Source organism: Phycicoccus sonneratiae (assembly GCF_016887965.1).
Classification (GTDB): Bacteria; Actinomycetota; Actinomycetes; order Actinomycetales; family Dermatophilaceae; genus Phycicoccus; species Phycicoccus sonneratiae.
Genome location: NZ_JAFDVD010000012.1, coordinates 115,344 through 172,691, shown reverse-complemented (window position 1 = coordinate 172,691; position 57,348 = coordinate 115,344). Strand labels below are relative to the sequence as shown.

Genomic DNA, 57,348 nt, shown 5'->3' with positions numbered 1-57,348 from the left:
GCTTTCCCACCGGCCCCCGCCTCGAGGGCCTGCGCGACGGCGGGTGGGTGCAGCGCTTCCAGAACGGCGCCATCGTCGACAGCACGGTCACGGCCACCCAGTGCGTCTGGGGCTGGCGCTGGACGATGTGGAACCAGAGCGGACGCGAGAACGGGCCGCTGCGCTGGCCGGTGGCGCTCGTCGAGAACTTCCCGGCCGGCGGCTGGATCCAGCGCTTCCAGAAGGGCGCGATCGTCAGCGGCATCACGACGCCGCGCGCCCTCGTGCACAACTGGGCGTGGACGGCGTGGCTCGAGCTCGGCCGCGAGGGCGGGGTCCTCGGCTTCCCGACGGGGGACCGGCAGGACATCGCCCGCGGCACCACCCAGGGCTTCGAGCACGGTGGTCTCTGGAGCCTCGCCGGTGCCCCCTGCTACGGGGTGTGGGGCCCGGTGCTCGAGCAGTGGCAGGCGGCCGGTGGGCCGGCGGGCCGGTACGGCTTCCCGCTGGCCCACGTCGCCGACAACGGCGACGGCACCTCCACCGGGCGCTTCGAGGGCGGGAACATCACCGCCTGAGCGCCCGTCGGTACCGGCGAGTAACATGCCCGGCATGAGCGGCAACCCGGACTTCGACATCTACCGGCTCCCCGAGGACCACGAGGCGATCCGCGAGGCGGTCCGCGCGGTGGCCGAGGACAAGATCGCGCCCTACGCGGCCGCGGTCGACGAGGAGTCGCGCTACCCCCAGGAGGCCCACGACGCGCTCGTGGCCTCCGACTTCTTCGCGCCGCACGTGCCGGAGGAGTACGGCGGGGTCGGGGCCGACGCCCTCGCGACGTGCATCGTCATCGAGGAGGTCGCCCGGGTGTGTGCGTCCTCCTCGCTCATCCCCGCCGTCAACAAGCTCGGGTCGATGCCGCTGCTGCTCGCCGCGTCCGACGACGTCAAGAAGCGCTACCTCACGCCGCTCGCGGCGGGGGAGTCGACCTTCTCCTACGGGCTCTCCGAGCGCGAGGCCGGCTCGGACACCGCGGCAATGAAGTGCAAGGCCGTGCGTGACGGCGACGACTGGGTGCTCACCGGGCAGAAGTCGTGGATCACCAACGCCGGTGTCTCCGAGTACTACACCGTGCTCGCGGTCACCGACCCCGACGGCCCGCGCGGCAACAACATCACGGCGTTCGTCGTCGAGAAGTCGGACGAGGGGTTCTCGTTCGGCGAGAAGGAGCGCAAGCTCGGCATCAAGGGCTCCCCGACGCGTGAGCTCCACTTCGACCGCTGCCGCATCCCCGGCGACCGCGTCGTCGGCGAGGTCGGCGCGGGCCTGAAGATCGCGCTGGCCACCCTCGACCACACCCGCGTGACGATCGGCGCGCAGGCCGTCGGCATCGCCCAGGGCGCCCTCGACCAGGCCGTCGCCTACGTCAAGGAGCGCCGGCAGTTCGGCAGGAGCGTGGCCGAGTTCCAGGGCGTGCAGTTCATGCTCGCCGACATGGCGATGCAGCTCGAGGCCGCCCGCCAGCTCGTCTACGTCGCGGCGGCCAAGTCCGAGCGCGGCGACGCCGACCTGCCGTTCTTCGGCGCCGCGGCCAAGGCCTACGCCTCCGACGTCGCGATGCAGGTGACCACCGACGCCGTCCAGCTCCTCGGGGGCGCCGGGTACACCCGCGACTTCCCGCTCGAGCGGATGATGCGCGACGCGAAGATCACCCAGATCTACGAGGGCACCAACCAGGTGCAGCGCATCGTCATGGCCCGCCAGCTGCTCAAGGGCTGACCCCGCGGACGGTCCGCTCCCCGCGGCCGGGGCACCACCCCGGCCCTGCTAGCGTGCTCGGCGGCCCCGTCGGCCACCGTCCCCCGCACCCTGCACGAAGTCCGAGGCATGTCCTTCGCCACCCCCATGTTCCTGTGGGTCTTCCTCCCGGTCGTCCTCGTCCTCGTCTGGACGCTGCCGGCCCGGTGGCGCAACGGGGTCGTCGCGCTCGCCAGCCTCGTCTTCTACACCTGGGGCGGCGGACCCTTCGTCCTCGGCCTGCTGGCCTGCATCGTCGCCAACTTCGTCGGGGGCCTGCTCGTCGACACCGAGCGCGGGCTCGGACCGCGGGCCCGCCGGGTGGCGCTCGTCACGGTCGTCGCCCTCGACCTCGGCCTCCTCGGGGTCTGGAAGTACGCCGGCTTCGCCTCCCGGCAGGTCGACGCGCTCGCCGAGCTGTTCGGCGGGAGCAGCCCGGTCATCACCCTCGGGCTGCCGATCGGCATCTCGTTCTTCACCTTCCACCACATCTCGTACGTCGTCGACGTCTACCGCGGCAGCAAGCGCGCGCAGCGCAACCTGCTGACCTTCGTCACGTACATCGCGATGTTCCCCCAGCTCATCGCCGGCCCGATCGTCCGCTACCACGAGATCGCCGACCAGCTCCACGAGGTGCGCAAGGACCGGTTCGCCGACTTCGCGGCCGGCTTCCCTCGCTTCGGCATGGGGCTGGCGAAGAAGGTCGTCGTCGCCGACACGGTGGCACCGGTCGCCGACGCCGCCTTCTCGGGGCAGCCGCTGACGACGACGGCGGCGTGGGTCGGCGTCCTCGCGTACACGATCCAGATCTACTTCGACTTCTCCGGGTACTCCGACATGGCGATCGGGCTGGCCCGGATGCTCGGCTTCCGGTTCCCCGAGAACTTCGCCCGCCCGTACTCCGCGGTGTCCGTGACCGACTTCTGGCGCCGGTGGCACATGTCGCTGTCCCGGTGGTTCCGTGACTACGTCTACATCCCGCTCGGCGGCAACCGGTCCGGGACCGGGCGCACGTACCTCAACCTGCTGACCGTCTTCGTGCTCACCGGGTTCTGGCACGGGGCCGCGTGGACCTTCCTCGTCTGGGGCCTCTTCCACGGGATGCTCCTCGTCGTCGAGCGGCTCACCGGGCTCGGGCGCCGGGAGTGGAGCGGGCTCGCGACGGTCCTGCCGCGCGCGGTCACCTTCCTCCTCGTCATGGTCGGCTGGGTGTTCTTCCGGTCCGGGTCGATGGAGCAGGCGCTCGAGGTGCTGCGCGTCATGGTCGTACCGACCGGTGAGGGCCTCTCCGACGTCGTCGCGGTGTCGCTGACCAACCAGCGCGTCGTCGTCCTCGCCCTCGCGGCCCTCGTCGTGCTCATGCCGCGCGACCTCGTCCTCGGCCGGGTCCTCGACACCGGTCGCGGCGTCGGGGCCGCCGCCGCCCGCGCCATCGCCAGCTGGGTCGCCGCTCCCGCCGCCGGGGTGCTCGTCGCCGTCGGCACCCTCAGCCCCTTCCTCTACTTCCAGTTCTAGGAGCGTGACCGTGACCCGCCCCGGCCAGCACCGCCGCCTCCTGCCCGTCGTCGTCGCGGGAGGGGTCTTCGTGTTCGGGCCGCTCGTCGCCGGGCTGGCCGGCGCGCGCGCCACGGCCCTGGAGAACCGCCCGCTCGCCGACCGGCCGTCGCTCTCGGCCGGCTGGAAGGTCTTCGACGAGGCGTCGTTGTGGGTCAGCGACCACCTGCCCGTCCGGACCGCGGCCGTGCAGGCCCGCAGCGAGGTCGTGCGCGGGGTCTTCGGCGACCACGCGGTCGAGCCGACGCGGGTCGTCGACGGCGTCGCGTGGCCCTCGGTCGTCGAGGGGCGGGACCGGTGGCTCTACGCGGGCGGCGACTTCGTCAACGCCTGCCACCCGCAGCTCGGGGTCGAGGAGACGGTCGAGCGGCTGGAGCGGATGACGACGCTGCTGCGCGAGCACGGCCGGACGGTCGCGGTCGTCGTCGTCCCGGACAAGTCGACCGTCGTCGACGACGGTCTCCCGGCGCGGTACCTGGGGCGGGCCTGTGCCGCGGAGCGCAAGGACGCCTTCTGGTCCGCGTACACCGGTCGGGACCCCGACTTCCTCGACCTGCGCCCCGCCCTCGAGGAGGCCGACGCCGGCCCCGGGCGCGCCTACCTGCGCTCGGACTCGCACTGGACCCCGGCGGGAGCACTCGTCTACGCCCGCGCGGTCGTCGACCACGTCGCCCCCGGCACGTGGGAGCAGTCGGAGGTGCGCGCCGGGGCGCCGTTCCGCAAGCAGGGCGACCTCGCGAGCGTCCTCCTGGAGGACCGGGTCGACGAGGTGCCCGGGTGGGACGTCGTGCGCCCCGAGGTGCGGCTGGACTCCGAGTCGCGCAGCGGCGACTTCACCTTCCGCACCCAGCAGTCCTCCGACGACCCCGGCGCGTTGGTCCGCGGGCGCACGGCGATCATCGGCGACTCGTTCACCTTCAACTCGCGGGCGGCGTGGACGCCGTGGTTCGAGCGCTCGACGACCCGGCACTGGGTCAAGACCGAGCCCGACCTCGTGCTCCACGAGATGGTCGAGTCGGACACCGTCGTCCTCGAGCTCGTCGAGCGGGACATCGCGACCGGTGACCTCGGGGTCTTCGACGAGGCGTTCGTCGACCGCCTCGAGGCGGGTTTGCGCGCGGCGGACTGACCCTCCGGCGCTGCCGGGGTCAGGAGGAGGCCGAGCAGATGTCGGCGTCGGCCGCGCGCGCCTCGATGGTCGGCGTCGGGGTGGGGGCGGGCGTCGGGGCCTTGACCGGCTGCTTCGGCAGCGCCTGGGTGCCGGTGCGGTTCTCGACCTCGACGACGTTCTTCGAGCCGGCGCCGAGGGTGACCCGGACGGTCTTCCCGAGCCCGGTGGCCTCCTCGAGCGTCGCGCCGGGGAAGGCCGCGGCGACGGTGCGGGCGGCCTCCTCCTGACCGGCGGAGTACTCGACGAGCGTGCCGGTGCGCGACTCGCCGTTGCCCGTGCCCGCGACCGTGAAGCCCTGCACCTCGAGCGCGGCCCCCGCCTGGCTGGCCAGCCCCGAGACCCCCGCGCCGTTGCGGACGTCGACGGAGACGTCGGCGGGGGAGACGGTGAGCGGGCTCGCGGTGGGGGAGGGCGACGCCGACGCGGACGGCTTCTCGCCGAGCCGGTGGTCCTCGCGGAAGGCCTCCCAGATGACGTCGGCCGAGGGCTGCCACTGCACCCGGTTGGGGTCGGGGGCGTAGGACTCGTTAGGGACGGTGACGAACTCGATCTTGTCGAGCCCGATGCCCCGGACGCTCTCGGCGAGGTCCTTCATCGTGCCGAGCCCGAAGTCGGGGTCGGTGGTCAGCGACTTCGTCGCCGCGTCGAGGAAGCCGAAGAGGGCCGTCGGCTGGAAGAGCAGCTTGCTCGAGGTGGCCTTCTGGGCGATCGAGGAGAGGAAGGCCTGCTGGCGCTGGATGCGGCCGAGGTCGGAGCCGTCACCGACCGACTTGCGGGTGCGCACGTACGCGAGCGCCTGCTTGCCCTTGAGGGTGTGCGTCCCGGCGGAGAGGCGCAGGCCCGACTCGCGGTCGTCGATGGGCTCGCTCGTGCAGACCTTGACGCCGTCGAGCGCGTCGACCATCGACTGGAAGCCGCGGAAGTCGACGACGGCGTAGTGGTCGACACGCACGCCGGTGTTGCCCTCGAGGGTGCGGATGAGGCAGCCGATGCCACCGATCTTGTAGTTGTGGTTCCACTGCCGCGTGACCCACTGGTCCTTCGGGGCCTTCGGCGAGCACTCCGGGGGCGCCTTGGTCATCGAGTCGCGGGGGATCGAGACGACCGTCGCCCAGGTGCGGTCCTTGGAGAGGTGGACGAGGAGGTTGGTGTCGGAGTGCTGCCCCGGGTCCTCGACGACCTTGCCGATGGCGTCGTTCCCGTCACCCTCGCGGGTGTCGGAGCCGACGAGCAGGATGTTCACGGCGCCGCGGGCCTGCGGGGCCTGCGTCGGGCGGTCGGTGCCCACGGCCTGCGAGACGTCGACCTTCGTGATGTTCGCGTTGAGGTGCCACGTGGCCCACGCCGCGCCGGCGCCGCCGAGGGCGAGCACGAGCACGAGCGCGACGACGAGCCGGCGGCGCCACGGCCGGCGCTCCTTGCCGTGCACCTCGCGGCGGCTGGGAAAGGCGTCGTCGGGGCCGAGGTCGTGCTCGTCCCCGCGGGGTGCGGCGCCGTCCACCGGCCCTCCCTGTCAACGTGCTCGTCGAGGCCCCGCGGGCGCGGGACCGGGCGAGTCTAACGGCCCGGTCTGGGTGCTCCCTGAGAGTGCAGGTGGGGGGCCTCAGCCCCCGGTGGGCTTGCCGTCGGTGCCCTCGGGCGGGGCCTCGAGCGGGGTGCCGTCGCGCAGCATCCCGAAGAGGTCCTTCGCCCGCTGGTCGTCCCAGAGGACCGAGGAGCCGGCCGAGGTCGTCGCGTTGAGGTCCGAGACGGGCACGACGAGGCTCAGGGCCTCGTCGGAGGACACCTTCCGCATCGTCGACAGGATCCGGTACGCGTCGAGGAGCGAGGTGTCCTCGCCGACGAAGACGCTCGAGGCGGCCGCGTGGGTGAAGGACCACCAGCGCCAGGGGACGAGGACCGTGCCGGGGGTCGCCGCCTTCTTCATCACCGCGCCGAGGAACTGGCGCTGGCGCTCGGCGCGGCCGAGGTCGCCCTTGGGGTCGGAGTAGCGGGCGCGGACGTACCCGAGCGCGGTCGGGCCGTCGAGGGTCTGGCACCCCTTCGTGACCTTGAGGTGCGCCTTCTTGTCCGTGATGTTCCGCGGGACGCAGATGTCGACGCCGCCGAGGCTGTCGACGACGGTGGCGAAGCCCCCGAAGCCGATCTCGACGTACCCGTCGATGCGTAGCCCGGTGGCCTGCTCGAGGGTCTGGACGAGCAGCTTCGGGCCGCCGAACGCGAACGAGGCGTTGACCTTGTTCTTGCCCTTGCCGGGGATCGGGAGGTAGCTGTCGCGGGGGATGGAGATGAGGGCCGGCTTGCCCGAGCCCGACGGCACGTGGACGAGGATGATCGAGTCGGTGCGCCGGCCCTCGGCGCTGCCGGTGCCGAGGGCCTTCTTCTGGGCCGCCGTCAGGCCCTCGCGGCTGTCCGAGCCGACGAGCAGGTAGGTGTGGCCGTCGCCGGCGGCCGGGCGCTCGCCGGAGGGCTCGGTGTCCTCGCGGCTGACGGTGGACCACGCGTGCCACGGTGCGACGGCCGTGAACGCCACCCACCCGACGAGGAGCAGGACGAGCAGGCTCGCGACGCGTCGGCCCCGGCGGCGCGGGCGGCCGGTGGGCTCGCGCGGCCCGCGGGGCTCCCGGGCGGGGCGTCCGCCGCGTGGCGGACGGGCGCCGGTGCCGCCACCGGCCGGCAACGGGCGGCCGTACTCGTCGTAGCCCCCGGCCGGCGCGGGCGGGGGAGCCGTGACGGGCTGCGGGGCGCGCCCGGCGGCGGACGGGCGGACGCGCCGGCGGGTGTCGACGACGTAGACGTCGTCGTCCCGCCCGGACCCCTGGGGGATCGGGCGGGCTCGTTCGTCGTCGCTCATGGACGCTCCACCTCCGGCTCGGTGCGGCCACCCAGTATGACGGCCCGGGGTGGGGACCGGCGGCGAGCCGGCCCCGGCGGCCCCGGCGCGCCTCGACGACGACCGGGACACCCGTGTCGATACTGGCTGACCATGGGAGAGCCACGTGGGACCGGCGTGCTCGAGCGCGACGTCGCCGAGGACACCGTGCGCGTCGACACGCGCCAGCGCCGCGGCGGCGGCCGTGACCGCCGGCGCGCCGTCACCCTCCTGCTCCTCACCCTCGTCCTGCCCGGCAGCGCCCAGGTGGCCGCCGGCAACCGGGCCCTCGGCCGCGTCGCGCTGCGCGCCTTCGGCGGGGCCGTCGCGCTGGCCCTCGTGCTCGGTCTCGTCGGCCTCGCGAGCCGGACCGCGCTGCTCACCCTGCTCACCCACCGCGTCAGCCTCGTCCTCCTCCAGGTCCTCCTCGTCGGGCTCGCCGTCCTCTGGGTCGTCCTCCTCGTCGACGCCTGGCGGCTCGGCCGTCCCGACCGGCTGCCCTCGCGCGACCGGCGGCGGCTGCTCGTCCTCCTGCTCGTCCTGCTCCTCGTCCCGGGGCTGGTCGGCTGGCTCGGCTCGACCGTCGGCACCGCCCGGGCCGCGATGACCTCGGTCTTCGGCACCGGCGAGGCCGCGGGCGCCGTCGACGGGCGCTACAACGTCCTCCTCCTCGGCGGCGACAGCGGGGCGGGCCGCATCGGGATGCGTCCGGACTCCATCCAGCTCGCGAGCGTCGATGCCGACACCGGCCGCGCCGTCCTCTTCGGCTTCTCCCGCGAGACCGAGAACATCCACTTCCGCCCCGGCTCGGTGATGGCCGGCCTCATGCCCGAGGGCTGGACCTGCGGCGACGAGTGCCTGCTCAACGCGCTCTACACCTGGGGCCACGACCACGCCGACCGGTTCCCGGCGGGTACGAAGGACCCCGGCCTGCTCGCGACCCGCGAGGCGGTCGAGAGCCTCACCGGCCTCGACATCCAGTACTACGTCATGGTCGACCTCAAGGGCTTCAGCAGCGTCGTCGACGCCGTCGGCGGCCTCGACATCACCGTCCAGCGCCGGACCCCGATGGGCGGGGGGTCGCGCGAGATCTTCGACTGGATCGAGCCCGGCGCCCAGCACCTCGACGGCTACCACGCGCTCTGGTACGCCCGGAGCCGGACCAAGTCGACGAACTACGAGCGGATGGCCCGCCAGCGCTGCGTCGTCACCGCGCTCGTCAAGCAGCTCGACCCGCAGACCGTCCTCCTGCACTTCGGCGACCTCGCGGCGGCCACCAAGGGCGTGTTCCGCACCGACATCCCGCAGGACGCGCTCGCGGGCCTCGCCGACGTCGCGGTGAAGACCAAGCAGGAGAAGATCACCTCGGTGAACTTCGTCCCGCCGCTCATCAAGCCGTGGGACTACGACCCGGCGGTCGTGCGCTCGACGGTCAGCGCGGCCATCGCGGCGTCCGAGAAAGGCCCGGCCGCACCGAAGCCCACCGCCGCCTCCACCGCGAAGGCCGCGCCGACGGCCAAGAGCACGCCGAAGCCCGAGGCCTCGACGCCGGCGGTCATGGAGCGACCCGGCACCGACCCGGACGCCAACACCGGCGACCTCGCGAGCGTCTGCTCGGCCGGCTGACGTCGGTCCCCCGCTCCGGGTCGAGGTGAAAGAGGACCCTCTGGCGGTCGGGTTTCACCTCAACGGGAGGAGGATGCCGGGGGTCGAGGTGAAAGGGGACCTTCTCGCGGTCGGGTTTCACCTCGACCGGTGGGTGGCGCGGCCGGCCGGCGGGCCCGGTGCGCGATACTGACGCCCGTGCCCGACACCGCCTTCGCCCGACGCAACGTCGAGAAGGTCCTCTGGCTCCCGCGCTACGCCCTCGGCGACCTCGTGACGCGCCTCGTGCCGCGCCGGCGGGACACCTGGGTCGTCGGCAGCGCGTACGGCGTGCACGACGGGGCGCGGGCCCTCGTCGAGGAGCTCGTCGCCCGCGGCCGGGCCGACCGCGTCACGTGGCTGGCCCGCAGCCCCCGGGAGGCGGCCGACGCGCGGGCCCTCGGCGTCCGCGTCCTCGAGCACGGCTCGTGGGCAGCGTTCCGCGCGGCGACCCGGGCGGCGGTCGTCGTCCTCACCCACGGGTACGGCGACGCGAGCCGGTTCGGCACCGGTGGAGCGCTCGTCGTCCAGCTCTGGCACGGCAGTCCGCTCAAGCGGATGCACCTCGACAGCCCGGCGGCGATGCGCCTGCCGGTCGTCGGCGACCGCGGCCCGGTGCCCCGGCTGCTCGCCTCGATGTACCGGCGCGGGGGGCAGCGCATCGGGCTGCTGCCGGTGTCGTCGACGACGGTCGCCCCGCTGATGGCGAGCGCGCTCGGGGCCGACCCGCAGCGGGTCGAGGTGCTCGGCGAGCCCCGTGCCGACGTCCTCTTCCGCGGCACCGAGGAGGACCGGCGGAGAACCGCCCGCGCCCGTGTCGAGGCGGCCGTGGGCGACCTCGGCGGGCGGCGCGTCGTCCTGCTCGCCCCGACCTGGCGCGACGGCGCGGCCGACCCCGTGGTCCCGACGCCCGCCGAGTGGGCGGAGATCGAGCAGTGGCTGGCCGACCACGACGCCGTGCTCCTCGTGCGCCCCCACCCCCTGGCCGTCGGGGACTGGTCGTACCGCTCGGACGCCGTCCGGCTGCTCGACGCAGCCGGTGAGCCGGAGGTGATGCGCGTCCTCTGGGCCACCGACGCCGTCGTCAGCGACTACAGCTCGGTCGTCCTCGACGCCGCGGTCACCGGGGTCCCGCTCGTCTTCCTCGCCCCCGACCTCGAGCAGTACACCCGCCGGCACGGGCTCTACGCGCCGTACGAGGAGACGACGGGCGGGCACGTCGAACGCTCGTGGGCACAGGCGCTCGAGCGGCTGTCCGCCACGTGGCCCGGGGGGCCGGCACGGGAGGCGGCCCTCGCCCACACGCGGGCCCTCGCCGACCGGTACCACGAGCGCCGCGACGGGCGGGCCGCCGCGCGCGTCGTCGAGCGGGTCGACGCGCTGCTCGGCGCCGCCCCGGCCACCGCGGCGCAGGGGTCCGTCGGCGGCACCGCGTTCTTCGAGTCCTTCCACGGCCGCAACGTCTCGTGCAACCCCGCGGCCATCGACCGCGAGCTGGCCCGGGTGGCGCCCCACGTCGAGCGGGTGTGGTCGGTCTCGCGCGACGGCGTCGAGGTGCCGGCCGGCGCCACCGCGGTCCGGGTCGGCACCCCGGAGTGGCGGGCCGCGCGCGACCGCGCCGACCTCCTCGTCCTCAACGACTGGATCGAGGACTCGTGGCGCCCGCGCCGCGACCAGTTCGTCCTCCAGACGTGGCACGGCACGCCCCTCAAGCGCATCGCCCTCGGCCGGCGCGACCGCACGCCGCGCCTGTTCGCGGCGGTCGTCAAGCAGTCGAGCCGGTGGTCGGCGATGTTGGCGCAGAACGACTTCGGCGCCCGCGCCCTGCGCCGCAGCTACGCCGTCGTGCGCCCGATGTGGACCCTCGGCTACCCGCGCAACGACGTCGTCGTCACCTCGTCGGGCGAGCAGACCCGTCGCGAGCTCGGCGTCGCCACCTCCCGGGTCGTCCTCTACGCCCCGACCTGGCGCGACGACGCCCTCGAGGCGCCCGACCCCCTCGACCCGACGGCCCTCGCCGAGCGGCTCGGCCCGGACTGGACCGTCCTCGTCCGCGGCCACGCCCGCACCCTCGGGCTGCGGGCCGAGGTGGCCGCCGACCGCGTCCTCGACGTCACCGCCCACCCGGACGTCAGTGACCTGCTGGCCCTGGCCGACGTGCTCGTCACGGACTACTCGTCGGTGATGTTCGACTTCAGCGCCACCGGCCGGCCGATGGTCTTCCACGTCGCCGACGCCGAGCGCTACGAGCAGGAGGTCCGCGGGTTCGCGTGGGACCTCGCGGAGCGGGCCCCCGGTCCGCTCGTGCGGACCACCGAGGAGGTGGCCGACGCCGTGGCCCGGGCCGACGACCCCGACGAGCGCGAGCGCTGGGCGACGCGGTACGCGCAGTGGCGCGCCGACTTCAACCCGTTCGACGACGGCCGCGCCTCGGAGCGGGTCGTCGCCCGGCTGCTGGCGCTCGGCGCCCTGCCGCGCCGCTGACGACGACCTCCGGGGGAGGCGTCAGCGGCGACGGACCCGGCTGCGGTCGACCGTGGTCCCCGCCCCGCGGGTGACGCCCTTGAGGAACCCCGCGCCCCAGCTGGCCTGGATGGTGGCGACGACGGCGGCGTCCCGGGCCCGGTCGCGGGGGGCGGTGGCCCCGGCGGTGGCGGCGACCCAGCCGAGGAAGCCGGCGTAGGCGACCGGCGCGAGGTGGGCCAGCGCGAAGGGCAGGGGGTGGCGCCGGTCGAGCCCGGAGAGGGCGACCGCGGCGCTCGTCCCGAGCCCGGCGACGACGGCCGGCGCGGCGAGGTAGCGCAGCCGGGTGCGGCCGTTGCGGCGGACCATCTCGCCGCGCCACACGCCGGTGGCCCACATCTGCCGCACGAGCGGCCGCCAGTCCTCGCGCGGCCAGTACGTGACCTCGACGTCGGGGACGAACCACACCTCGTACCCGGCCGAGCGCAGGCGCTCGTTGAGGTCGTAGTCCTCGCCGCGGCGCAGCGTCTCGTCGTAGCCGCCGACGGCGAGCAGCGCCGAGCGCCGGAAGACCCCGAGGTAGGCGGTCTCGGCCGGCCCGGCGGCGGACCCGGCGTGGTGCACGCCGCCGCCCAGGCCCAGCCCGCTGTTGTACGCGCGGGCGATGGACTCCTGGAGCGGCGTGCGACCCTCGGCCCGCATGATGCCCCCGGCGTTGGCCGCCCCCGTCTCGACGAGCACCTCGACCATCCGCCGCGTGTAGCCCTCGGGCAGCGCCGAGTGCGCGTCGACGCGGACGACGACCTCGCCGGTCGAGGCCGCGAGCGCGCGGTTGAGGCCGGCCGGGATGTCGGTGGCCGGGTTGTCGACGACCCTCACCCGGGGGTCGGCGGCGGCGAGCGCGGCGGCGACCTCCTCGGTGCCGTCGCTCGAGGGGGCGACCGCCACGACGACCTCCTGCTCCCCGGCGTACTCCTGGCCCAGAGCGGCCTGAACGGCCTCGGCCAGCCGGGAGGCCTCGTTGAGCACGGGGACGAGGTAGGAGACGGACGGGCTGGACACCGGGCACCTGTCGACGGGAGCGGGGGAGCGGGCAGGTCACGCTACCGGACCCGTATGCTCCCCCTCGATGAGCACGATCGGCCACGTCATCCGCCAGCTGCGGGTCCAGGCGAGCAACTGGTGGCGCGCCGACTCCACGGCCCGGGCGGCCACCGCCGCCACGCCGCTGCCCGACGCCCCCGTCGCCGTGTTCTTCGCCGGGGGCCCGGTCGAGCTCTACCAGCTCGCCGACTGGCTGCCCGTGCTCGAGGACCTCGACGAGGTCGTGCCGCTCGTCGTCGTCTGCACCCGCCCCGACGGCGCCCGCGCGGCGATGGCGGCCACCCGCCTCCCGGTGCGCCTCGCCAAGGGTGCCCCGGACCTCGAGCGGCTCGTCCGCTCCGACGGGGTCCGCGGTGTGCTCTACGTCAACCACCTCGAGCGCAACTTCCGGATGCTCCGCTTCGCCGAGCCGGTCCACGTCTACCTCGGCCACGGCGAGAGCGACAAGGACTCGAGCATCTCGAACCAGAACAAGGCCTACGACTACTCGTTCGTCGCCGGGCCCGCCGGCCGCGACCGGCTGCAGCGGGTCCTGCGCGGCTACGACGCCGCCGTCCGGGCGCCGATGGTCGGGCGCCCCCAGCTGGACCACGACTCGCCGGGCGCACCCTCCTGGGAGCGCGACGGCCGCACCCGCGTCCTCTACGCCCCGACGTGGGAGGGGGACCGGCCGGCGATGTCCTACGGCTCGGTCGCGACCCACGGCGTGGCGCTGGTCCGGGCGCTCGTCGAGGACGGCGGCTTCCGGGTGGTGTACCGCCCGCACCCGCGGTCCGGGACGACCTCCGACGCCTACCGGCGCGCCGACCACGAGGTGCGCGCGCTGCTCGAGTCGCCGGACCACCTCGTCGACACCGGTCCGTACGGGTGGCAGCGGGCCTTCGCCGACGTCTGCGTCACCGACGTCTCCTCGGTCGCCTACGACTGGGCGGCCACCGGCAAGCCGCTCGTCGTCACCCTCCCCGGCGCCGCGGCCACCCCCACCGACGGCTCACGCCTGCTCGACGCGGTGCCACGGCTCGCCGCCTCCGAGGCGTCGAGGGCCCCCGCCCTGCTGCGCTCGCTCGGCGAGGAGATGCCCGCCGGGTGGTCCGAGGTCGTCGAGCACTACGTCGGGGACACGACGCCCGGCGCCGCGACGGCCCGCTTCCGGGCGGCGGTGCTCGAGGCCCTGCGGTCCTGACCCGCGGGCACGGGGCGGCCGGTCGGAGGCCGCCGGTCAGCCGTCGGCGCAGCCGGCGAACCGGTACAGGGTGTACGGCCCCGCGGTGCGCACCCGCTCCCAGCCCTGGGCGCCGTCGACGCCGTCGACCCCCTCGTAGGGCCGGGTGGCCCCCCGCGAGCTGCTCGCCGGCTCGCCGCCGGTGATCGCCCAGCCGACGTCGAGCCGGGTGGCCGCGGCGCAGACCTCCGGGTCGGAGGCCGCCTCGTCGAGCCGCCGCCCGAGGAGCTGCTGCACCGGGTCGGTCGGCAGCGTCTTCTCGTTGGGGAAGAGCATCCGGACGTCGTGCAGGAGCCCGAGGTAGGAGCCGCCGCGCCAGGGGTTGGCGGCGACGACCGCGCCCGCCGGCAGGTCGGCGCCGAGGTCGTCGAGGGCGCGCAGCTCGGCCCGGCTGACCCACGTCGCGCGGTCGTCGGCCGGGAAGTAGGGCCGCAGGACCTCGGCGCGTGCGGAGGCGTTGGCCCCGAGCGTCACGAGGAGGAAGGCGGCGCCGACGGCGGCGGCCCGGACGAGGCCTCGGCGGCCGTCCTCGCGCGCGACGCGGCGTCCCGCCCCGGCGAGCGCGACGAGGGCCGCCGTGACGAGCAGGGCCATCGGCACGACGAGGAGGACGGCCAGCCGCGGGGAGTTGTTGAACCACGGCCAGGTGAGCAGCCGGGTCCGCGGGGAGTCGACGACGGCGACCGCGAGGTAGAGCGCGCCGACGACCAGCCAGGCGAGCGGCACCCAGGCGGTGCGGGCCCGGCGCAGGGCGAGCACCAGCCCGAGGAGGACGAGCGCGCCGGTGACCCACAGGGCGGGGGAGGAGCGCGGGGCCGAGAAGAGGACGTCGACGAGTCCGCTGCGCCACGACATCTCCGGGCCGGGCGGGTTGGACTCGCGCATCGACGGGGCGAGCCGTCCCCCGAGGTACCACGCCGCGCCGCCCCCGGCGACGAGGACGACGGCCGCCGCGGCCGCGAGCAGCCGGTGTCCCGGCCGCGGGGCGCGCACGGCGAGGACGACGAGCGTCCAGCCGAGCGCCGCCCCGCCGAGCACGGCGAGCCCGGCGACGGCGTTGGGGTGCGCCGCGCCCAGGCCCCCGACGAGGAGGACGAGCAGGACCCACCCGGCCGGCGAGCGGGGCGAGCGCAGCAGCCCGAGACCGACGGCGAGCGCGGCGGGCAGCAGGGCCTGGCCGAGGAGGTTGGGCCAGAGCACCCCGTACCCGGCCAGCCAGGTCGGGAAGGCGGTGAAGGCCACGGAGACGACCGGGGCGAGGAGGGCCACGGCGTCGCGGCGGCCGAGCACCGTCGTCGCGAGGTGCGTCATGGCCGCCGGCCAGAGCAGGGCCGCCGACACGACGGCGAGCGAGCCCGCGGCGACCGCGACGTCGCACCCGGTCAGCTGGACGACGGTGGCCGCGACCGCGTGGAAGGCCGCCGGGTAGAAGCCGGTCTGGTCCGGTCGGACGAAGGACTGCGCGTGCAGGGTCGAGACGTCGTGCTGCTCGACCATGGCCCGGATCGTCTCGAGGTGGAAGATCGTGTCGGGCTGCTGGGGCAGCGCGTCGGCGGCCCCCGTGACGGTGAGCAGCGGCCACGCCGCGAGGACGGCGGCGACGCCGCTGCCCGCCACGAGGGCCCACGGGGTGGGGGCGGTGGCCGGCGGCGGCACGGACCGGCGGGCCCGGCCGACCGCGGCGCCCGCACCCCACGCGAGGAGGGTGACGACGACGAGGACGAGCGGTGACCACGCGAGGCCGGCCACCGAGGAGAGGACCCCCGCGAGGGTGAGGACCCCGACGGTCAGCGGCCCCGCGGCGCCGAGCACGACCACCCGGTCGGCCCGGGCCAGCCGCAGCGCCACCCCTCCCGGGAGGAGGAGCAGCGCGAGCGTCGCGAGCAGCACGGGGGCGGCGCCGGACCACGACTGGACGTCGGGTGAGATCACGGGACCGGCCCCGTGGAGCGCCGCGGGGTCACCTGGTCTCGCATGGCAGGGATTCTAGGGTGGGCCGCTCGGCCGCCCGAGGGCGTGGGTGCTGGCCGCGACGGGCCCCGGTAGGGTCGGCCGGGTGAGCGAACTGCGGACCGTGGCCGTCGTCCTGGCCGGTGGAGTGGGCAGCCGCGTGGGCCTGAGCATCCCCAAGCAGCTGATCAAGATCGCCGGCCGCCCGATCATCGAGCACACGATCGAGACCCTCGACGCGAGCCCGCTCGTCGACGAGATCATCGTCATGATGACGCCGGGCCACCTCGACCCGGTCCAGGAGCTCGTCGACCGCGGCGGGTACGCCAAGGTCACGAAGGTCCTGCCCGGCGCCGACACCCGCAACGGCACCACCGTGCGGGCCCTCGAGGCGATCGGCGACGAGGAGTGCAACGTCCTCTTCCACGACGCCGTCCGCCCGCTGCTCAGCCAGCGGATCATCGAGGAGTGCGTCGCGGCCCTGGCCACCTACGAGGCCGTCGACACCGCCATCCCCTCGGCCGACACGATCATCGAGGTCGACGAGCGCGAGGTGATCCGCGACGTCCCACCGCGCGCGATGCTGCGCCGCGGCCAGACGCCGCAGGGCTTCCGGCGCTCGGTCATCTCCCGGGCCTACGAGATCGCCGCGCAGGACCCCGACTTCACCGCCACCGACGACTGCACGGTCGTCCTGCGCTACCAGCCGGACGTGCCGATCTACGTCGTCGCCGGCGACGAGCGGAACATGAAGGTCACCGAGCCGATCGACGTCTACCTCGCCGACAAGCTCTTCCAGCTGACGAGCCACGACCTGCCCCAGGACCGCACCGACGACGAGCTGCGGGCCGCGCTCGAGGGGCGCACGGTCGTCGTCTTCGGCGGCAGCTACGGCATCGGCGCCGACATCGTCGAGCTGGCCACCGAGCTCGGGGCCACGGTCCGCTCGTTCAGCCGCTCCTCGACGCGCACGCACGTCGAGCGCCGCTCCGACATCCGGCGGGCGCGCGAGGAGGTCCTCGAGGAGACCGGGCGCGTCGACTTCGTCGTCAACACCGCGGGCGTCCTCCCGCGCGGCACGCTCGAGGAGACGAGCGAGGACACGATCTACGCCGCCACCGAGATCAACTACATCGCGCCGATCCTCATCGCCCAGGAGTTCTACCCCTGGCTGCGCGAGACCTCCGGGTCGCTGCTGCTCTTCACGTCCAGCTCGTACACCCGCGGTCGCTCCGGCTACAGCCTCTACTCCTCGGCGAAGGCGGCGACGGTCAACCTCACCCAGGCGCTCGCCGACGAGTGGGCCAAGGAGGGCGTCCGCGTCAACTGCGTCAACCCGGAGCGCACGGGGACTCCCATGCGCACCAAGGCCTTCGGCGCGGAGTCGCCCGACACCCTCCTCGACTCGCGGACGGTCGCGCGGGCGGCCCTGCGGGTCATGCTCTCCCCGCAGACCGGCTACGTCATCGACGTCCGGCGCGCCGACCCGTTCGCGAGCCACGAGCTCTCCGCGCAGGTCGCCGACGACATGCACCAGACCGAGCCGCACGACGAGATGCCCGAGGGCGCCGACGCGGCGGCCGACCGATGAGCACGACCACGCCCGGCACCGCCGGCCCGCGGCCCAGGGTCACCGTCGTCGTCCCCCTCTACAACCCGGGCGAGTACCTCGACCCGTGCCTCGAGTCGCTCGCGGCCCAGACGATGGCGCCGGAGGACCTCGAGATCCTCCTCGTCGACGACGGCTCCACCGACGACACGCTCGAGCGGGCCCGGGCCTTCGAGGCCGCGCACGCCAACGTCCGGGTCATCCCGATCCCCAACTCGGGCTGGCCGGGCAAGCCGCGCAACATCGGTACCGACGAGGCGCGCGGCGAGTACGTCATGTACGTCGACCAGGACGACCGGGTCGAGCCCGACGCCCTCGAGCGGATGACCTCGGTCGGCGCCGCCCACGGCAGCGACGTCGTCATCGGCAAGGTCATCAGCGACTTCCGCGGCGTCAACCACGAGGTCTACCGCGAGGACCGGCCCTCGTGCACCGTGCACGACGCGCCGCTCATGGAGAGCCTGACGCCGCACAAGGCCTTCCGCCGCGACTTCCTGCGCGAGCACGGCATCCGCTACCCCGAGGGCCCGCGCCGGCTCGAGGACCAGCTGTTCATGGCCCAGGCCTACTTCGCGGCCGGTGCGGCGACCATCGTCTCGGACCGGGTCTGCTACCGGTACCTGCGCCGGCCCGACGGCGGCAACGCCGGCTCCAAGCGGTTCGACCCGGCCGTCTACTACGCCAACCTCGCCGAGGTCCTCGACGTCGTCGACGCCCACGTGCCGCCGGGCCGCGAGCGCGACGACTTCTACCGGCGCTTCCTGCGGGTCGAGCTGCTCGGCCGGCTCGGGGGCAAGAAGGCGCTCAGGCACGACGACGAGTACCTCGACGCGCTGCTGCGCGAGGTCCGGGGCCTCCTCGACGGCCGGTTCGCCGACTCGGTCGCCGCCGGGATGGGGGCGGCGATGCGCTCGCGCACCGGTGTCGTCCGGCGCGGCACGCGCGACGACGTCCGCGACCTCGCCCGCCGCTACAACGCCGTCAAGGCCGTCGCCATGCTCGTCGACCAGCGGGTCGAGGGCAGCGCGCAGCGCATCGACGTCGAGGTCCGCTGGACCTTCCGCGGCGACCCGCTCGTCCTCGACCGCGTCGGCGACCGGCTGGCCCTGCCGCGCTCGGTCGTCGGGTCGCTCCCCACCGACGACGAGCGCCGGGTCGACGACCAGCTCGACACCATCGCGGGCGACGTCGTCGTCAAGCACCGGTCCTCCCTCGACGAGTGGTTCGTCGGGCCCCGGCTCACCGGCGGCATCGAGGACGGCCCGTCCGGCCCCGAGGTCGTGCTGCGCGGCAGCGTCCTCCTCGACGCCGCGACGGCCGCGCTCGGGCACCCGCTGCGCGACGGGGTCCAGGACCTCTACGTCCGGGTCGGGGCCTTCGCCTGGGCGCGCAGCCAGCGGCTCGGCGCCGACCGCGCCGGCGGGCTCGTCGCGGCCGGTCCGTCCACCGACTCCTCGGGCCGGGTCGTGCTCGCGTACGACACCGACCCGCACGGCAACCTCAGCCTCGACGTCGCGCCCGGCGAGGGCGGCCTGCGCGAGCGGGTCCGCCTGCTGCGGGTCGCGTCCGCGACGCCCACGGAGGTCGTCCTGGCCGCCGCGTCGGGCCCCGGGCCGACCCTGCGACCCCGCGGGTCCGCGGGGGAGGGCTGGACCAGCGCCGCGGGCGCCGACGGACGGCTGCGGGCCACCGGTCCGGCGCTGCCGACCGGGACGCACCGTCTCGTCGTCGGGTTCGGCGGTGCCGAGGTCGTCCTCGAGACGACCCTCGCCGTCGACGGTCGCGGACGGGTCACCGTCCAGGCCCCCGCCGCCGCGACGCCGGCCGCCCGGCCGACCGGGCGGCCGGCGTGGCGCCGGGCGCTCTCGCGGCTCAAGCGCGCCCTCGGGCGCTGACGCTCAGGGGCGTCCGGCCGCCGAGGCCTCCTCGGAGGTGAGTCGCTGTCGCTCGGCGACGGCGACGACGGCCTCGTCGATGGCGGCGTCGAACCGGGCCACCGGGTCGGCCGTGCTCTCGCCGAGCAGGTGCACGGCCGTGCGGGCGCGCTCGCTCGCGTGGCGGTCGGGGCCGCGCGCGTCCTCGACGGCCTCGACGACACCCGACCCGTCGCCGGCCAGCACCCACGCGCCCGCGGCCGACGGGAACGCGGCGCGGAACTCGTCGACGTCGCCGTCGCTCGGGTCGGTGACGACGTACGGCTTGCCGGAGGCGAGGAAGTCGGTGATGACGCTCGAGATGTCGCTGACGAGCACGTCGGCCCGGTTGAACGCGGTGTAGAGCCCCTCGGTGGACTCGACGACCTCGTGCGGCTCGCCAGCCGCCCGCACGAGCGCGAGCAGGCGCTCGACCTCGGCGCCGAACGCCGGGTCGTCGGTGCCGGTGCCCGGGTGGGGCTTGAAGAGCACGCGCACCCGCGGCATCGCGAGCAGGCTCTCGAGGATCGTGGCGCCCTGGGCGAGGATCGACGAGTACTGCCAGGTGGCGAAGAAGCCCTCACGGGTCGGGGCGTAGAGCACGGTCGTCACGTCGTCGGGCACGTCCTCGAGGACGGGTTCGTCGGCGACGGCCTCGCGGGCCACGACCCGCTCGATCTCGGCGAGCTGCGGACGCCCGATCTCGCGGATCTGGTCGTCGCGGACCCCGACCTGCTCGACGTGGTACCGCTCGCGGGCCGCCGGTCCGCTGACCCAGGCCTCGTCGAAGATGCGGGTGAGGGTCGTCGCGCTCCCGCCCTTGTCGCTGTCGCCGTGCCCGATGAAGACGTCGACGATGCCGGGCATCCGGATGAGGTGGTTGTTCTTCGCGACGTTCGAGGGGTACATCGCGAGGCGCACCGACGGCGGGACGACGCGCTCGATGTCGGTGGCGTTCGTGACGCAGACGACGGGGATCGTCGAGGTCTCGACGAGGTCGGCGTTGTACTGCTCGCGGGCGATGACGACGACCGAGCGGTCGAGCTGCTCGAGCACCGGCATCCAGACGTTGGCGATGTAGCCGATCGCCTCGGGGCGGCTGTAGTAGAGGACGACCTCGGCCTCGAGGGCGGCGAGGCGCTCGCCGACGAGGGAGGCCAGCCGCTCGGGGCCGGGCTCGCGGCGCACGCGGAGGGCGTCGAGGGCGGCCAGGGCGGCGAGCCCGGCGGCGACGGCGACGGCCACCGCGGCACCGGTCCACAGCACCGCGTCCGGGGCGCCGAGCTCGCGGGCCGCCGCGATGACCGAGAGCACGAGGAGGACGACGGAGAGGGCGACGTCGCGCCGGGCGAGCAGGCGCGGGGCGAGCGGGCGGGACACCCCGGCCGCCGGCACGTCGAGGTTGCGCCACGACACGCGCACCTCGCGCCGCAGGACGGTGTCGTGCCGGAGCACCTCGGTGCCGCCACGCAGCAGCCAGACGAGGCCGACCGCGCCGGCGACGACGAGGAAGGCGGAGCGGTCGTCGCGCAGCCACGAGGCGGCGAAGCCGACGAGCAGCGCGTCACGCGCCCCGGCCCGCACGGTGGCGCCGACCTGAGCGGACTCCAGCGACCGGGCGACGCGGGGGCTGCGCTCGAGGAGGACCTCGGCGAGCACCGCGATGAGCGCGGCCAGCGCGAGCAGCGGCCCGGCGACCGAGGTGGTGCCGGAGAGGAGCACCGCGAGCAGGCCGAGGGCCAGGCCGACGCCGGTGACCCCGAGGACGGGCAGGACGTCGCGCCTCACCGGGGGGCCTCCCGGTTCGTCTCGAGGACGTGGTCGTGGCGCTCGGCGGCCCGCAGGCACGCGGCCTCGACCTCGTCGGCGAAGCGGCCGATCGGGTCCGGGGACGGTTCCCCGAGGAAGTACTCCGCGAGCCGTTCGCGGCGCTCGCGGTACGGGTCCGTCGTCACGGCCTCGCGGACGAGGTCGACGACGCGGTCGCCGGGAGAGAGGACCGGGCCGCCCGAGGTCGAGGGGAAGTCGCGCTGCATCGCCGCGGTGTCGCGGCGCCGCGGGTTCGTCACGACGTACGGCTTGCGGGAGGCGAGGAAGTCGGCGACGACGCTCGAGACGTCGGCGACGAGGACGTCGCAGGCGTTGAAGGCGTCGTAGAGGGCGTCCGGGCCCGGGGCGACGAGCGTGCCGCGCGGCGAGCGGCGGACCATCTCGGTGACCTCGGCGAGCGCGCCCGCGGCGTCCGAGCGCCGGTTGCCGGTGGCCGGGTGCGGCTTGAAGAGGACCCGGACGGGCGGCTCGGCGCGCAGCAGCTCGCGGACCAGCCCGACGCCCATCGAGGCGACCGAGGAGTAGTCGACGTCGTCGAAGTTGCCTTCCCACGTCGGGGCGTAGAGGACGGTCGGGGGCTGCTCCACCGGTGCGCCGGACCGCAGTCCGACGTGCGCGAGCTGCGGGCGACCGACGACGACGAGCTGGTCGAGGCGCACCCCCTCGCCCTTCGTGAGGTACCGGTCGCACGCCGCGCGCCCGGCGACCCAGATCTCGTCGAAGACCCGGTGCAGCGGGCTGTACGTGACCGCCTTGTCGCCGTCGCCGTGGTTGATGAACACGTGCCGGACGCCGGGCAGCCGGATCATGTGGTTGTTGCGGATGACCGTCGTCGGGTAGAGCGCGACGAGCACGGAGTCGGTGTGGACGAACTCGACGTGCACGGCGCTCGGTGCGATGACGAGGGGCAGCGTCGTCGGCAGGAGGTCGTCGAGGTGGTGGCGCTCGCGGACGACGAGCAGGGTCCGGCGGCGGACGCGCTCGAGGGCCTCGAGCCACACGTTGAGCTGGTAGGTGGTGCCGATCGGGCCGCTGAAGTACACGACGACCTCGGGGGCGAAGTCCTCGACCGCCCGGCGCAGCCGCTCGTTGTCCTCGGTCGCCGAGGGCAGGTGGCGGACGACCGCGCTGCGACGCACGCCGGCCAGGATGCAGGCGGCGAGGGCGAGGAGGGTGAGCGCGGCCCCGACGGCGAGGACCACCGACCCCGCGCCCGCGACGACGGCCCACAGCCCGACGACGACGAACACGTCGCAGAGGAGCAGGACGAGCCGGCCGCTGAACGGGCCGACGACGGGGAGGATCGGCGGCAGCCGCAGCGGGCCCTCGAGCTCGCCCTCGACGTCGAGGCGCTGCCAGGCCAGCCGGCCGCGGCGCACCGACGCGTGGTGCGCCGTGAGCACCCGGTACCCGAGGTGGGCGGCCGGCACGGCGAGGACGGTGACGACGACGGGGACGACGAGCCGGATCGCCGGCTCGACGGTGAGCAGCCAGGCCAGCACCGAGACCGCGTCGCGGAGCATCGCCCGCTGGAGCGGCGCCATCTCGCGCTCGCCGAGCCAGAGGTCGACGCGCGGGTCGCCGGCCGCGAGCGCCGCCTCGCCGGCGTAGAAGAGGGCCACGGCGACGAAGCCGAGCCACGGCAGGCCGAGGACGGCTGCGACGACGGCGAGCCCGACGGCGACGAACCACCCGAGGGCACCGAGGGCGGCGGTGCGGACGGCGGGGTCGCGCAGGGACTGCATGCGGCGGGCACCTCTCGGCGGGGACGGACGGGAAGCCGATGTCGATCGTAGACGGGAGCGCGCCGCCGGTCCGTCACGGGCGCGGGCCCCCCGCCGGGTAGCGTGTACCGCTGGCAGCCGGCCACCGACCACCCGAGGAGCCATGGAACTCGTCCGCCGCACGCGCGCGCTGTGGGCCCGTCGTGGCGTCCTGTCGACCCTCGTGACCCGTGACCTGCGGGTCCGCTACGCGCAGAGCGCCCTCGGGTACGTCTGGACGGTCCTCGACCCGCTGCTCATGTCGCTCATCTACTACGTGGTCTTCGTCCTCATCCTCAAGCGGGGCGACCTCGGGCACCAGCCGTACTTCCTCTTCCTCGTCATCGGCCTGCTCAGCTGGCAGTGGTTCTCCGCCTCGCTCACCGACACCAGCAGGGCGCTGATCTCCGAGGCCAAGCTCGTCCGCTCGACGAACCTGCCGCGCGAGATCTGGGTCGTGCGGGTCATCGCGAGCAAAGGCGTCGAGTTCGTCCTCTCCCTGCCCGTGCTGCTCGTCTTCCTCGTCTTCTACCTCGTGCGCGGGCACGCGCACCTCAACGGGTGGCTCGTGCTCTTCCCGCTCGCGCTCGTCCTCCAGGCCGTCGCGCTGCTCGGGCTGGGGCTCATCCTCGCGCCGGTCACGGTCCTCGTCACCGACATGCAGCGGGTCGTGCGCATCGTCCTGCGGATGCTCTTCTACGCCACCCCGGTCATCTACACGACGCACCTCGTCGACGCGCCGTACGACAAGATCTTCTGGCTCAACCCGATGACCGGCATCCTCGAGCTGATGCGTGCCGGCTTCTTCCGCCACGACAGGTACCCGATCGTCTGGGGCGCGATCGGCACCTCGGTCGTCGTCTCGGTCGTCCTGCTCTTCGTCGGCGTGGCGGTCTTCCGCCGGCTCGAGCGGCCCGTCCTCAAGGAGATCTGATGTCCGAGCCGGTCATCTCCGTCGAGGGCCTCGGCGTCGAGTTCTACCGCTCGCGTCGGCGGCGGATGCAGCTGCGCGAGATGCTGTTCCGCGGGCGCACCGGCGCCCCGCGCGAGACCTTCTGGGCGCTGCGCGACGTCTCGTTCGACATCATGCCCGGCGAGGCGGTCGGCGTCGTCGGGGGCAACGGCGGCGGCAAGTCGACCCTGCTCAAGATGCTCGCCGGGGTGCTGCTCCCCGACGAGGGCACGGTCACCGTCCGCGGCGGTGTCGCCCCGCTCATCGAGCTCACCGGCGGGTTCGTCGGCGAGCTGACCGCCCGCGACAACGTCTACCTCATGGGCGGGCTGCACGGCCTGCCCAAGAGCACCATCGACGAGCGCTTCGACGAGATCGTCGACTTCGCGGGGCCCCAGGTGCGGGCCGGGCTCGACACCCCGTACCGGCACTTCTCCTCGGGCATGAAGGTCCGGCTCGGCTTCGCCGTCGTCACGACGCTCGACGAGCCCATCGTCCTCGTCGACGAGGTGCTCGCGGTGGGGGACAAGGCCTTCCGCGACAAGTGCTACGACCGGATGGAGGGGCTGCTCGCCGAGGGGCGCACGCTCTTCCTCGTGAGCCACAGCGAGAAGGACCTGCGCCGCTTCGGCGACCGGGCCCTGTACCTGCGCTCCGGCGAGCTGGTCATGGACGGCCCGATGGGCGAGGTCCTCGACCGGTACAACGCCGACCTCGAGGCCGGCTGAGCGCAGCGCTCAGGCCCGCCCGGGGTCCTGCTCGTCGCGGGCCGGCGGCTCGGGGGTCGGCAGCGTGCCGGCCACCTCGTCGAGGGCGATCCGCCGGGCGAGGCGCGTGTACCGGCTCTCGAGGTCGCGGAAGCGCAGGTAGCTCGTCACCGTGTAGCTGAGGAACGCGACGACGAGCGCGTAGAGCACGAGGTCGGTGCCACGACCGACGCCGACCGCCCGGGCGATGCGGCTCCAGAGGTCGGGGAAGAAGACCGAGACGACCGCGAAGGCCGCGAAGACGAGCAGCCCGAGGCGCCGGATGGCCTGCGAGCGCGCGCCCCGGGAGCGGAAGAGCCGGGCGACGACGGCGCCGATGACGGCGACGAGGATGACCTGGATGAGCAGCACCTTCATCGGAGGATCAGCTCCACGAGGATGTTGACCGAGTTCCACAGCGACTGGCCCTTGGAGCGCGAGTAGTCGGTGTAGAGGATGTGCACCGGGCTCTCGCCGTAGCGCACGTCCATCGACCCGATCTGCGCGACGAGCTCGGAGGCGTGGGCCATCCGGTTCTGGGTGATGTCGAGGCGCTCGACGACGTCGCGGCGCAGCAGGCGCAGGCCGTTGTGGGCGTCGGTGAGCCGGGTGTGGGTCGTGAGGTTCGTGTACCCGACCGCGGCCCGCAGGACGAGCTTCTTCGCGAGGCTCGGGCTGGTGCGGTCGTCGAGGAAGCGCGAGCCGAAGACGACCTGGAGGTCCTCGGCGCGGGCCTTGTCGAGCATCGCGAGGACGTCGTCGGTCTGGTGCTGGCCGTCGGCGTCGAAGGTGACCGCCCACCGCATGTCCGGGCGGGTGCGGACGAACTCGAAGCCGGTCTGCAGGGCCGCGCCCTGGCCGAGGTTGACCGGGTGGCGGACGACCACCGCCCCGGCGGCCCGGGCGGCGTCGGCCCCGCCGTCGGACGAGCCGTCGTCGACGACGACGACGTCGGGGAAGACCGTGCGGGCCTGGGCGACGACGTCCCCGATGACCGAGGCCTCGTTGAAGAGCGGGATCACCAGCCAGACGCCCGCGGTGTCGACCTGCCGTGTGGTGTTCATCGGGGACCAGCGTACGGGGCCCGGCCCGCCGGCCTCACCACCCGGCGTCCGCGGCCCGGCGGGCCCACCAGCGCAGGCCCTCGTACTTGACGCGGGCCACGTGCCCCCGCCGCCGGCGCCCGGTGGCGACGTGCTCGGCGTGCCGCAGCACCGCGCTCGGGAGGTAGCGGACGGTGAGCCCGAGCCGGGCGCACTCGCTGCCGAACCACAGCTCCTCGCCGAAGAGCGCGAAGGGGTAGTCGGTGCGTCCGCCCTCGGCGAGGTAGCGGGGGGTGAGGACGACGCACGACCCGTGGCCGGCGAAGACCGCCGTGCCCGGGGCCACGCCGTCGACGGTGCGCGAGCTGTGGCCCTCGCGGCGCAGGAGCATGACGTCGGCGACGGCGGGGACGCGGTGCACGGCGGCGAGCATCCGCAGCCACCGGGCGCCCGGCGGGGAGAGCAGGTTGGGGTTCTGGTCCTGCCCGAGCGAGCCGATGACCGAGGGGGCCAGCCACCCGGCGTCGGGGAACTCGGCGACGCCCGCGAGGAGGGCGTCGACGCAGCCGGGGTCGGCGACGAGGTCGCAGTTCGACAGCACGAGGGGGAGGGCGGGGTCGAGCTCGGGCAGCGCCCGGTGCAGCGCCGGCAGGTAGCCCGGGTTGTCCTCGAAGTCGAGGACGCGCACCCGGGTGTCGTCGGCGAAGGCCGTGCGGGCGGCCGCCGCGTCGCCGGGCTTGTTGGCGCAGAGGACGACGTCGACGGGCGCGTCGGCGCCGAGCGAGGCGACGAGGCCGCGGGCGTCGTCGACCCCGCCGTACGAGACGACCACCCAGGTGAGGGCCGGTGGGGTGCTCACGCGCCGACCTCGCTCGCCCGGCGCCGGAAGAGCAGCGCGTACACCGGTCCGAGCAGCCGCCCGGGGACGAGCCGGAAGGCCCCGCGGAGCACGAGGTTGAGCGCCAGCCGCGGGGTGCCGATGACGCCGGCCTCGCGCAGCCGGCGCTGGATCGCCCACTCGTGCCGCAGCATCCGCCAGCCGCCCCGCCGGGAGATCATCTCGTCGCCGGCGTTGAAGAGCACGAGCGGCTCGTCGAGGTTCTCGGCCCGCGCACCGGCGGCGAGCATCCGGGCGAAGAGGTCGTAGTCCTGCATGTAGCGCAGGTCGGCGTACCCGCCGACGCCGAGGGCCAGCTCGCGGCGGAACACCGACGTCGGGTTGTTCACCGGGTTGTTCATCGGGAGCCGACGGACGATCGCCGCGTGCGAGGTGGGTACCGCGCGCAGGCCGAGCACGTGCTCGGGGTCGCCGCGGAACTCGAGCATCGAGGAGCCCACGAGGTCGAGGCCGTGGGCCTCGACGCGCTCGAGCTGGCGCTCGAGGCGGGTCGGCAGCGACACGTCGTCGCTGTCGTGGCGGGCCACGAAGTCCTGGGTGGCGAGCTCGAGGCCGCGCGCCGAGGCCAGCCCGCTGCCGACGTTGCGCGGCAGGCGCTCGACCCGCAGCGCGGGGTGCGCCTCCTGCGCGCGGCCGATGGCCGCGTCGAGGGCGTCGGGCACGGGTCCGTCGACGACGACGAGGAACTCCTCGGGCGGCCGGGTCTGCCCGACGACGGAGTCGACCGAGCGCTCGAAGTCGGCGACGGAGGTCCCGTGGTAGGTCGTCATGAGGACGGTGACGGTGGGGGGCACGGCGAGCAGTCTAGGAGGGAGGGGCGTCCCCACCGCCGCCGCGCAGCGTCGCCCAGAGGCTGGCCACCTCGCGCCGGTTGAGCCACCACCACGCCGCGGCGAAGACCGCCGCCGCCCCGAGCTGGGCCACCGCCCCGACGACGCCGTCGAGGCCGCGGGTGGCGACCGCGAGGACGGCGACGAGGACGACCCCGGCGACGAGCCGGGCGACGAGGTCGGCCCAGGACTGGCGCTCGAGCCACCACACGGCGCCCATCGTGCCGAGCGACGCACAGCCCGCGCCGACGAGGTACCCGAGGGCGACGCCGTCGACCCCGAGGGAGGGGGCGAGGACGAACCACGTCGCGACACCGAGGACGAGGCCGCCGAGGTTGATCGCGGCGACGACCTGCGGCCCGCGCCGCCGGGTGGACTGGAGGGCGGTCGCGCCGCCGAGGGCCACGGAGGTGAGCATCACCGCGCCGAGGAGGACGGGCAGGACGGTCGCCGAGCGGGTGAAGGAGGCGCCGTAGACGACGGAGATGCCGAGCGGGCTGACGATGACGAGGACGCCGATGGCGCCGACGAAGATCGCGACGAGCCGGCGGGCGATGGCGTCGCTGTGGCGCGTGACGGCGGCGTGGTCCTCGCGGCCGGCCGCGGCGACGAGCGGGGGCACGAGGGCGGTGATGAGCGCGATGGAGAACATCGACATCGGGGTCGCGAGGGAGAGCGCGGCCGCGAAGTCGCCCGCGCCGGCCTCGCCGCCCCAGTGGTGGGCCGCGAGCTGGGAGGCCTGGAGCAGGCCCCCGCTCGCGAGGACGCCGACCGCGGAGAAGGCGATCCACTGGTCGACCTCGCGCCGCGCGGCCTTCTCGAGCCGGCCGTGCGCGCGGGCCGGCCAGGTCGCGACCGCGAACAGCGCGTAGCCGACGGCGAGCGGCAGGAGGGTCAGCAGGTCGAGGTCGAGCACGAGGACGACGGCCAGCACCGAGAGCGACGTCGCCGCGGCGATGGTGTCCCAGAGCGCGACCTGCCGGAAGCCGAAGAGCCCGAAGCGGATGCCGCGGGTCGTCACGTAGACCGAGTACGCCCAGCAGAGGACGACGCTCGCGACGACCTGGACCGGTGCCAGGCCGAGCCACCGGGCGCCGAGCAGGCCGGTGGTCGTCGGGAGGACGGTGGCGACGAGGAGGGAGCGCAGCGCGATGTGGCGGGCGACCCGCAGGGCACCCTCCTCGTCGTCGAGCGAGCGACGGAGGGCGACGAAGCGGGTGCCGGCGTTGGCGGCGGGGGCGGCCCAGGCCAGGCTCGTGAGGACCGAGATCGACAGGGCGCTGTTCGCCTGGCCGAGCAGCTCGCGGGACCCGAGACGGCCGATGACGACGCTGTAGGCGAGCCGGGCGGCGCCCTGGACGGCGGTGGCGTAGGTGCTCAGCGCGGCGTGGTCGCGCAGCCCGCCGGCGGGCGGTCCCCCGGACGGCGGCTCCGGCTGCGGGGGCGCGGACGACACCGGCGCAGCATACCCGCGCGGGTGCTGTGGACCTCACCGAAACCCCGGTACGCGAGTGACGGGTGTGACACACTGCGAAGCACCCTGCCATCCCTCGGTGGGCCTCGTCGCGCCACCGGGGACCCTCTAGTCACCTCTGTGGATCCCCCATGAGAACTCTCCGAATCCTCGCCGCGTCCACCCTCCTCTCCGGTGTCGCCGTCGTCGCGCCGATCGCGGCGCCGGTGGTCGCGCGGGCCGTCCCGCCGCGGGTCGAGGACGTGCCGATGCCGACGGCCACGCCGACCCCGTCCGCGGAGCCCACGGCCCCGACCCCGACGGCCTCGGCCACCCCGGACGCGACGCCGAGCCGGTCGGCCGCCGTGGCCTCGCCGACGCCGACGACGGCCACGCCGTCCGCGGCGACGGGCGAGCAGCAGAGCCTCCTCGAGCGCGACGGCGCGGACCTCGACGTCGTCGGCGTCAGCTTCCCGGACGAGGCCTCGGCGGCGCGGACCACCGTCGAGGTGCGGACCCGGGTCGACGGCCGCTGGAACGCCTGGGTCGAGGCCGAGCTCGACGCCCACGGCCCGGACGGTGGCACCGAGGAGGCCCGCCGGGCCCGGGTCGCGACCGAGCCGGTCGCGGTGTCCGGCTCCGACGACGTGCAGATCCGGGTGCGCGCGCCGCGCGGGGTCGACCTGCGCAAGGCCACCGCCGCCCTCGTCGACGCGGGCGACAGCCCGGCGGACGCCTCGGTGGGGCAGCAGCCGCTCGGCGCCGCGAACGCCGCGGGCCTCGCCCCGGCCATGATCACCCGCAAGCAGTGGGGAGCCGACGAGAGCCTGCGCGGCTGCTCGCCGACCTACAACGACGAGATCGAGGGCGCGGTCGTCCACCACACCGTCAACGCCAACGACTACTCGTCGTCGCAGGCGGCCGGTCTCGTGCGCGGCATCTACGCGTACCACACGCGCTCCAACGGCTGGTGCGACATCGGGTACAACTTCCTCGTCGACCGGTTCGGCCGGCTCTACGAGGGCCGCTACGGCGGTGTCGGCCGCAACGTCCAGGGCGCGCAGACCGGCGGGTTCAACTCCCAGACGGTCGGCATCGCGTCGATCGGCACGCACGCGAGCTCCGAGTCGGGGGCGACCAAGCCGTCGAGCGCGGTCCTCAAGACCGTCACGAACGTCATCGCGTGGAAGGCCTGGCTCAACGGCTGGGACCCGCGCACCTCGACGACCTTCGTCGCCGGCTCGGGCGCCGACAAGTACTCGCCGGGCACGAAGATCACCCGCAACCGGGTGTCGGGGCACCAGGACTTCAGCCTCACCTCCTGCCCCGGCAACCTCTACTACGACCTCCTGCCCTCGCTGCGGTCCTCGGTGGCCACGCGCTACCAGGACTACCTCGCGAGCACGGGCAACACCGTGGCCGGCACGGCCGGTGACGAGGTGTACGGACGCCCGGAGACCTCGTCGTTCTCCCTGTCCGGCAAGGGCTTCGGCCACGGCCGCGGGATGAGCCAGTACGGCGCCTACGGTGCCGCGCTCAAGGGCCTGTCGACCGAGTCGATCCTCGCGTTCTACTACCCGAAGACCTCGCTCGTCTCGACGGTCGGCAACCCCACGCTCCGGGTGTGGCTGTCGGTGGCGGGCAGCGGTGGGACCTCGGTGCGCTCGACGCCCGATCTCGTCATGAGGTACGGCAGCCGCACGGCCACGGTCTACGGCCGCAACGCCGACGGCAGCGTCCGCGACCGCTGGCGCCTCGTCCCGGACTCGACCGGGCTGGTCCTCCAGTGGCTCGAGAACGGCACGTGGCGCAGCACCTCGTCGTGGAAGGGCATGACCGGCGGCGTCCAGCTGAGCGACGCCAAGGCCGGCAAGGTCCACGTCGTCCTGCCGGGCGGCGAGGAGCGGGCCTACCGGCGCACCGTCGAGACGACGCGGAACGGCTCGGGGGCCCTGACGACCAACGTGCTGTCGCTCGACTACTACCTCCAGAGCGTCGTGCCGTCGGAGATGCCCGCCTCGTGGTCCGCGGCCGCCCTGCGGTCCCAGGCCGTCGCGGCGCGCACCTACGCGCTCTACCAGAAGGCGCACCGGCCGAGCGGGTCGCTCTACGACGTCTGCGACAGCACGTCCTGCCAGGTCTTCAAGGGCCTGCACGGCTACACCTCGAGCGGTGGCGTCATCCCCTTCGAGAACCCCGCGACGACCGCGGCGGTCGGGGCGACGAGCGGTCGGGCCGTGTACTACGGCGGTGCGCCCGCGCTCACCGAGTTCTCGTCCTCGAACGGCGGCTACACCGTCGCCTCCTCGCTCGCCTACCAGGTGTCGACGAAGGACCCGTACGACGGCGTGCCGTCGGGCAGCCCGAACCAGTGGACGACGAGCATGTCGATCGCCGCGGTCGAGAAGGCCTTCCCGAGCGTCGGCCGGCTGACCTCGCTGCGCATCAACGGCCGCAACGGGGTGTCCACGTGGGGCGGTCGCATCGAGTCGGTGACGGTCGAGGGGCTCTCGGGCACGAGCACGGTCTCGGGTGACTCCTTCCGGGGCAAGCTCGGCCTGCGCAGCACCTGGTGGACCGTCACCTCGGCCCCGTCGCAGTCGGCCGCGTCCTTCCCCAAGGACCTCACCGGCGACGGACGTGGCGACCTGCTCGCCGTCGACGCCTCGCGCCGGCTGACCATCGTCGCGGGCAACGGCGCGGGCGGCTTCTCGAGCTCGCCGCTCGCCGGCACCGACTGGTCGAAGGTCTCGCTCGTCGCGAACGTCGGCTCGTGGGACGGCGACAACCGGCACGACGTCGTCGAGCGCGACGGCGGCACGCTCTACTACCACCCGGGCGACGGCGACTCCGGGCTCTTCCCCCGGCTGCCGATCAGCTCCGGCTGGGAGGGCGTGGACTGGGTCGGCGGCGTCGGCGACATGGACCAGGACGGGCACACCGACTTCCTCGCCCGCCAGGTCAACGGCCAGCTGAAGATCTACCGGGGCAACGGGCGCGGCGGGGTCGTCGGCACCCAGCTCATCGGCACGGGGTTCGGCGCGTACCGGCTCCTCGTCTCGCCCGGCGACGTGACCGGCGACGGCCTGCCCGACGTCGTCGCCGTCCGCTCGAGCGACAACGCGATGCTGCTCTACGCGGCGGCCTCCACCGGCGACGGACGGCTGTCCGCGCCGGTCGTGGTGGCCCCGTCGGTCGCCGGCTTCACCGACATCCTCGGGCCCGGTGACGTGACGGGCGACGGCCGGAACGACATGGTCGGGCGCCGCGCCAACGGGGCGCTCGTCGTGCTCGTCGGGGACGGGGCGGGCCACTTCTCCGCCGCGCCGTCGGACGTCCCGGGCACCGCGCCCGGGGGCAGCGGGCCCCGGGGGTCGTCCTGCCCCGGACCCGCCGGGCCGTCGACCTCAGGCGAGGTCGACGGCCAGCGGGGCGCCGGTGGCCTCGCGGACCTGCTCCTCGGTGACGTCGGGCGCGAGCTCGCGCAGGACGAGGCCGTCGTCGGTGACGTCGATGACGGCGAGGTCGGTGATGATCCGCTGGACGACCTGCTTGCCGGTGAGCGGCAGGCTGCACTCGGCGACGATCTTGTGCGAGCCGTCCTTGGCGACGTGCTCCATGAGGACGACGACCTTCTTGGCGCCGTGGACGAGGTCCATCGCGCCGCCCATCCCCTTGACCATCTTGCCGGGGATCATCCAGTTCGCGATGTCGCCGGTGGCGCTGACCTGCATGGCACCGAGGATGGCGGCGTCGACCTTGCCGCCGCGGATCATCCCGAAGGACAGGGCGGAGTCGAAGTAGGAGGCGCCGCGGCGGACCGTGACGGTCTCCTTGCCGGCGTTGATGAGGTCGGGGTCGACGGCGTCCTCGGTGGGGTAGGCGCCCACGCCGAGGATGCCGTTCTCGGACTGCAGGACGATCTCGACGTCGTCGGGCACGTAGTTCGGCACGAGGGTCGGCAGGCCGATGCCGAGGTTGACGTAGGCGCCGTCCTCGAGCTCGGCGGCGGCACGGGCGGCCATCTGCTCACGGGTCAGCGGCATGCTCAGGCCTCCTGGGTCGCGCGGACGGTGCGCTTCTCGATGTGCTTGTCGGCGGCCTGCTCTGGGGTGAGCGGCAGGACGCGCTGGACGTAGATGCCGGGCAGGTGCACCTCGTCGGGGTCGAGCTCGCCGGGCTCGACGAGCTCCTCGACCTCGGCGACGGTGACCCGGCCGGACATCGCGCACAGCGGGTTGAAGTTGCGGGAGGACTTGTTGAAGACGAGGTTGCCGTGGCGGTCGCCCTTCCAGGCGCGCACGAGGCCGAAGTCGGCGACGATGGCGTGCTCGAGGACGTACTCGCGCTCGGTGCCGTCGGCGCCGGCGAAGACGCGGACCTCCTTGGCGGGGGAGGCCTTCTCGACCCCGCCGGAGCCGTCGTACTTCCACGGCAGGCCGCCGTCGGCGACCTGGGACCCGACGCCGGTCGGGGTGAAGAACGCGGGGATGCCGGCGCCGCCGGCCCGCAGCCGCTCGGCGAGCGTGCCCTGCGGCGTCAGCTCGACCTCGAGCTCGCCCTCGAGGTACTGGCGGGCGAACTCCTTGTTCTCCCCGACGTAGGAGGAGACCATCCGGCGGATCTGCTTGCTCGCCAGGAGGATGCCGAGCCCCCACTCGTCGACCCCGCAGTTGTTGGAGACGACCTCGAGGTCCGTCGTGCCGGCCCGGTGGAGCTCGGCGATGAGGACCGAGGGGATGCCGCAGAGCCCGAACCCACCGACGGCGAGGGTGGCCCCGTCGGAGATCCCGGCCACGGCCTCGGCTGGCGTGGTGACGACCTTGTCCATGCTCGGCACCCTAGCGCGGGGCCACCGGGCCCCGGCGACGGGTGCCGGCCACACAGGGGCGCCGGGGGAGCGGGTCGGGGCGACACCCGGGGCGGCTCCGGGGTCGCCCGCGGGCCGCTGACCTGCGGCATCGTCCGAACGGTCCGACCCGCACAAGTACACGTGTGTAATTCGACGGAAACGGTTGCGCAGGCGCCACGCTCGATGAGAGAACAGGTGTGCCCGGTGATCCAGTGGTGACGGATGTGACGTCTGTGACGACGGATTCCGGGTGCGCCCGGCCCCCTGCCCCGGGCGCGCCCGCTCGTCGGAGGAGCCCTGCGTGACCCTGCCCAGCCCCGACCCGTCGCCGCTGCGACGGGTCCCCGTGCGCACCCTCGGTGCGCTCTCGGCGTCCGTCATCGTCCTCCCCCTCGCGGGGGGCACGGCCGAGGCGGCCACCATCCCGCTGCCGAAGCCGGACCGGACCCTGCCGAGCGCGCTCGACGTCGCACCGCCGTACCAGCCGGGCACGCTCTGCCTCACCGAGAACCAGGTCGGCCCGGTGGCGTTCGCCAAGCTCCTCGACGCCACCTACGGCAAGCACGTCTGGGGCGTCCTCCGCAAGTGCGACCAGGAGCACGGGGAGGGCCGGGCGCTGGACTGGATGCTCAACGCGAACAAGGCCTCCGACCTCGCCCTCGGCAACGCCATCACCCGCTGGCTGGCCGCCCCCGACGCCCAGGGCCGTCCCGGCGCGATGGCCCGCCGGCTCGGCGTCAACTACCTCATCTGGAACCGGCAGCAGTGGAAGGCGTGGGCGCCCGAGCGCGGCTGGACGAAGTACACCGGCTCCTCGCCGCACACCGACCACATCCACATCTCGTTCACCTGGGACGGCGCGGTCAAGCGCACCTCGTGGTGGACCGGCACGGCCGTGACGACCTACCTCACCGGCCCGCCGAGCACGCCGCAGCAGATGTCGAACGACCCCAAGGACTACGTCAAGGTCACGCTGCGGCGCGGCTCGCGCGGCAAGCCCGTCGAGGTGCTCCAGAAGACGATCGGCGGCCTCGCGGTCGACGGCTCGTTCGGGCCGGCCACCGAGGCGCGGGTCAAGGCGTACCAGAAGTCCAAGGGCCTCTCCGAGAACGGCATCGTCGACAGCCGCGTCTGGAACGCGCTCATCGCGGCACCGGGGACGACCGGGCCGGCCGGGTCGGGCTCCTCGACCTCGTCCTCGCTCGCCAAGTACGCCGGCACCGTGCTGCGCCGCGGCTCGCGCGGCGAGGCCGTCAAGGCCCTGCAGAAGGCGATCGGCAAGCTCGCGGTCGACGGGTCGTTCGGGCCGGCCACCGAGGCGCGGGTCAAGGCGTACCAGAAGTCCAAGGGCCTGACCCAGAACGGCGTCGTCGACAGCCGGGTCTGGAACGCGCTCATGGGCAAGAAGGCCTCGGGCTCGAGCACGACCACCAGCCCGCTCGCCAAGTACTCCGGCGTCGTCCTGCGGCTGCACAGCCGGGGCGAGGCGGTCAAGGCCCTCCAGAAGGCGGTCGGCGGGCTCGTCGTCGACGGGTCGTTCGGCCCGAAGACCCTCGCCCGGGTCAAGACCTGGCAGAAGTCGAAGGGTCTGGCGGTCGACGGGGTGATCGACGCCAAGGACTGGAAGGTCCTCGCGGGCGGCTCGTCCGCGGCGAAGACCGTGGCGCCGGCCACGGCCGCCCCCGCCTCCTCGTCCGCCGTCACGGCGACCGAGTTCACGCCCGTCAAGGGCACGACGCTGCGCACCGGCTCCACCGGCAGCGCGGTGAAGGTGCTCCAGCAGGCCCTCGGCGGGCTCGCGGTCGACGGCCGGTACTCCTCGGCGACCCAGGCCCGCGTCGTCTCGTTCCAGCGCGCGGCCGGCCTCAAGGCGACCGGTGTCGTCGACCGGGCGACGTGGGACGCGGTCGAGCGCAGCGCCCACCCGCTGCTGCCGTACTGGAACACCGTCCTGCGGCGCGGCTCGCACGGAGCCGGAGTCGTCGCCCTCCAGAAGGCCCTGCGCATCACCGCCGACGGCTCCTACGGCCCCGCGACCGAGGCCGCGGTCAAGGCGGCCCAGAAGGCCTCGCACCTCGCGCAGACCGGCGTCGTCGCGACCCTCACGTGGAAGGCCGTGGAGGCCCGCTCCCGCTGACCGCGGCGGCTCAGGCCGTGGCGGTGACGCCCTCGCTCGCGAGCCTCGCGGCGAGGGCGTCCGGCTGCGGCGTGCCCCGGGTGAGCACGACCGACCCGTCGCCCGCCCAGGCGGCGAGCGCGGTGCGCAGCAGCCCGGCGGGGTCCGTGGTCTGCGTGTGCACCCGGCCGCCCGTGGCGTCCGTCGGGACGACCCCGGCGAAGGTGAGCCGCGTGCTGCCGGTGCGCAGGGCGACGTCGTCCGCGTCCGGCTCCTCGTGGGCGACGAGCACGTCGCCGTGGGTGGCCAGCTGGCGGGCCTCGTCGACCGCTCCGGCGGGCACCTCGACCGCGGCCTGACGGGCCAGCGCCGCGAGCGTGACGACGACGAGGTCGCCCGCGCCGGCCCCGCGCGCGGGGTCGTCGGTGACGACGACGTCGGCGCCGCTGCCGTCCTCGTCCGGCCCGGCCACCTCGACACAGGCGCCGACCGACCACGCCGCGAGCGCCCAGTAGAGGGTGCGCCAGTGCGGCGGCAGCGCGAGCCGCACGACGGTGCCCGGCCCGGCGTCGAGCTCGTCCTGGAGGAGGTTGCCGGCCTTGGCGACCCAGTTGGCGAGCACCCGGGCCGACAGCTCGACGCGCTCGCCCCGGGTCGGGCCGTCGGTGTCGTCGTAGACGGTGACCCGCGGGCGGCCCGGGTCGGCCGCGACGAGGTCGGCGAGCAGGGCGGCGGGGGTGCGGGCGGAGGGGGCCATCGCCCGCACGGTAGCAACGCGGCCACCGACTAGGCTCGCTGACCATGAGTGGGCGCACCGTCATCACGTTCGGGACCTTCGACGTCTTCCACGTCGGACACGTCCGCGTGCTCGAGCGCGCCGCCGCGCTCGGCGACCGGCTCGTCGTCGGTGTCTCCGCCGACGCCCTCAACGTCAGCAAGAAGGGCCGTCCGCCGGTGTACACGCAGGACGAGCGGATGGAGATCGTCCGGGCCCTGCGCGTCGTCGACGAGGTGTTCGTCGAGGAGTCGCTCGAGGCCAAGCGCGACTACGTCGTCGGGCACGGCGCCGACGTCCTCGTCATGGGCGACGACTGGGCCGGCAAGTTCGACTGGGTCTCCGACGTGTGCGAGGTCGTCTACCTGCCGCGCACCCCCTCGGTCTCGACGACGGGCATCATCGAGCACATCGCCGGCCTCGGGTCGTGACCGGCCGGGCCGTCACGGCCTCGGCCCTCGCCGCGGGCCTGTGGGTCGTCGGCGTCACGACCGTCGGCGGGGTGCTGGCGGCGCTCGGCTGGTGGTCGCCGTGGGTGGCCTGGCCGGTGGCGGTGCTCGTCGCGGCGGGGGCGGCCGTGCTCGTGCGGGGGGTCCCGGGGGTGCGTCTCGGGCCGGCGGCCGGGGCGGCGCTCGTCGCGCTGGTCGTCGGGTTCGCCGTGTACGCGGGGGTCACCCACTCCGAGCACGTGCTGCCCCGGCGGGACGCCGCGAGCAACCTCCAGGCGGCGGTGAGCCTGGCGCGCACGCACGAGCGGGTGGTGCCGGTCGACGTCGCGGCGCTCGGGGCGGGGGCGGCCTTGGCGCGCGGTGACGTGACGCTGGCCAGCGCGGCGTTCTACCAGGTGGGGTCGGTGGACGAGCCGGCCGTGCAGCCGCAGTTCCTCATGGCGCCGGCGGTCGTCTACGGCTTCGGGGTGTGGGCCGGCGGGCCGTCGCTCGCCCAGCTCCTGCCGGCGGTCGTCATGGCCCTCGGGGTGCTCCTCGTCGGGCTGCTCGGCGCGCACCTCGCGGGGTCGTGGTGGGGGGTGGCCGCCGCCGGGCTCACGGCGGTGCTCTTCCCGGTGCTCAACGTCGCCCGCGGCACCTACTCCGAGCAGCTCGCGCTGCTCACGCTCCTCGGCGGGCTGCTGGCGCTCACCCTCGCGGTGGGGGGCGAGGACGACGACCCGGCCACCCGGCGGCTCGCGCTGCTCGGTGGGGTGCTCGTCGGGGGCACGGCCCTCGCGCGGGTCGACGCGCTGCGCGAGGTGCTGCTCCTCGTGCCGTTCCTCGCGGTCGGCGCGGCGCTGGGGCGACGCTGGGTGCGTCCGGCGGTCCTCGGGATCGCGGGCTCGACAGTGGTGGCGTGGGCCCTCGCGGTCGGGCTCTCGTACCGGTACCTCGGGGACATCCACGCGAGCCTGCTGCCGCTCGTGGCCATCGCGGTCGTCGTGCTCGCGGGCTCGCTCGGGGGCCTGTGGCTGTGGCGGCGGGGGCGGCGGCTGCCGGGTCCGGTCGTCCGGCGGGCCCCGGACGTGCTGGCCGGGCTGGTCGTCCTCACCGGGCTCGTCCTGTGGAGCCGGCCGTGGTGGATGACCGTGCGCCAGGACCCGGACGACCCGGGGTCGCGCTACGTCGCGGGGATGCAGCGCCGGCAGGGCCTGCCCGTTGACGGCGGACGCACCTACGCCGAGCACACCGTCGACTGGCTGTCCTGGTACGTCGGGTGGGTGGCGCTCGTCGTGGCCCTCGTCGCGCTGGCGCTGCTGCTGCGTCGGGCGCTGGCCGGGCTCGGTGGTGGGCGCCTCGAACCGTGGGCTCCGGCGCTGTTCGTCGCGGCCGCGTCCACCGTGCTCACGCTGCTGCGCCCGGGCATCACGCCCGACCACCCGTGGGCCGACCGGCGGCTGCTCGTCGCGCTGCCGTTCGTCGTCCTCCTCGTCGTGGTGGCGGCGGCGTGGTCGGCGCGTCGGTTGTCGTCCTCCGGGAAGCGTTGGGGCACACCGGTGGTCGCCGTGCTGACGGTTCTGGCCGTGGGGGTGCCCGCGGTGCTGGCGACGTGGCCGTTCCGCGGTGTCGGGGTCGAGCGCGGGTCGCTGGCCGCCGTCGACGACGTGTGCGGGGTGCTGCGCCCCGACGACGTCGTGCTCGGCATCGACAGCCGCGCGTCCTCGGAGTGGCCGCAGACCGTGCGCGGGATGTGCGGCGTGCCCTACCTCGTCGCGACGACGCCGGTGCGCCAGGACCCGGCACGGCTGGCCGACGTCGTCGCCGAGATGGCGCGCGGGGCGTCCGCGTCGGGACGCCGGCTCGTCGTGCTCGCCGCCGACGGGCCCGAGGCGATCGAGGGGTTGGGGCTGGCGCCGCGATCGGTCGTCGACATCCGGTTCCCCGAGGAGGAGCACGCGCTCGACCGTCCGCCCCGGAAGACCGACCGGGGTGGGGTGCGGGTGTCGGTGGCCGAGGTGCCGGCCGGCTGAGTCGCGCTCAGGCCCGGCTGAACTGGTCGGCCGCGCGCCGTTGCACCGCGCGGCAGGTGTGGGCGTCGACGGCGACCACGAGCCCGGGCCGGGTCGACCGCGGGCCGTAGGGCGAGCCGTCGGGGTGCACGACGGCGCCGCCGGCCTCGGTGACGAGCAGCGTGCCGGGCGCGTGGTCCCAGGGGTTGGAGCGCGAGTAGACGATGTAGTCGGTGGCGCCCTCGACGAGCTTCGGGTAGTCGACGCCGCAGCAGACCCACGAGAGGCGCATCGCGGGCAGGTCGCCGAGGGACTGGTCGCGCAGGGACCACATCGAGGTGACGCCCTGCGGTGCGCGGTCGTCGGGGACGGGGGTGGTGCGCATCCGCTCTCCGTCGCGGAACGTGCCGGATCCCCTCTCCGCCACCCAGGTCCGGCCGTGCTCGGGCTGGTGGACCCACGCGCGGACCGTCTCGCCGCGGACCACCTCGGCGACCATCACCGCGTGGTCGGGGGAGCCGTGGACGAAGTTCTTCGTGCCGTCCACGGGGTCGACCGTGAAGGCGTGGTCGGCCGCGAGGTAGCGGTCCATCAGGGCGTGGTCGCCGGCGAAGGCCTCCTCGCCGAGGACGACGGCGTCCGGGTAGGCCTCGGTGAGGCGCCGGGTGATGACGACCTCGGCCTCGCGGTCGGCGACGGTGACGAGGTCGCCGGGGTTCTTCTCCATGACCTCGCCCTCGGAGAGCGAGCGGAACCGGGGGGTGATGACCTCGGCGGCGACCTCGCGCAGGAGGTCGGCGACGGCGTCGGTCGAGAGGCCGGGCATGGGGGTCACGGTCCCACACGGCGGGTCCGCCGCCCAAACCGCGCCGTCGGACCCGCGCCGTCGAACCTGTGCTGACCTGCGGGCTTGGCCCCGTCCGGTCGTGGGTAGGGTCCGGGCATGGCGAGGTTGCGGCGGGTGTCCCCGCGGTCGGCGGGGTGGACGCGGAAGCGGGCCGGGAAGGGTTTCTCGTACCGCGACGCCGGGGGGGACGCGCTCCCGAAGGAGGAGGTCGAGCGGATCCGCTCGCTCGCCATCCCGCCCGCGTGGCAGGACGTGTGGATCTGCCCACACCCCAACGGTCACATCCAGGCCATCGGCACCGATGCCGCGGGCCGGCGCCAGTACCTCTACCACCCGGACTGGCGCACCGCCCGCGACGAGCTGAAGTTCGACCGCGTCAAGGCCGCCGGCACCCGGCTGGCCAAGGCGCGCGAGCGCATCATCGAGGACCTCGCGGGGGAGGGGATGCCGCTGGCCCGCGCGGCGGCGACGGCCACCCGGCTGCTCGACCTCGGGTACTTCCGGATCGGGTCGGACGCCTACACCGACGCCAACGGGTCGTTCGGGCTGACGACGCTCGAGCGGCGGCACGTCCGGCGGCAGGGCACCGACCTCGTCTTCTCCTTCGTCGGCAAGTCCGGCATCGAGCACTCGATCTCGGTGAGCGATCCGCAGGTCATCGACTCGCTGAACTACATGCGGCGCCGGCGGGGTGGGTCGAAACGGCTGCTCGCCTACCGCGGCGAGGCGAAGTGGGCCGACCTGCAGGCGTCGGCGGTCAACGAGTACATCTCGCAGATGGTCGCCGAGGACCTCACGGCCAAGGACTTCCGGACGTGGCACGCGACGGTGCTGGCGGCGGTGGCGCTCGCCGAGTCGCCGGAGAAGGGTGACACGGTCGCCTCGCGGAAGCGGGCGGTCAAGGCGGCGGTCGAGGAGGTGTCGGCCTACCTCGGCAACACCCCGACGATCGCGCGCAAGTCCTACATCGACCCGCGGGTCATCGACCAGTACGAGGACGGCGTGACGATCGCCGGCACGCTGGCGAAGCGGTACCGGGAGGACGCCAAGCGGCAGGCGGCCATCGAGAAGGCGGTGGCGCGGCTCATCGACGGGGCGTGAGTCGGCGCGGGGCGAGCGGCCCGACGTGGCGCGCGCGGGGGTGAGGCCGAGAGGACCCAGGCGAGGCCGAGGTGACGGTGTGCGCTCCGGAGATCCTTGCCGAGCGCAAGGGATCCCTTGCCGGACGTCAGGGAACCCTTGCGCTTGGCAAGGGATCCCTTGCGGGGCGCACGGGATCCCTTGCGAGCGGCATGGAGGGCTGGAGGCACACGGTGTCCCTCCGGGTGCTGGGCGCCCGCCGGTGCGGTGACCCGTCGCCCCGCCGGTAGGCTCGCGGGCGATGAACGAGCACCCCGAGGCCGCGGCCGCCCACGCCGACCACGACGCCGTCCACGCGGCACCCACCGAGCAGATCGACGTCCGCACCGGCGAGCTGGCCGGGCGCAGCACCGACCCGTCCACCGCGGGCACCGCGGGCACCGTGCGCCCCCGCGCGGCCGGCGGCCACGTCATCGAGGACGGCCCGGACGGCCCCGGGCCCGCCCCCTACGTCACGCTCGTCCTGCCCTGCTACAACGAGGGCGCGCACGTCCTCCAGGAGCTCGACCGCTGCTCCCGCGTCCTCGAGGCCGCGGACTTCACCTACGAGATCCTCTGCATCGACGACGCGAGCACCGACGACACCCTCGAGGTCCTGCGCTCCGCCCAGCAGCGCTACCCCCACCTGCGCGTGCTGCCCTTCCGCCGCAACGGCGGCTCCGGCACCGCCCGGCGCATCGGCACCCAGCAGGCCCGCGGCGAGATCGTCGTCTGGACCGACGCCGACATGACCTACGAGAACGAGAAGATCCCCGACCTCGTCCGGATCCTGCGCGACGACCCCACGTACGACCAGGTCGTCGGCGCCCGCACCACCGAGGAGGGCACGCACAAGTGGGCCCGGGTGCCGGCCAAGTGGCTCATCCGCAAGATCGCCGAGTGGCTGACCAAGACCCGCATCCCCGACCTCAACTCGGGCCTGCGCGCGTTCCGCCGCGACGTCTCGCTGCCCTACCTCCGGCTGCTGCCGGCCGGCTTCTCGTGCGTCACGACGATCACCATCGCGTTCCTGTCGAACCAGCACGACATCAGGTACGTCGAGACGAGCTACGCCAAGCGCGCCGGGGTCAGCAAGTTCCACTTCGTCAACGACGCCTACCGCTACATCCTCCAGGTGCTGCGGATGGTCATGTACTTCGACCCGCTCAAGGTGCTCATGCCGCCGGCGCTCTGGCTCGTCGTCATCGGGGTCGTCAAGGCCGTCGTCGACATGGTGCGCCACCCGTTCTACTTCCCGGCGAGCACCGTCCTCCTCGTCGTCAGCGGCATCATGATCGGGTCGCTGGCCCTCCTGTCCGACCTCGTCGTCCGGTCCAGGGACGGTGTCTGACACCGTGACCGGTGTCGACGGGGGGACGGGCGAGGACGCCTCCGCGGCATCGGGCGCCGCCCTGCGCGTCGCACTCGTCGGCCCGACGCACCCGTTCAAGGGAGGGGTCGCGGCGCACACGACGACCCTCGCCCACGAGCTCGCCGACGCCGGCCACGACGTCACCCTCGTGTCGTGGAGCCACCTCTACCCGTCGTTCCTCTACCCGGGCGAGCAGGCCGTCCCCGGCGGCGCCCCGGACGTCGACCCGTTCCCGCGCACCCTGCGGGTCCTGTCGTGGGCCCGCCCCGACACCTGGCTGCGCGCCGGCCGGCGGCTGCGCGACGTCGACGTCGTCGTGCTCGTCCACGTCGTCCCGGCCGTCGTGCCCGCCCACCTCGCCCTGCTCCGGGCCGCGGGTGCCGGTGGGGGAGGCCGGGGCCCGCGCGCGGTCGTCGTCGCCCACAACGTCCTCCCGCACGAGACCAACCCCGGCGACCGGCAGCTCGTCGCCGCCCTTCTCCGCCGCGCCGACGCCGTCGTCGTCCACTCCGACGAGCAGGCGCGGGTCGCCGCCGACCTCGGCGCCCGCCGGGTCCGCGAGGTCGACCTGCCCCCGCACCTGCCCGGCGGGGACCCGGAGCCGCGGCCCGACCACGACGGCCCCGTGCGCCTGCTCAGCCTCGGCATCGTCCGCGACTACAAGGGCGTCGACCTGCTCCTCGAGGCGCTGCGCGAGGTCGAGGGTCCCACCCTCACCGTCGCGGGCGAGCTGTGGGGCGATGCCGGCCGCCGCGTCCGCGAGCTCGCCGCCGACCCGCGGCTGCGCGACCGGGTCGAGGTGCACGGCGGCTACGTGCCCGCCGACCGCATCGCCGGACTGATGGCCCGTCACGACGTCGTCGCGCTGCCGTACCGGTCGGCGACGGCCTCGCAGAACGTCCTCCTCGCCCGGCGCCACGGCGTGCCGGTGCTGGCCACGGCGGTCGGCACCTTCCCCGTCCAGGTGCGCGACGGCGTCGACGGGCTGCTCGTGCCCCCGTCCGACAGGGCAGCGCTCGTCGAGGCGCTGCGCCGCCTCACCGACCCCGCCACGGTCCGGGCGCTCGCCACCGCGGTCCGCGAGCCCGACCTCACCGGACCCTGGGCGAACTACGTCGGCGCGATCGAGGCGCTCGCCGCCGAGCCCTCGGCGGTGCTCGACGACGACCCGCCCGTCCCCGTCGTGCCGCTCAACCCCGTCGCCCGCGTGCGCACGATGGCGGCCGTGTGGCGCGCGCGGCGCGGACCCGTCCTCGACCTCGGCCCCGCCGACCTCCCCGAGGGCGTGCGCGCCACCGACCTGCTCACCGTCGACGCCGAGGCCGTCGAGGCCACCGACGTCGCCCGTGCCCTCGGGCTGCCGCGCGCCAAGGACCCCGTCGCGGCGTGGGCCGCGCTCGGGGCCGTCGCCGCCCTCGTCCGCGTCCTCGACGACCGGGCCCGCGCGGCGGTCGTCGTCGACGAGTCCGGCAGTGCCAGCCCGTTCTCGCGCTGGGCCCGGGCGCTCGGGTTCGCCCCCGTCGAGCTCGAGCTCACCGGCCCGCGCGCCGCCATCGAGGTCCTCGACGTCGACACCGCCAGCCTCGACGTCGTCGCCCGCCTGCACCCCGGCGGCTGCACCGCCACCGACGTCGACCACGTCGTCGGCCAGGCGTCGTGGGCCCTGCGCTCGGGAGGCCTGCTGCTCCTCACCGTGCCCATCGGCGACGACGACCCCGAGTTCGCGGTGCGGCCCGCCGACGTGCGCGGCATCCTCGCCCGCGCCGACGACCTCGGGCTCACCCTCGTCGGCGACGTCGACGGCGACGTCCTCGGGCGGATGCGCGACGCGCGGATCGCGTTCGGCGGCACCGACTCCCCGGCCTACGCCGTGCTCCGGCTCACGTTCCGCCGCCGGTGACGGACGCTCACCGATGACCCGCTCCCGCATCCTCGTCGTCGTGCGCTACGGGTTGCTCGCGCTCGTGCTCGTCGCCGTCGTCTGGGCCCTGGCGCGCAACTGGGACGAGGTCTCGCGCGAGCTCGGCCGGATGAGCTGGCCGGCCGTGCTCGCCGCGCTCGTCCTCACGACGGCGGCACCTGTCGCCACGCTCGTCGGCTGGCGGGTGCTGCTCGCCGACCTCGGCACCCGGCTGCCGATGGCACCGGCGGCCAGCGTCTTCTTCGTCGGCCAGCTCGGCAAGTACGTCCCCGGGTCGGTGTGGACCGTCCTCGCCCAGGCCGAGATGGGGGCCCGGCTCGAGGTGCCGCGGCGCCGGATGGCGGTCACCGGCCTGCTGTCGATCCTCCTGGCCATCCTCGTCGGCAGCCTGCTCGGCGTCGTCGCGCTGCCCCGGCTGCTGGCCCGCGGCGGCTCGCCGGTCACGCTGTGGGTGCTCGTCGCGGCGGCCCTGCTCGGCGGTCTGCTCCTCTGGCCGCGGCTGCTCAACGCCCTGCTCGCGCTCGGGCTGCGCATCCTGCGCCGCGAGCCCCTCGAGCACGCGCTGTCCGGACGGGCGATCGTCCTCACCTGCCTGTGGTTCGCGGCGGCGTGGGTCCTCGCCGGCATCGGGGTCGCGGTGCTCGTCCTGTCGCTCGCCACCGACGTCACCGCGGCCGACCTCGTCGTCGGCGTGGTCTGCGGGTTCGCGCTCGCGTCGGCGGTCGGGCAGCTGTCCGTGCTCGTGCCGGCCGGCGTGGGGGTGCGCGACGGCGTCCTGGCCCTCCTGCTCGTCACCTTCATGCCCGTCTCGGCCGCGACGGCGGTCGTCGTCGTCGCCCGGTTCCTCGCGATCGTGGCCGACCTCGTCGTCGCCGGCGCGGGCTGGACGTGGGGACGTCGGCACCACCTCCTAGGATCCGGAGGATGAGCGAGCGACCGGAGCGCGAGGAGCAGCTCGCCTACTCGGAGTCGATGGCGAAGATGCTCGACGAGCAGGCGCGCCGCCAGAAGGCGGCCAAGCTGATCGCCGTCGTGCGGCACGCGCTGGGCGTGGAGAGCCTCGAGGGCCTGACGGCCGTCGACGTCGGCTGCTCGGCGGGCTTCATCGCCGACGAGCTGGCGCTGGCCGGGGCCGCCACCACCGGCGTCGACATCGACGAGCCGGGCCTGGCGAAGGCGCGTGCCCGGTTCGGCGAGCGCGTCGACTTCCGGCTCGCCCGGGGCGAGGACCTCCCGTTCGGCGACGAGTCGGTCGACGTCGTCGTCCTCAACCACATCTACGAGCACGTCGTCGACCCCGAGGCCGTCGTCGCCGACATCCACCGGGTGCTGCGACCGGGTGGGTTGCTGTACCTCGGTGTCGGACACCGGTTCCAGGTCATCGAGCCACACCACCGGCTGCCGTTCCTGTCGTGGCTGCCCCAGCGCGCCGCCGACCGGTACATGCGGCTCACCGGCAAGGGCACCGAGTACTACGAGCACTACTACACGCCGCGCGGGCTGCGCCGCCTCTTCGCGGCCTACGACGTCTGGGACTACACGCTGCCGGTGCTCGCCGACCCCGCGGCCTTCTCGGCCGGCGACAACGTCCCGGCGTGGGCGGCCCGCGTCCCCGGGCGGGTGCTGGCCGCCGGCCTGCCGCTCGTCCCCACGTACGTCTGGGCGGCGTTCAAGGGCGCGGCCGCACCCGCCGGACCGGCGCTGCGGGTGCCCCCGCGCCACGTCGGCTGATGGAGGTCGGGGGCGGGGCCGAGCGGGTCGTCCGCGCCTCGCGCCCGGTGCCGCTCGATGCCGTGCTCTCGACCTTCCGGCGCGGCGGCGGCGACCCCACCAGCCGGCGCGACGACGCCGGCTGGTGGTTCGCCTGGCGGACCCCCGACGGCCCGGTCACCCTGCGGCTCACGGCACCCGGCGGGGTCGCCGACGAGGTCACGGCGCAGGCGTGGGGTCCCGGCACCGGCTGGATGCTCGAGCAGGTGCCGGCGCTGCTCGGCGAGGGTGACGACCCCTCGGGCTTCGACCCCTCGCTCCACCCGCTCGTCCGGGACGAGTGGCGGCGCCGGCCGGGCTGGCGGGTGCCGCGCTCGGGGCTGGTCGTGCAGAACCTCGTCGCGTCGGTCATCGAGCAGAAGGTCACCGGCAAGGAGGCGTTCGCCGGCTACCGGCGCCTCGTGCGGCGCTTCGGCGAGCCGGCGCCCGGGCCGGGGGAGGAGCTGCACCTCGCCGTGCCGCCCACTCCGGCGGACTGGGCGGCCGTGCCCTCGTGGGAGTGGCTCGAGGCGGGGGTCGACCCCGGGCGCTCGCGCACCGTGTCGGCGGTCGTCCGGTACGCGGGGCGCCTCGAGGAGTGCGTGGGGATGTCGCCGGAGGCCGCGCGGGCCCGGCTCACGGCGCTGCCGGGCATCGGGCGGTGGACCTGGGCCGAGGTGGCCCAGCGGGCGCTCGGGCTCCCCGACGAGGTGAGCTTCGGCGACTACCACGTCGCGAAGGACATCACCTGGGCGCTCACGGGCACCCCGCAGGACGACGACGCCCTCGAGGCGCTGCTCGAGCCGTGGCGGGGGCACCGGTACCGGGTGCAGCGGCTCCTCGAGCTCGGTGGGCACCACCGGCCCCGCCGCGGCGCCCGGATGTCGCTGCCGACCCACCTCCCGACCCGCGGCCGCTGACCCGCGCGAGCGCGGGCCGCCGGATGGGAGGGTTCACCGGGTCGGGACCCGGTGAACCCTCCCGTCGGCCTGCCTGTGGATGACCGCTCGGGCCCGTCTCGCGGGGCGGGCATCCTGTCGGGGGAGGAACGATGCTCGACGAACGAGGGCAGCCGGCCCCGGGGAGTGCCCTCCGGGTCTGGGCGGCTGCGCAGTGCGGCCTGGTCACGCGGAGCCAGGCTCGCGATGCCGGGCTGACCCGGGACGCGATCGACTGGCGCGTCACCTCGGGCCGCTGGCACCCCCTCCATCGCGGCGTGTACCAGACCACCCCTGGCCGGACCGGCTGGGACGTCCGGGCCTGCGCGGCGTTCCTCGCCGTGCAGTCACCGGGAACCGAGGTCGACGCTGCCCTCGTCGGCCGGTCGGCAGCACACGTCCGGGGGCTGGTCCGGGCGGCCCCTCCGGTGATCGAGATCGGTGTGCCGCACCGTCGTCGGGTCGACGCGCCACCGGGCACCCGCATCCGTCGCATGACCCGCTTCCACGACGCCCTCGACGACACCGCCTACCCGTGGAGGACGGCGACCGCCGTCACCGTGGTCGACTGCGCGGGCCAGGGCGACGAGGACGCCGCGCTGGCGCTGGTGGGTCGCGCCGTCCAGTCCGGCCTCGTGTCGTCCACCTCCCTCGCCACCGAGCTGGCGCGACGCCGAGGTCACCGCCACGGCGGCCTGCTGCGCGAGGTCCTCGGGGACGTCGGGGACGGGACGCACAGTGCCGCCGAGATCCGCTACGTCCGTGACGTCGAGCGCGCGCACGGGCTCCCCGGGGGGCGCCGTCAGGTGGCTCGAGATCGCGGCGCCACCCACGACACGGTGTACGAGGCGTACGCGACGGTGGTCGAGGTCGACGGCCGCCTCGGACACGAGCGGTGGTCCGAGCGGGTGCGCGACGGACGTCGTGACCGGCTGGCGGCCGGGGAGGGCGAGTTCACCACTCGGGTGTTCTGGCCGGACGTCGCCCTGACGCCGTGCCGCACCGCCATCGAGGTCGGCGCAGTGCTCGCGGCCCGGGGGTGGCCGGGCCGTCCCGGGCCCTGCCGGCGGGCGGGCTGCGCAGTCCGCGGCTGAGTGCCGCGATGGGAGAGATGAACGGGTCCGGACCCGGTCGAGACTCCCACCGGGCTCGGACCGGACGTCAGGCGGCGCGGGTCAGGTGAGGCGCAGGGTGGCGGACGTCGGTGTGCGGGAGGCGAGCTCGGCGACGAGGTCCTCGGACGCCGCCGCCACCTCGGCGCGCACGACGAGCCGCCCGAGGTCGTAGGGGTCCTCCGCGGCGAGGACGACCTCGGCCGCGTCCGCACCGACCGACACGTCCGCCGAGCCGTCCTCGACATCGTGCAGGGCGAGCGCCACGACCCGGGCCACGCGCTCGGCGAGCGGCTCGGGCGCCACGGACCGGATGCCCACCGCCGCCGACTCCGCCGACCCCGGCGCCACCCCGAGCGCCGCCCGCAGCGCCTCGACGTGGCCGGTGGCGAACCAGTCGCCCGCGCCGGTGCGCACGAGCGAGCGCGCACCCGCGGCGGCCGGCGAGGGCGCGAACCACTCCGCCGGCAGCCCGCGCACGAGCGCCGCCGGTACCCCGTCGGCCTTGCCCTTGACGAGGTCCGCGGCGGCCGCCACCTCGTCGGCGACGGCCCGGGCGGTGACGGCCAGCGGCCGGCCGTCGTGGTCGACCCCGCCGCGCAGGTCGTCGAGGACGACGAGGCCGGCGGCCCCGAGCGCGAAGTCGGTGAGCCCGGCCCGCCACGGGCGACCCGCGGTGTCGGAGAGCACGACCCCGCACCGCGAGCCCGGGTCGAGCCCGGCCGCGGCGAGCAGCGCGGCCCGCAGGCCGGCCGCCTCGGCGTCCGGGTCCTCCGGCAGCAGCAGCACGGCGCCCGAGGGCCCGGTGTTCGAGGCGTCGACGCCCGCGGCGGCCATCACCGGTCCGGACACCGACTCGACGACCCGCGTGACCCCCGAGGCCGAACCCCGCTCCGCCACGACCCGGCGCGTGTGGGCATCGACCGCGCCCGCCCGCTCGCCGTCCCACGTCAGCCCGCGTGCCTTGGAGACGACCTTGCTCGAGACGACGAGGCAGTCGCCGTCCTCGAGCCGCCGCCCGGCCGCCGCCAGCGCCGCGAGGAGCAGACCGGCGAGGTCGTCACCGGCCACGACCTCGGGCACCCCGGCGAGCGCGTGCACCTCCACCGCGGCGCCCGACGTCACGCCGAGACCGCGGTCGCGAGCCGCAGCGCGTGGGCGGCGATGCGCGCCGTCGCCTCGACGTCGGTCATGAGCAGCGGGCCGTCGAAGGCCTCGACCCGGGCCCGGGGCAGCGTGGTGCCGGCGTCGGCGGGGTCGACGAGCCAGGCGTCGAGGAAGTCCTCGTACAGCCCGGCGACCCCGGCAGCGGTCACCGGCACCCCGACCGTGCGCAGGCAGGCGTCGGCGTGGCCCCGCACCGGGCGGCCCGAGATGAGCGGCGAGACCCCGACGACGGGAGCAGCGGTGCCCCGCAACGCGTCCCGCACTCCCGGCACCCCCAGCACGATGCCGATGGAGACCACCGGGTTGCTCGGGGGCAGCAGCACGACGTCGGCCTGCCGAATGGCGTCGAGGACGCCCGGCGCCGCCGCCGCGCGGTCCAGACCGGCGACGACGAAACGCTTCGCGGGCAGCGAGGCCTGGTGCCGGACCCACCACTCCTGGAAGTGGACGGCGCGCTCGCCGCCGTCCTCGTCGTCGACGACGACGTGGGTCTCGACCGGGGTGTCGGTCATCGGCAGCAGCCGGATGCGCCGCTCCGGCAGCCCCCAGCGGGCCGCGAGCCGCGCGGTGACCTCCGACGGCGGCACCCCCTGCGCGAGCCACTGCGAGCGGACGACGTGCGTCCCGAGGTCGCGGTCGCCGAGCGCGAACCACTGGGGGAGCGCGCCGTACGCGGCGAGCTCGGACTGCACGACGTGGGACTCGTCGGCCCGGCCCCAGCCCTGCGACTCCTCGACGCCGCCGCCGAGGGTGTAGAGGAGGGTGTCGACGTCGGGGGAGACCCGCAGCCCGAAGAGGCTGATGTCGTCGCCGGTGTTCGCGACGACGGTGACCTCGGAGTCGGCGAGGGCGGGGGAGGAGTCGAGGTGGTGCCGCAGGCCCCGGACGAACCGGGCGCCCCCGACGCCCCCGGCGAGGGCCGTGATGCGCATGGCCGCAGTCTCCCAGCCCGACCGGCGGGGACCGAATCCGGCACCTTCGTCACTCGCGTACCACAGGTGACCGTTCGGGTGAAATCCACCCGATAACACCGAACGGCTTGACGAGCGTGGCATGACACGCGTGTAATTCCATGCATGTACCTCCGGAGCGACCGGCCGGGGTGCACGGGTCGAGGTCGAGGAGGAACCATGCACGAGCTCTTTCTGGTCGAGGGGATGCTCGGGAACGTCGAGCCCGAGGAGGGTGCCCTGTCCTGGCAGGAGCGCTCCCTCTGCGCGCAGACCGACCCGGAGGCGTTCTTCCCGGAGAAGGGGGGCTCCACCCGCGAGGCCAAGAAGGTCTGCGTCGGGTGCGAGGTCCGGTCCGAGTGCCTCGAGTACGCGCTGGCCAACGACGAGCGCTTCGGCATCTGGGGTGGGCTGTCCGAGCGGGAGCGCCGCAAGCTGAAGAAGCGCGCGGTCTGACGCGGGGGCTCCCCCTGCCGACCGCCCCCTGCTGATGACGCTGGCCCCGCCGCGCCCCGTCGACACCGCACCGGCCTCCTCCGCCGGTGCGGCCGCTCCCGTCGTCACGGCGCTGGTCGTGACCCACCGCGACCCCGGCGGCGTCCGCGAGGTCCTCGAGGCCCTGGCCGCCCAGACCCTGCGACCGGACGAAGTCCTCGTCCTCGACCGCACCTCCGGTGCCGTCCTGCCCGAGGGCGACCCCGACGCCGGGCGCACGCTGCCCGAGGTCGTCGGCCGCGCCGCCCGCGACCTGCCGGTCTCCGTCGTGGCGGCCGACCCGCGCTCCTCGGCCCGGCGGGCGGCCTACCGGGCGGTCCTCGACCACGAGCCCGACCCCGCCGCCCCGGCCCTCCTGTGGTTCCTCCCGGTCGGCACGCACCCGGAGCCCGCCGCCCTCGTCCGCCTCGTCGACGCGTGGCGGCGCTCGCCGTCCACGGGTGTCGTCGGCCCCAAGCACGTCGACGTCGACGCGCCGCACCGGCTGCGCGCGGTGTCCATCCGCACGACCCGGGGCGGGCGGCTGCTCGCCCGCCCGGTGCCGGGCGAGCCCGACCAGGGCCAGTACGACACGACCACCGACGTCCTCGCCGTGCCCTTCGCCGGCTCGCTCGTCGAGCGGGGCCTGCTCGTCGGGCTGCGCGGCTGGGAGACGAGCTTCGGCGACGTCGGCGCCGACCTCGACCTCGGCTGGCGCGCCCAGTCCAGCGGCCGGCGGGTCGTCGTCGTGCCGGCCTCGCGCGTGCGCTCGCGCCCCGGCGTCGCCGTCGCCACCGCCACCACCGGCGCCCGGCGCCGCGCCGCCCGCCGGGTCGCGATGGCGCGCGCCCCGTGGTGGGCCACCCCGTTCCTCGCCGCGTGGGTCGCGGTCAGCTCGGTGCTCGCCGCCCTCGGCCTGCTCCTCCTCAAGCGCCCGCGCAGCGCGTGGGCCGAGGTCGCCTCGCTCACCTCCCTCGACCCGGTCCGCGGCTGGCGGGCCCGCTGGCGCACCCGGCACCGCCCGCAGGTGCGCCGCCGCGACCTCCACGCGGTCTTCGAGCCGCGCCGCGCCGTCCTCACCTCGTGGGGCGACTCGGTGCACCACGCCCTCGTCCCGCCGACGCCGCCGATCGGCGACGAGGCCGCCGACCTCAACCCGCGCTCCTGGCTCGTCAAGGTCGTCCGCCATCCCGGCGTCGTCGCCGTCCTCCTCGCCCTCGCGACGACGGTCGCGGCCGGCCGCTCGCTCGGGTTCGGCGTCGTCACCGGCCTCGGCAACGGCCTCACCGGCGGCGAGCTCGTCGGCGCCCGGGCCGACGCCGGCGGCCTCTGGCACGCCTGGCGCGACGGCTGGTCCGGACCGGGGCTCGGCGGCCCCGAGCAGGCCGGCCCGGCGAGCGCGCTGCTCGCCGCCCCCGCCTGGCTCGTCGACCACCTGCCGCTCGTCCCCGACCCGGTCTCGCCCGGGGGCGTCGTCGTCGCCCTCGTCGTCCTCCTCGCGATGCCCGCCGCGGCCCTCTCCGCCTACCTCGCGCTGCGCGTCGCGGCCTCCCGGCGCTGGGTCCGCACCCTCGGCGCGGTGGCGTGGGCCTGCTCGGGCCCGGCGGCGGCGGCCGTCGCCCAGGGCCGGCTCGGCGCCGTCGTCGCGCTCGTCCTCCTCCCGGCCGTCGCCGCGGGGCTGTGGCTCGTCGCCGCGCGCCGGTCCACCGCGACGAGCGCCTTCGCGACGGCCCTGGCCACCACCGTCCTCGGCGCCTTCGCGCCGGTCCTCGCGGGTCTCGCGGTCGTGCTCGCCCTCGTCCTCGCGGTGGTGCGCCGCGGGGTCCGCGGGCACGCGCTCGTCGCCGCGCTCGTCCCGTCGGCCGTCCTCGCGCCGTGGGTGCTCGTCGCCGGGTCGGTGTCGTGGCCCGCGGTCGTCGCCGGCACGGGTCTCGCCCAGTGGGGTGGGGACGCCCCGGCGGCGTGGCGCCTGGCCCTCCTCGACCCCGGCGGCGCGGGGTCGCCGCTCGTCTGGACGGCCGTGCCGCTCGTCGCGCTCGGCCTCGCCGGACTGGCCCGCGGGCGCACCTGGCGCGGCGCGCCGGCCGTGCTCGCCGCGCTCCTGACCGTGCTCCTCGCCCTCGCCCTCGTCGCGCCGCGGCTGCGCCTCGGCACGGTCCCCGCCGGCGTCGAGCCGGCCGGCGAGGCCATCACGCCGTGGGCGGGCACGATGCTCCTCCCGGTCGTCCTCGTCCTCGTCCTCGCGCTGGCCCACGGGCTCGACGTGCTCCCGGTGCTCGCCGCCCGACGCCGCTCGCAGGTGCTCCTGCGGCTCGTCGCGGGCACGGCCGCCGCCGCGGTCGCCGTGCTCGTCGGCGGGGTCGTCGTCGGCACCCTCGGCAGCGGCCTCGCCCCGTGGCGCGACCCGCGCCCGGCCGTCGCCGTCGACCAGGCCGGTGGGGCGTTCGCGACCCGCTCGCTGTTCGTCGTCCCGGGGGACCGTGGCGCCGCCTACCGCTTCGTCGGCCGCGAGGACGCCACGCTCGTGCGCACCCTGCCCGGCGAGCCCGGAGCGGACGCCGCCGTCGCCGCCGACGTCACGGGCCTGCTCGGGGCGGTCCCCGGCAGCGGCGCGCTCGTCGGGGCCACCGCCGCCGACCTGCTCGCCGTCCGCGGCGGCCAGGTCCCCGAGGTGGTGCGTCGCCTCGACGCCACCGACGGCCTCCAGCGCATCTCGCCGCGCGACGGCTGGGAGCTGTGGCGGCTCAGCCCCACCGGCCGGGCCTCGGAGTCCCTCGTCGCGCCGCCCCGGCTCCGGATGGAGAGCAAGGGCGCGACCACCCTCGTCGTCACGACGGGCGCGCACGGGGCCACGTCGACCACCGTTGACGTCCCCGAGGGTGCGCGCCTCGTCGTCGCCGAGCCGGCCGGCTGGGCCGAGCACGCCGTCGTCGAGGTCGACCGGCGCGTCCTCCCACCGGTCGCCGACGCCGCGTCGCCCACCTACGAGCTGCCCCCGGGCCGCGGCACCCTCACGGTGACGCTCACCGACCCGCAGCGCTGGTGGCACCTCGGCCAGGTCCTCGCCCTCGCGGTGCTCGCCTTCCTCGCCGTGCCCTTCGGCCGGCGCGAGACCCGGGTGGTGGCCCGATGAGCCGCCTCGCCCGCCTGCGCCCCGGCCTCCCCGCGGCCACCCGCGTCGTCGTCGGTGGCGGCCTCGCCGCGGCCCTCGTCTGGGTCGCCGCCACGCACGCCGACACCCTCGACCTCGCCGCGGCGAGCGGTGCCGAGGAGGCCCCCGTCGCGCCGACGAGCCTCGCGACGAGCACCGACACGATGTGCCCCGGCAACGAGCTGAGCGGCATCGGCGGGGTCGACGACGTCGGCGTCGGCGGCCTCGTCGCCGCCGCGTCCGGCCCGGAGTCCCTCCTGCCCGTGCCGGCCACCGGCGACGGACGGGCGCGGCTCACCGGCGGCTCGGCCACCCTCGAGGAGCTGTCCGGGCGCCCCACCGCCGCACAGTCACCGCTGCCGCGCACCGGCCCGGTCGCGGTGCGCGCCACCGGGTCCCTCGCCCCCGCGGTCACCGCGACCCAGGAGTGGATCAGCGGCCGCAGCGACCTCCGCGGACTGGTCACCACCCCGTGCCTCGCGGCCGGCTCCGACCTCTGGCTGCTCGGCGGCGGGTCCGGGGCCGGGCGCCAGGAGCGCCTCGTCCTCGTCAACCCCGGTGGCAACCCTGTCACCGCCGACGTCACCGTCCACGGCACGGCCGGCCCCGTCGCCCCCGCACGCACCGAGACGGTGCCCCCCGGGGGCCGGAGCACCCTGCTCCTCGACGCGGTGGCGGGGGAGGAGGGCACGCCCGCGGTGCACGTCGTCGCCGACGGCGGCGGCCTGCACGCCACCCTCACCGACACCTGGCTGGTCGGCAGCACCCCGCGCGGCGCCGAGACCGTCGTCCCCGCCGACGCGCCTTCGTCGGTGCAGGTCGTGCCCGCCGCGGTCCTCGGCTCGGGCCGGGCCACCGTGCGCGTCGTGTCCACGGGCGGTGAGGACGCCGTCGCCAGCGTCACCCTCCTCGGCCGCGACGGACCGGTCGCCACGACGGAGGACACCGTCGTCACCGTCCCCGGTGAGGGCGTCGCCGAGCTCGCGCTGCCCACCGTGCCGCCGGGTGCCTACTCGGTCGTCGTCCGGTCCGACGTCCCCGTCGCCGCCGCGGTGCTCAGCGTGCCGGGTGACGCCAAGGCCGCGGGCGACATCGGCTGGGCCACGTCCGCGCCGGCCCTCGACGGCCTCGGCGGGGCCGCGCTCCCGTCGACCAAGGGGGTCTCGAGGTCACTGCGGCTGGTGAGCACCGGCGGCGCCTCGACCGCCGACCTCACCCTCGTGGTCGACGGGGAGCAGCGCACCCGCACCGTCAGCCTGCTCGCCGACCGCGCCGCCGACGTCGACCTCGCCGGCGCCTCGGCGGTCTGGGTCGAGCGCACCGGGGGGTCGGGGAGCCTGCGCGGCGGGATCGTGTCCGTCGCCGGCTCGGGTGCGGGGCTCGTGCTGTCCGAGATCCCGCTCGAGCCGGTCGCCGTCACCTCGCCGGTCAGCCGGGCCTTCCCGCTGCCCTGACCGGCCCCGCGACGAGCGGGGGCCGGCCCCTCAGCGGTCGGGGTCGGCGTCCGGGTCGAGCTCGTGCGGCGGCACGCCGAGGAGGGCCGCCACCTGCTCGGTGACGACCTCGCGGACGATGTCGGCGAGGTCCTGGTCGTCCTGGGCCCGGGCCTCCACCGGCCGCCGGTAGACGACGACCCGGTCGGTGCGCGACGCGGTCGCCCGCAGCAGCCGACCGAGCGGGGCGACCTGCTCCTCCCACGGCGCCGGGTCGGTGGGGGGGACGTCCTGAACCGCGAACTCGGTTCCGGCGTACCGGGTCCCGAGATGGGGGCGCAACCGGTCGGCGGCGTCGAGGACGAGGTCGTCGAAGCGCTCGCGGCGGGTGGTCATCGCGGGGACCGTGGGCCACGCGAGGGGTCCCCGGTGGCCCCGGCCGTGGCGGTCGCGGCGGCGGGCGGTCACCCGGCCGATGCTACGGCGTGCCTCCGAGGGGACGTCGTACCCGCCGCCTAGAGTCACGTGCGTGAACCTGTCGCGGAAGTGCACCAAGACCGGCTGCCGGCAGCCGGCGGTGGCGACGCTCACCTACGCGTACTCCGACCGGGCGGCCGTCCTCGGTCCGCTGGCCACCTACGCCGAGCCGCACACCTACGACCTGTGCGCCGACCACGCGACGCGCCTCACCGCCCCCCGCGGCTGGGACGTCCTGCGCCTCGCCACCGAGTACCCGGACCCCGAGCCCAGCTCCGACGACCTCCTGGCCCTCGCCGACGCGGTCCGCGAGGCCGGCCGCCCCCGCCCGGCCGCCGAGCCCCCGCCGTCCCACCCCGAGGTCACCGGCGAGGTCGCCCGCCGGGGTCACCTGCGCGTCCTGCGGGGCAGCGCCGAGGCCTGAACCGCCCGCGGCCACACGGCCGTTCCTGCTCGGCCGTTCGGACGATTCACCCCTCGGACCCGTCGCCACCCCTCGTCACCCCGCCCTAGCGTCGGTTCCGCCCAGAATCGTCGCGCAGGGAAAGGGGTCCGCCGTGCACCGGCTGCGTCCGCGTCCCCTGCGTACGGTCTCCCGCGCGGCACGGCGCGACGAACAAGGCGCCGTGGCCCTCGAGGCCGCCCTCGTCTTCATGTTCCTGTTCTTCCTGCTCGCGGGCGTCATCGACATCTCGATGTTCTTCAAGGACACCTACTCGGTCTCCTCCGCCGCCCGGGCCGGCGCCCGGATGGGCTCGGCCGACCCGATGAGCACCACCTTCGCCGCCAGCGCGGCGGGCCAGGCGGTCAGCGCGATGTCGGACCTCGACTACACGCGGGTCGTCGACATCTGGGTGTACGAGGCCAACGACGTCGCCGGCAACCTCGTCTCCCCGCCGGCCTGCCCCGGCGTGACCTGCGTCAAGTACACCGTCAACGCCACCGGCGCGCTGAGCGCCCCCGCGGGCACCTGGCTGGTCCGCAACGCCTGCGCCGGGACCATCGTCGACTCGGTCGGCGTGCAGGTGCGCTACACGCACAAGGCGCCGGTGATGTTCGCCAACAACAAGGTCGTCACGGAACGGGTGTCCATGCGTCTCGAGCAGATCCCCACGACCCAGGCCTGCGCCTCGGTGCTATGACGAGGACCCGCCGCCCCCACCGGGAACGAGGAGCCGTGGCCGTCGAGGCCGCCCTCGTCACCCCGTTCTTCATCATGCTGCTCGTCGGCATCATCGAGTTCGGCATGTTCTTCAAGGACTACCTCTCGGTCGCCAGCGCCGTGCGCGCCGGTGTGCGCACCGCCTCGGCCGAACCGCGGATGAGCACCTACGCCCAGGACGCGGTCAACAGCGTCATGGCCGAGGGGTCGGCCTTCAACCGCGGGCAGGTCCAGCAGCTCTGGGTGTACAAGGCCAACGCCGCCAACAAGTTCCCGTCGGGGGCCAGCAGCTTCGCGGACTGCACGACCTGCGTGAAGTTCACGTGGAACGGCACGTCGTTCGCCCCCACCTACTCGAACTGGGCCGCGGCAGACCAGAAGGCCTGCGCCAAGTCGGCGACGAACACCGCCGGCCCGGACCGCGTCGGCGTCTACATGCGGGTGCGCCACAGCGCCTTCACCAAGTTCGTCTTCACGAACATCACCATCGAGGAGTCCGC

45 protein-coding genes and 2 pseudogenes (2 of these 47 running past the window's edge) are annotated in these 57,348 nt (G+C 75.1%); 29 read left to right on the top strand and 18 right to left on the bottom strand.

All coding sequences use genetic code 11. The annotated features are described in order from the left end of the window. From JQN70_RS20955 to JQN70_RS11400, 4 genes are all read left to right on the top strand, one after another. A protein-coding gene (locus tag JQN70_RS20955) for an LGFP repeat-containing protein (RefSeq protein WP_204131463.1) crosses the window boundary here: on the top strand, nt 1-557 show its end. 853 nt of this gene lie to the left of the window's left edge; only the last 557 of its 1,410 coding nucleotides appear in the window; the start codon falls outside the window, past its left edge; its stop codon occupies nt 555-557. Between the two features lie 34 nt (nt 558-591). Beyond that, nucleotides 592-1,758, top strand: coding sequence for an acyl-CoA dehydrogenase family protein (locus JQN70_RS11410; RefSeq protein WP_204131462.1), 1,167 nt, complete (start codon nt 592-594; stop codon nt 1,756-1,758). 108 nt (nt 1,759-1,866) lie between these two features. Beyond that, on the top strand, nt 1,867-3,291 hold the full coding sequence (locus JQN70_RS11405) for an MBOAT family O-acyltransferase (RefSeq protein ID WP_204131461.1): 1,425 nt from the start codon (nt 1,867-1,869) through the stop codon (nt 3,289-3,291). A 10-nt stretch (nt 3,292-3,301) separates the two neighbouring features. After that, a complete protein-coding gene (locus JQN70_RS11400) occupies nt 3,302-4,459 on the top strand; it encodes an alginate O-acetyltransferase AlgX-related protein (RefSeq protein WP_204131460.1) in 1,158 nt (385 codons plus the stop codon). A gap of 19 nt (nt 4,460-4,478) precedes the next feature. On the opposite strand, the gene JQN70_RS11395 is transcribed toward JQN70_RS11400, so the two are convergent. Together JQN70_RS11395 and JQN70_RS11390 are read right to left on the bottom strand one after the other, a co-directional pair. Further along, nucleotides 4,479-6,002 (bottom strand): LCP family protein, encoded by a 1,524-nt coding sequence (locus tag JQN70_RS11395; RefSeq protein WP_204131459.1) that lies wholly within the window; start codon nt 6,000-6,002, stop codon nt 4,479-4,481. Nucleotides 6,003-6,104: 102 nt separating this feature from the next. Beyond that, the gene (locus JQN70_RS11390) at nt 6,105-7,355 is read right to left on the bottom strand and encodes an LCP family protein (RefSeq protein WP_204131458.1); all 1,251 of its coding nucleotides are present in this window, start codon (nt 7,353-7,355) and stop codon (nt 6,105-6,107) included. A gap of 132 nt (nt 7,356-7,487) precedes the next feature. Between JQN70_RS11390 and JQN70_RS11385 the strand changes: the two genes are divergently transcribed. Together JQN70_RS11385 and JQN70_RS11380 are read left to right on the top strand one after the other, a co-directional pair. After that, nucleotides 7,488-8,999, top strand: coding sequence for an LCP family protein (locus JQN70_RS11385; protein WP_204131457.1), 1,512 nt, complete (start codon nt 7,488-7,490; stop codon nt 8,997-8,999). Between the two features lie 177 nt (nt 9,000-9,176). Next, nucleotides 9,177-11,501, top strand: a complete 2,325-nt coding sequence (locus JQN70_RS11380) for a CDP-glycerol glycerophosphotransferase family protein (protein WP_204131456.1) — start codon at nt 9,177-9,179, stop codon at nt 11,499-11,501. 21 nt (nt 11,502-11,522) lie between these two features. Here JQN70_RS11380 and JQN70_RS11375 read toward each other — a convergent pair whose 3' ends face one another. Beyond that, nucleotides 11,523-12,542: a glycosyltransferase gene (locus tag JQN70_RS11375; protein ID WP_204131455.1), complete on the bottom strand. Its 1,020-nt coding sequence runs from the start codon at nt 12,540-12,542 to the stop codon at nt 11,523-11,525. Nucleotides 12,543-12,609: 67 nt separating this feature from the next. Here JQN70_RS11375 and JQN70_RS11370 point away from each other — a divergent pair, with 67 nt between their 5' ends. Next, nucleotides 12,610-13,767 carry a CDP-glycerol glycerophosphotransferase family protein gene (locus JQN70_RS11370; protein ID WP_204131454.1) on the top strand — a complete coding sequence of 386 codons (1,158 nt, stop codon included), beginning with the start codon at nt 12,610-12,612 and terminating at the stop codon, nt 13,765-13,767. A gap of 36 nt (nt 13,768-13,803) precedes the next feature. Here the strand turns inward: JQN70_RS11370 and JQN70_RS11365 are convergent, their stop codons facing one another. Continuing rightward, nucleotides 13,804-15,738: a DUF6541 family protein gene (locus JQN70_RS11365; RefSeq protein ID WP_204131453.1), complete on the bottom strand. Its 1,935-nt coding sequence runs from the start codon at nt 15,736-15,738 to the stop codon at nt 13,804-13,806. Between the two features lie 124 nt (nt 15,739-15,862). On the opposite strand from JQN70_RS11365, the gene JQN70_RS11360 reads away from it, so the two are divergent. Both JQN70_RS11360 and JQN70_RS11355 read left to right on the top strand, forming a co-directional pair. After that, nucleotides 15,863-17,347: a bifunctional cytidylyltransferase/SDR family oxidoreductase gene (locus tag JQN70_RS11360; protein ID WP_204131452.1), complete on the top strand. Its 1,485-nt coding sequence runs from the start codon at nt 15,863-15,865 to the stop codon at nt 17,345-17,347. Beyond that, complete coding sequence (locus JQN70_RS11355) at nt 17,344-19,260, top strand: glycosyltransferase family 2 protein (protein ID WP_204131451.1); 1,917 nt, start codon at nt 17,344-17,346, stop codon at nt 19,258-19,260. Before JQN70_RS11360 ends, JQN70_RS11355 begins: the two co-directional genes overlap by 4 nt. A gap of 3 nt (nt 19,261-19,263) precedes the next feature. Here the strand turns inward: JQN70_RS11355 and JQN70_RS20950 are convergent, their stop codons facing one another. Continuing rightward, a complete protein-coding gene (locus tag JQN70_RS20950) occupies nt 19,264-21,066 on the bottom strand; it encodes a CDP-glycerol glycerophosphotransferase family protein (protein WP_204131450.1) in 1,803 nt (600 codons plus the stop codon). Further along, nucleotides 21,063-22,853, bottom strand: a complete 1,791-nt coding sequence (locus JQN70_RS11345; protein WP_204131449.1) for a CDP-glycerol glycerophosphotransferase family protein — start codon at nt 22,851-22,853, stop codon at nt 21,063-21,065. Before JQN70_RS11345 ends, JQN70_RS20950 begins: the two co-directional genes overlap by 4 nt. Before the next feature lie 142 nt (nt 22,854-22,995). Here JQN70_RS11345 and JQN70_RS11340 point away from each other — a divergent pair, with 142 nt between their 5' ends. Both JQN70_RS11340 and JQN70_RS11335 read left to right on the top strand, forming a co-directional pair. Continuing rightward, the gene (locus JQN70_RS11340) at nt 22,996-23,805 is read left to right on the top strand and encodes an ABC transporter permease (protein WP_204131448.1); all 810 of its coding nucleotides are present in this window, start codon (nt 22,996-22,998) and stop codon (nt 23,803-23,805) included. After that, on the top strand, nt 23,805-24,551 hold the full coding sequence (locus JQN70_RS11335) for an ABC transporter ATP-binding protein (protein ID WP_204131447.1): 747 nt from the start codon (nt 23,805-23,807) through the stop codon (nt 24,549-24,551). The genes JQN70_RS11340 and JQN70_RS11335 overlap by 1 nt, the downstream gene beginning before the upstream one ends. Nucleotides 24,552-24,560: 9 nt before the next feature. On the opposite strand, the gene JQN70_RS11330 is transcribed toward JQN70_RS11335, so the two are convergent. Genes JQN70_RS11330 through JQN70_RS11310 form a run of 5 tightly spaced genes read right to left on the bottom strand, consistent with a single transcriptional unit; the run spans nt 24,561 to nt 28,796 of the window. Further along, nucleotides 24,561-24,947, bottom strand: coding sequence for a DUF2304 domain-containing protein (locus JQN70_RS11330; protein WP_239111441.1), 387 nt, complete (start codon nt 24,945-24,947; stop codon nt 24,561-24,563). Further along, nucleotides 24,944-25,633: a glycosyltransferase family 2 protein gene (locus JQN70_RS11325; protein ID WP_204131446.1), complete on the bottom strand. Its 690-nt coding sequence runs from the start codon at nt 25,631-25,633 to the stop codon at nt 24,944-24,946. The genes JQN70_RS11330 and JQN70_RS11325 overlap by 4 nt, the downstream gene beginning before the upstream one ends. Before the next feature lie 34 nt (nt 25,634-25,667). Next, the gene (locus tag JQN70_RS11320; protein ID WP_204131445.1) at nt 25,668-26,471 is read right to left on the bottom strand and encodes a glycosyltransferase family 2 protein; all 804 of its coding nucleotides are present in this window, start codon (nt 26,469-26,471) and stop codon (nt 25,668-25,670) included. Further along, nucleotides 26,468-27,304 carry a glycosyltransferase gene (locus tag JQN70_RS11315; RefSeq protein WP_204131444.1) on the bottom strand — a complete coding sequence of 279 codons (837 nt, stop codon included), beginning with the start codon at nt 27,302-27,304 and terminating at the stop codon, nt 26,468-26,470. The genes JQN70_RS11320 and JQN70_RS11315 overlap by 4 nt, the downstream gene beginning before the upstream one ends. Nucleotides 27,305-27,314: 10 nt before the next feature. After that, a complete protein-coding gene (locus JQN70_RS11310) occupies nt 27,315-28,796 on the bottom strand; it encodes a lipopolysaccharide biosynthesis protein (protein WP_204131443.1) in 1,482 nt (493 codons plus the stop codon). Nucleotides 28,797-28,945: 149 nt separating this feature from the next. On the opposite strand from JQN70_RS11310, the pseudogene JQN70_RS20085 reads away from it, so the two are divergent. Then, nucleotides 28,946-32,041 (top strand): annotated as a pseudogene (locus JQN70_RS20085) (SpoIID/LytB domain-containing protein); the annotation flags it as partial. Nucleotides 32,042-32,200: 159 nt separating this feature from the next. On the opposite strand, the gene JQN70_RS20080 reads toward JQN70_RS20085, so the two are convergent. Both JQN70_RS20080 and JQN70_RS11300 read right to left on the bottom strand, forming a co-directional pair. Further along, entirely contained in the window at nt 32,201-32,839 is a 639-nt protein-coding gene (locus tag JQN70_RS20080) for a CoA transferase subunit B (protein WP_239111488.1), read from the bottom strand. Between the two features lie 2 nt (nt 32,840-32,841). After that, on the bottom strand, nt 32,842-33,624 hold the full coding sequence (locus JQN70_RS11300) for a CoA transferase subunit A (protein WP_204131441.1): 783 nt from the start codon (nt 33,622-33,624) through the stop codon (nt 32,842-32,844). 322 nt (nt 33,625-33,946) lie between these two features. On the opposite strand from JQN70_RS11300, the gene JQN70_RS11295 reads away from it, so the two are divergent. Further along, complete coding sequence (locus JQN70_RS11295; RefSeq protein WP_204131440.1) at nt 33,947-35,782, top strand: peptidoglycan-binding domain-containing protein; 1,836 nt, start codon at nt 33,947-33,949, stop codon at nt 35,780-35,782. Nucleotides 35,783-35,792: 10 nt separating this feature from the next. Here the strand turns inward: JQN70_RS11295 and JQN70_RS11290 are convergent, their stop codons facing one another. Then, nucleotides 35,793-36,518 (bottom strand): TIGR03089 family protein, encoded by a 726-nt coding sequence (locus JQN70_RS11290; RefSeq protein WP_204131439.1) that lies wholly within the window; start codon nt 36,516-36,518, stop codon nt 35,793-35,795. Nucleotides 36,519-36,562: 44 nt separating this feature from the next. Here JQN70_RS11290 and JQN70_RS11285 point away from each other — a divergent pair, with 44 nt between their 5' ends. Both JQN70_RS11285 and JQN70_RS11280 read left to right on the top strand, forming a co-directional pair. Beyond that, complete coding sequence (locus JQN70_RS11285) at nt 36,563-36,967, top strand: FAD synthase family protein (protein ID WP_204131438.1); 405 nt, start codon at nt 36,563-36,565, stop codon at nt 36,965-36,967. Continuing rightward, complete coding sequence (locus tag JQN70_RS11280; RefSeq protein WP_204131437.1) at nt 36,964-38,997, top strand: hypothetical protein; 2,034 nt, start codon at nt 36,964-36,966, stop codon at nt 38,995-38,997. The genes JQN70_RS11285 and JQN70_RS11280 overlap by 4 nt, the downstream gene beginning before the upstream one ends. A gap of 7 nt (nt 38,998-39,004) precedes the next feature. Here the strand turns inward: JQN70_RS11280 and JQN70_RS11275 are convergent, their stop codons facing one another. Continuing rightward, entirely contained in the window at nt 39,005-39,802 is a 798-nt protein-coding gene (locus tag JQN70_RS11275; RefSeq protein ID WP_204131436.1) for an inositol monophosphatase family protein, read from the bottom strand. Between the two features lie 117 nt (nt 39,803-39,919). Between JQN70_RS11275 and JQN70_RS11270 the strand changes: the two genes are divergently transcribed. From JQN70_RS11270 to JQN70_RS11240, 8 genes and pseudogenes are all read left to right on the top strand, one after another. After that, nucleotides 39,920-40,924 (top strand): DNA topoisomerase IB, encoded by a 1,005-nt coding sequence (locus tag JQN70_RS11270; protein ID WP_204131435.1) that lies wholly within the window; start codon nt 39,920-39,922, stop codon nt 40,922-40,924. A 280-nt stretch (nt 40,925-41,204) separates the two neighbouring features. Further along, nucleotides 41,205-42,293, top strand: coding sequence for a glycosyltransferase family 2 protein (locus JQN70_RS11265; RefSeq protein ID WP_204131434.1), 1,089 nt, complete (start codon nt 41,205-41,207; stop codon nt 42,291-42,293). After that, nucleotides 42,286-44,214, top strand: coding sequence for a glycosyltransferase (locus JQN70_RS11260; protein WP_307835934.1), 1,929 nt, complete (start codon nt 42,286-42,288; stop codon nt 44,212-44,214). Before JQN70_RS11265 ends, JQN70_RS11260 begins: the two co-directional genes overlap by 8 nt. 13 nt (nt 44,215-44,227) lie before the next feature. Further along, nucleotides 44,228-45,163, top strand: a complete 936-nt coding sequence (locus JQN70_RS11255; RefSeq protein ID WP_204131433.1) for a lysylphosphatidylglycerol synthase domain-containing protein — start codon at nt 44,228-44,230, stop codon at nt 45,161-45,163. Further along, complete coding sequence (locus tag JQN70_RS11250) at nt 45,160-45,966, top strand: class I SAM-dependent methyltransferase (protein WP_204131432.1); 807 nt, start codon at nt 45,160-45,162, stop codon at nt 45,964-45,966. Before JQN70_RS11255 ends, JQN70_RS11250 begins: the two co-directional genes overlap by 4 nt. Continuing rightward, nucleotides 45,966-46,904 carry a DNA-3-methyladenine glycosylase family protein gene (locus tag JQN70_RS11245; protein ID WP_204131431.1) on the top strand — a complete coding sequence of 313 codons (939 nt, stop codon included), beginning with the start codon at nt 45,966-45,968 and terminating at the stop codon, nt 46,902-46,904. Before JQN70_RS11250 ends, JQN70_RS11245 begins: the two co-directional genes overlap by 1 nt. Before the next feature lie 131 nt (nt 46,905-47,035). Next, nucleotides 47,036-47,197 (top strand): annotated as a pseudogene (locus JQN70_RS21160) (type IV toxin-antitoxin system AbiEi family antitoxin domain-containing protein); the annotation flags it as partial. A 3-nt stretch (nt 47,198-47,200) separates the two neighbouring features. Further along, the gene (locus JQN70_RS11240; protein WP_239111440.1) at nt 47,201-48,016 is read left to right on the top strand and encodes a hypothetical protein; all 816 of its coding nucleotides are present in this window, start codon (nt 47,201-47,203) and stop codon (nt 48,014-48,016) included. 81 nt (nt 48,017-48,097) lie between these two features. Here JQN70_RS11240 and cofE read toward each other — a convergent pair whose 3' ends face one another. Together cofE and cofD are read right to left on the bottom strand one after the other, a co-directional pair. Continuing rightward, a complete protein-coding gene (gene cofE / locus JQN70_RS11235; protein ID WP_307835933.1) occupies nt 48,098-49,159 on the bottom strand; it encodes a coenzyme F420-0:L-glutamate ligase in 1,062 nt (353 codons plus the stop codon). Next, nucleotides 49,156-50,133, bottom strand: a complete 978-nt coding sequence (cofD, locus tag JQN70_RS11230) for a 2-phospho-L-lactate transferase (protein WP_204131429.1) — start codon at nt 50,131-50,133, stop codon at nt 49,156-49,158. The genes cofE and cofD overlap by 4 nt, the downstream gene beginning before the upstream one ends. A 225-nt stretch (nt 50,134-50,358) precedes the next feature. Here cofD and JQN70_RS11225 point away from each other — a divergent pair, with 225 nt between their 5' ends. Genes JQN70_RS11225 through JQN70_RS11215 form a run of 3 tightly spaced genes read left to right on the top strand, consistent with a single transcriptional unit; the run spans nt 50,359 to nt 55,230 of the window. Continuing rightward, nucleotides 50,359-50,607 carry a WhiB family transcriptional regulator gene (locus JQN70_RS11225; RefSeq protein ID WP_204131598.1) on the top strand — a complete coding sequence of 83 codons (249 nt, stop codon included), beginning with the start codon at nt 50,359-50,361 and terminating at the stop codon, nt 50,605-50,607. A 34-nt stretch (nt 50,608-50,641) separates the two neighbouring features. Then, nucleotides 50,642-53,758 carry a glycosyltransferase family 2 protein gene (locus JQN70_RS11220; protein ID WP_204131428.1) on the top strand — a complete coding sequence of 1,039 codons (3,117 nt, stop codon included), beginning with the start codon at nt 50,642-50,644 and terminating at the stop codon, nt 53,756-53,758. Next, entirely contained in the window at nt 53,755-55,230 is a 1,476-nt protein-coding gene (locus JQN70_RS11215; protein WP_204131427.1) for a DUF5719 family protein, read from the top strand. The genes JQN70_RS11220 and JQN70_RS11215 overlap by 4 nt, the downstream gene beginning before the upstream one ends. 30 nt (nt 55,231-55,260) lie before the next feature. Here the strand turns inward: JQN70_RS11215 and JQN70_RS11210 are convergent, their stop codons facing one another. Continuing rightward, nucleotides 55,261-55,677 (bottom strand): metallopeptidase family protein, encoded by a 417-nt coding sequence (locus tag JQN70_RS11210; protein ID WP_307835932.1) that lies wholly within the window; start codon nt 55,675-55,677, stop codon nt 55,261-55,263. Nucleotides 55,678-55,738: 61 nt separating this feature from the next. Between JQN70_RS11210 and JQN70_RS11205 the strand changes: the two genes are divergently transcribed. The 3 genes from JQN70_RS11205 to JQN70_RS20945 all read left to right on the top strand — a co-directional run. Beyond that, the gene (locus JQN70_RS11205) at nt 55,739-56,110 is read left to right on the top strand and encodes a DUF3499 domain-containing protein (RefSeq protein ID WP_204131426.1); all 372 of its coding nucleotides are present in this window, start codon (nt 55,739-55,741) and stop codon (nt 56,108-56,110) included. 202 nt (nt 56,111-56,312) lie between these two features. Continuing rightward, nucleotides 56,313-56,828: a TadE/TadG family type IV pilus assembly protein gene (locus JQN70_RS11200; RefSeq protein ID WP_204131425.1), complete on the top strand. Its 516-nt coding sequence runs from the start codon at nt 56,313-56,315 to the stop codon at nt 56,826-56,828. 35 nt (nt 56,829-56,863) lie between these two features. Next, nucleotides 56,864-57,348: the 5' portion of a TadE/TadG family type IV pilus assembly protein gene (locus JQN70_RS20945; protein WP_204131424.1), read on the top strand. 49 nt of this gene lie beyond the right edge of the window; the window shows 485 of its 534 coding nt (coding positions 1-485); the start codon lies at nt 56,864-56,866; its stop codon lies beyond the right edge, outside the window.

What these genes read in the sequence shown, in the direction of transcription:
- JQN70_RS11330 (WP_239111441.1), bottom strand. Translation starts at nt 24,947, where the DNA reads ATGAAGGTGCTGCTCATCCAGGTCATCCTCGTCGCCGTCATCGGCGCC.
- JQN70_RS11355 (WP_204131451.1), top strand. Translation starts at nt 17,344, where the DNA reads ATGAGCACGACCACGCCCGGCACCGCCGGCCCGCGGCCCAGGGTCACC.
- JQN70_RS11265 (WP_204131434.1), top strand. Translation starts at nt 41,205, where the DNA reads ATGAACGAGCACCCCGAGGCCGCGGCCGCCCACGCCGACCACGACGCC.
- JQN70_RS11270 (WP_204131435.1), top strand. Translation starts at nt 39,920, where the DNA reads ATGGCGAGGTTGCGGCGGGTGTCCCCGCGGTCGGCGGGGTGGACGCGG.
- JQN70_RS11245 (WP_204131431.1), top strand. Translation starts at nt 45,966, where the DNA reads ATGGAGGTCGGGGGCGGGGCCGAGCGGGTCGTCCGCGCCTCGCGCCCG.
- JQN70_RS11370 (WP_204131454.1), top strand. Translation starts at nt 12,610, where the DNA reads ATGAGCACGATCGGCCACGTCATCCGCCAGCTGCGGGTCCAGGCGAGC.
- JQN70_RS11220 (WP_204131428.1), top strand. Translation starts at nt 50,642, where the DNA reads ATGACGCTGGCCCCGCCGCGCCCCGTCGACACCGCACCGGCCTCCTCC.
- JQN70_RS20080 (WP_239111488.1), bottom strand. Translation starts at nt 32,839, where the DNA reads ATGCCGCTGACCCGTGAGCAGATGGCCGCCCGTGCCGCCGCCGAGCTC.
- JQN70_RS11405 (WP_204131461.1), top strand. Translation starts at nt 1,867, where the DNA reads ATGTCCTTCGCCACCCCCATGTTCCTGTGGGTCTTCCTCCCGGTCGTC.
- JQN70_RS11300 (WP_204131441.1), bottom strand. Translation starts at nt 33,624, where the DNA reads ATGGACAAGGTCGTCACCACGCCAGCCGAGGCCGTGGCCGGGATCTCC.
- JQN70_RS11410 (WP_204131462.1), top strand. Translation starts at nt 592, where the DNA reads ATGAGCGGCAACCCGGACTTCGACATCTACCGGCTCCCCGAGGACCAC.
- JQN70_RS11345 (WP_204131449.1), bottom strand. Translation starts at nt 22,853, where the DNA reads ATGCAGTCCCTGCGCGACCCCGCCGTCCGCACCGCCGCCCTCGGTGCC.
- JQN70_RS11385 (WP_204131457.1), top strand. Translation starts at nt 7,488, where the DNA reads ATGGGAGAGCCACGTGGGACCGGCGTGCTCGAGCGCGACGTCGCCGAG.
- JQN70_RS11285 (WP_204131438.1), top strand. Translation starts at nt 36,563, where the DNA reads ATGAGTGGGCGCACCGTCATCACGTTCGGGACCTTCGACGTCTTCCAC.
- JQN70_RS11275 (WP_204131436.1), bottom strand. Translation starts at nt 39,802, where the DNA reads ATGCCCGGCCTCTCGACCGACGCCGTCGCCGACCTCCTGCGCGAGGTC.
- cofD (WP_204131429.1), bottom strand. Translation starts at nt 50,133, where the DNA reads ATGCGCATCACGGCCCTCGCCGGGGGCGTCGGGGGCGCCCGGTTCGTC.
- JQN70_RS11290 (WP_204131439.1), bottom strand. Translation starts at nt 36,518, where the DNA reads ATGGCCCCCTCCGCCCGCACCCCCGCCGCCCTGCTCGCCGACCTCGTC.
- JQN70_RS11390 (WP_204131458.1), bottom strand. Translation starts at nt 7,355, where the DNA reads ATGAGCGACGACGAACGAGCCCGCCCGATCCCCCAGGGGTCCGGGCGG.
- JQN70_RS11250 (WP_204131432.1), top strand. Translation starts at nt 45,160, where the DNA reads ATGAGCGAGCGACCGGAGCGCGAGGAGCAGCTCGCCTACTCGGAGTCG.
- JQN70_RS11335 (WP_204131447.1), top strand. Translation starts at nt 23,805, where the DNA reads ATGTCCGAGCCGGTCATCTCCGTCGAGGGCCTCGGCGTCGAGTTCTAC.
- JQN70_RS11255 (WP_204131433.1), top strand. Translation starts at nt 44,228, where the DNA reads ATGACCCGCTCCCGCATCCTCGTCGTCGTGCGCTACGGGTTGCTCGCG.
- JQN70_RS11340 (WP_204131448.1), top strand. Translation starts at nt 22,996, where the DNA reads ATGGAACTCGTCCGCCGCACGCGCGCGCTGTGGGCCCGTCGTGGCGTC.
- JQN70_RS11225 (WP_204131598.1), top strand. Translation starts at nt 50,359, where the DNA reads ATGCTCGGGAACGTCGAGCCCGAGGAGGGTGCCCTGTCCTGGCAGGAG.
- JQN70_RS11215 (WP_204131427.1), top strand. Translation starts at nt 53,755, where the DNA reads ATGAGCCGCCTCGCCCGCCTGCGCCCCGGCCTCCCCGCGGCCACCCGC.
- JQN70_RS11325 (WP_204131446.1), bottom strand. Translation starts at nt 25,633, where the DNA reads ATGAACACCACACGGCAGGTCGACACCGCGGGCGTCTGGCTGGTGATC.